Annotated in this window: 39 protein-coding genes, 6 tRNA genes, 1 rRNA gene and 1 pseudogene; 36 read left to right on the top strand and 11 right to left on the bottom strand. The window is 41.5% G+C overall.

What is annotated here, in order from left to right; genetic code table 11:
* The 7 genes from G602_RS0113205 to G602_RS0113175 all read left to right on the top strand — a co-directional run.
* Window positions 1-331: ribosomal RNA gene (locus tag G602_RS0113205) — 23S ribosomal RNA — on the top strand; the annotation flags it as partial.
* 95 nt (window positions 332-426) lie between these two features.
* Window positions 427-500 (top strand) — tRNA-Asp (locus tag G602_RS0113200).
* A 28-nt stretch (window positions 501-528) separates the two neighbouring features.
* Window positions 529-601 (top strand) — tRNA-Val (locus G602_RS0113195).
* Between the two features lie 31 nt (window positions 602-632).
* Window positions 633-705 (top strand) — tRNA-Thr (locus G602_RS0113190).
* An 11-nt stretch (window positions 706-716) separates the two neighbouring features.
* Window positions 717-798: transfer RNA gene (locus tag G602_RS0113185), tRNA-Tyr, on the top strand.
* 13 nt (window positions 799-811) lie between these two features.
* Window positions 812-885, top strand: a tRNA-Met gene (locus G602_RS0113180).
* Window positions 886-894: 9 nt separating this feature from the next.
* A tRNA-Phe gene (locus G602_RS0113175) sits at window positions 895-967 on the top strand.
* 27 nt (window positions 968-994) lie between these two features.
* Here the strand turns inward: G602_RS0113175 and G602_RS0113170 are convergent.
* Window positions 995-1,981 carry an aldo/keto reductase gene (locus G602_RS0113170; protein WP_026659450.1) on the bottom strand — a complete coding sequence of 329 codons (987 nt, stop codon included), beginning with the start codon at window positions 1,979-1,981 and terminating at the stop codon, window positions 995-997.
* 150 nt (window positions 1,982-2,131) lie between these two features.
* On the opposite strand from G602_RS0113170, the gene G602_RS0113165 reads away from it, so the two are divergent.
* The 3 genes from G602_RS0113165 (at window position 2,132) to G602_RS26565 (ending at window position 3,944) form a co-directional block, all read left to right on the top strand.
* On the top strand, window positions 2,132-3,067 hold the full coding sequence (locus tag G602_RS0113165) for a DUF1848 domain-containing protein (protein ID WP_026659449.1): 936 nt from the start codon (window positions 2,132-2,134) through the stop codon (window positions 3,065-3,067).
* 136 nt (window positions 3,068-3,203) lie between these two features.
* Window positions 3,204-3,422 (top strand): metallophosphoesterase, encoded by a 219-nt coding sequence (locus G602_RS0113160; RefSeq protein ID WP_026659447.1) that lies wholly within the window; start codon window positions 3,204-3,206, stop codon window positions 3,420-3,422.
* Window positions 3,423-3,437: 15 nt separating this feature from the next.
* Window positions 3,438-3,944, top strand: a complete 507-nt coding sequence (locus G602_RS26565) for a metallophosphoesterase family protein (protein WP_049945221.1) — start codon at window positions 3,438-3,440, stop codon at window positions 3,942-3,944.
* Between the two features lie 74 nt (window positions 3,945-4,018).
* Here G602_RS26565 and G602_RS0113150 read toward each other — a convergent pair whose 3' ends face one another.
* Together G602_RS0113150 and G602_RS29015 are read right to left on the bottom strand one after the other, a co-directional pair.
* Window positions 4,019-4,678 carry an SGNH/GDSL hydrolase family protein gene (locus G602_RS0113150; protein WP_026659446.1) on the bottom strand — a complete coding sequence of 220 codons (660 nt, stop codon included), beginning with the start codon at window positions 4,676-4,678 and terminating at the stop codon, window positions 4,019-4,021.
* A gap of 254 nt (window positions 4,679-4,932) precedes the next feature.
* On the bottom strand, window positions 4,933-5,250 hold the full coding sequence (locus G602_RS29015; protein ID WP_026659444.1) for a PepSY domain-containing protein: 318 nt from the start codon (window positions 5,248-5,250) through the stop codon (window positions 4,933-4,935).
* A 245-nt stretch (window positions 5,251-5,495) separates the two neighbouring features.
* Here G602_RS29015 and G602_RS0113135 point away from each other — a divergent pair, with 245 nt between their 5' ends.
* The 3 genes from G602_RS0113135 (at window position 5,496) to G602_RS0113125 (ending at window position 9,556) form a co-directional block, all read left to right on the top strand.
* Complete coding sequence (locus tag G602_RS0113135) at window positions 5,496-6,854, top strand: MATE family efflux transporter (RefSeq protein ID WP_044932068.1); 1,359 nt, start codon at window positions 5,496-5,498, stop codon at window positions 6,852-6,854.
* A 141-nt stretch (window positions 6,855-6,995) separates the two neighbouring features.
* Window positions 6,996-8,132, top strand: a complete 1,137-nt coding sequence (locus tag G602_RS29010; RefSeq protein ID WP_049945220.1) for a helix-turn-helix domain-containing protein — start codon at window positions 6,996-6,998, stop codon at window positions 8,130-8,132.
* Between the two features lie 113 nt (window positions 8,133-8,245).
* Window positions 8,246-9,556: a Y-family DNA polymerase gene (locus tag G602_RS0113125; protein WP_044932066.1), complete on the top strand. Its 1,311-nt coding sequence runs from the start codon at window positions 8,246-8,248 to the stop codon at window positions 9,554-9,556.
* A 12-nt stretch (window positions 9,557-9,568) separates the two neighbouring features.
* On the opposite strand, the gene G602_RS0113120 is transcribed toward G602_RS0113125, so the two are convergent.
* Complete coding sequence (locus G602_RS0113120; protein ID WP_044932065.1) at window positions 9,569-11,620, bottom strand: HelD family protein; 2,052 nt, start codon at window positions 11,618-11,620, stop codon at window positions 9,569-9,571.
* Window positions 11,621-11,856: 236 nt separating this feature from the next.
* Here G602_RS0113120 and ade point away from each other — a divergent pair, with 236 nt between their 5' ends.
* On the top strand, window positions 11,857-13,662 hold the full coding sequence (ade, locus tag G602_RS0113115; protein WP_026659440.1) for an adenine deaminase: 1,806 nt from the start codon (window positions 11,857-11,859) through the stop codon (window positions 13,660-13,662).
* An 8-nt stretch (window positions 13,663-13,670) separates the two neighbouring features.
* On the opposite strand, the gene G602_RS26550 is transcribed toward ade, so the two are convergent.
* From G602_RS26550 to G602_RS0113090, 5 genes are read right to left on the bottom strand one after another with little or no spacing between them, the layout of a single operon-like run.
* Window positions 13,671-14,459 carry an ATP-binding cassette domain-containing protein gene (locus G602_RS26550; protein WP_049945219.1) on the bottom strand — a complete coding sequence of 263 codons (789 nt, stop codon included), beginning with the start codon at window positions 14,457-14,459 and terminating at the stop codon, window positions 13,671-13,673.
* A gap of 3 nt (window positions 14,460-14,462) precedes the next feature.
* A complete protein-coding gene (locus tag G602_RS0113105; RefSeq protein ID WP_026659438.1) occupies window positions 14,463-15,455 on the bottom strand; it encodes an ABC transporter ATP-binding protein in 993 nt (330 codons plus the stop codon).
* Window positions 15,452-16,276, bottom strand: coding sequence for an ABC transporter permease (locus G602_RS26545; RefSeq protein ID WP_081676004.1), 825 nt, complete (start codon window positions 16,274-16,276; stop codon window positions 15,452-15,454). Before G602_RS26545 ends, G602_RS0113105 begins: the two co-directional genes overlap by 4 nt.
* On the bottom strand, window positions 16,273-17,190 hold the full coding sequence (locus G602_RS0113095; protein ID WP_242835601.1) for an ABC transporter permease: 918 nt from the start codon (window positions 17,188-17,190) through the stop codon (window positions 16,273-16,275). The genes G602_RS26545 and G602_RS0113095 overlap by 4 nt, the downstream gene beginning before the upstream one ends.
* A 13-nt stretch (window positions 17,191-17,203) precedes the next feature.
* Window positions 17,204-18,799, bottom strand: coding sequence for an ABC transporter substrate-binding protein (locus G602_RS0113090; RefSeq protein WP_026659436.1), 1,596 nt, complete (start codon window positions 18,797-18,799; stop codon window positions 17,204-17,206).
* A gap of 214 nt (window positions 18,800-19,013) precedes the next feature.
* Here G602_RS0113090 and G602_RS29005 point away from each other — a divergent pair, with 214 nt between their 5' ends.
* From G602_RS29005 to G602_RS32225, 22 genes and pseudogenes are all read left to right on the top strand, one after another.
* Window positions 19,014-21,731, top strand: a complete 2,718-nt coding sequence (locus G602_RS29005) for a hybrid sensor histidine kinase/response regulator (protein ID WP_049945218.1) — start codon at window positions 19,014-19,016, stop codon at window positions 21,729-21,731.
* A gap of 25 nt (window positions 21,732-21,756) precedes the next feature.
* Window positions 21,757-23,406, top strand: a complete 1,650-nt coding sequence (locus G602_RS0113075) for an ABC transporter substrate-binding protein (RefSeq protein ID WP_196808671.1) — start codon at window positions 21,757-21,759, stop codon at window positions 23,404-23,406.
* A gap of 59 nt (window positions 23,407-23,465) precedes the next feature.
* Window positions 23,466-23,648: a hypothetical protein gene (locus tag G602_RS0113070; RefSeq protein WP_026659434.1), complete on the top strand. Its 183-nt coding sequence runs from the start codon at window positions 23,466-23,468 to the stop codon at window positions 23,646-23,648.
* A gap of 128 nt (window positions 23,649-23,776) precedes the next feature.
* Window positions 23,777-24,151, top strand: coding sequence for a VOC family protein (locus G602_RS0113065; RefSeq protein WP_026659433.1), 375 nt, complete (start codon window positions 23,777-23,779; stop codon window positions 24,149-24,151).
* A 233-nt stretch (window positions 24,152-24,384) separates the two neighbouring features.
* Window positions 24,385-25,578, top strand: a complete 1,194-nt coding sequence (locus G602_RS0113060; protein WP_026659429.1) for a tyrosine-protein phosphatase — start codon at window positions 24,385-24,387, stop codon at window positions 25,576-25,578.
* 27 nt (window positions 25,579-25,605) lie between these two features.
* Window positions 25,606-26,682, top strand: coding sequence for a GGDEF domain-containing protein (locus tag G602_RS0113055; RefSeq protein ID WP_026659427.1), 1,077 nt, complete (start codon window positions 25,606-25,608; stop codon window positions 26,680-26,682).
* A gap of 241 nt (window positions 26,683-26,923) precedes the next feature.
* Window positions 26,924-27,157 carry a Fur family transcriptional regulator gene (locus G602_RS0113050; protein ID WP_044932062.1) on the top strand — a complete coding sequence of 78 codons (234 nt, stop codon included), beginning with the start codon at window positions 26,924-26,926 and terminating at the stop codon, window positions 27,155-27,157.
* A 34-nt stretch (window positions 27,158-27,191) separates the two neighbouring features.
* A complete protein-coding gene (locus G602_RS0113045) occupies window positions 27,192-27,890 on the top strand; it encodes an ABC transporter ATP-binding protein (RefSeq protein WP_026659425.1) in 699 nt (232 codons plus the stop codon).
* Between the two features lie 11 nt (window positions 27,891-27,901).
* Window positions 27,902-30,223, top strand: coding sequence for an ABC transporter permease (locus G602_RS0113040; RefSeq protein WP_026659424.1), 2,322 nt, complete (start codon window positions 27,902-27,904; stop codon window positions 30,221-30,223).
* Between the two features lie 18 nt (window positions 30,224-30,241).
* The gene (gene eno, locus G602_RS0113035; protein ID WP_026659422.1) at window positions 30,242-31,528 is read left to right on the top strand and encodes a phosphopyruvate hydratase; all 1,287 of its coding nucleotides are present in this window, start codon (window positions 30,242-30,244) and stop codon (window positions 31,526-31,528) included.
* Window positions 31,528-31,740, top strand: a complete 213-nt coding sequence (locus G602_RS0113030) for a hypothetical protein (RefSeq protein ID WP_026659421.1) — start codon at window positions 31,528-31,530, stop codon at window positions 31,738-31,740. Before eno ends, G602_RS0113030 begins: the two co-directional genes overlap by 1 nt.
* A gap of 1 nt (window position 31,741) precedes the next feature.
* Window positions 31,742-31,870 carry an L-2-amino-thiazoline-4-carboxylic acid hydrolase gene (locus tag G602_RS32235; protein ID WP_081676008.1) on the top strand — a complete coding sequence of 43 codons (129 nt, stop codon included), beginning with the start codon at window positions 31,742-31,744 and terminating at the stop codon, window positions 31,868-31,870.
* Between the two features lie 179 nt (window positions 31,871-32,049).
* Complete coding sequence (locus G602_RS32230; RefSeq protein ID WP_081676007.1) at window positions 32,050-32,568, top strand: ATP-binding cassette domain-containing protein; 519 nt, start codon at window positions 32,050-32,052, stop codon at window positions 32,566-32,568.
* A gap of 111 nt (window positions 32,569-32,679) precedes the next feature.
* On the top strand, window positions 32,680-33,294 hold the full coding sequence (locus tag G602_RS0113020) for an L-2-amino-thiazoline-4-carboxylic acid hydrolase (RefSeq protein WP_026659419.1): 615 nt from the start codon (window positions 32,680-32,682) through the stop codon (window positions 33,292-33,294).
* Window positions 33,295-33,382: 88 nt separating this feature from the next.
* On the top strand, window positions 33,383-34,162 hold the full coding sequence (locus tag G602_RS0113015) for a class I SAM-dependent methyltransferase (protein ID WP_026659418.1): 780 nt from the start codon (window positions 33,383-33,385) through the stop codon (window positions 34,160-34,162).
* Window positions 34,163-34,184: 22 nt separating this feature from the next.
* Window positions 34,185-34,400 carry a hypothetical protein gene (locus G602_RS26530; protein ID WP_044932060.1) on the top strand — a complete coding sequence of 72 codons (216 nt, stop codon included), beginning with the start codon at window positions 34,185-34,187 and terminating at the stop codon, window positions 34,398-34,400.
* 44 nt (window positions 34,401-34,444) lie between these two features.
* Window positions 34,445-34,807 carry a hypothetical protein gene (locus tag G602_RS26525; protein ID WP_049945216.1) on the top strand — a complete coding sequence of 121 codons (363 nt, stop codon included), beginning with the start codon at window positions 34,445-34,447 and terminating at the stop codon, window positions 34,805-34,807.
* On the top strand, window positions 34,797-35,564 hold the full coding sequence (locus G602_RS0113005; protein WP_044932058.1) for an alpha/beta fold hydrolase: 768 nt from the start codon (window positions 34,797-34,799) through the stop codon (window positions 35,562-35,564). Before G602_RS26525 ends, G602_RS0113005 begins: the two co-directional genes overlap by 11 nt.
* A 141-nt stretch (window positions 35,565-35,705) precedes the next feature.
* Complete coding sequence (locus G602_RS0113000) at window positions 35,706-36,305, top strand: TetR/AcrR family transcriptional regulator (protein WP_044932057.1); 600 nt, start codon at window positions 35,706-35,708, stop codon at window positions 36,303-36,305.
* Between the two features lie 34 nt (window positions 36,306-36,339).
* Complete coding sequence (locus G602_RS0112995; protein WP_026659414.1) at window positions 36,340-38,127, top strand: ABC transporter ATP-binding protein; 1,788 nt, start codon at window positions 36,340-36,342, stop codon at window positions 38,125-38,127.
* Window positions 38,120-39,856, top strand: a complete 1,737-nt coding sequence (locus G602_RS0112990; protein WP_026659413.1) for an ABC transporter ATP-binding protein — start codon at window positions 38,120-38,122, stop codon at window positions 39,854-39,856. The genes G602_RS0112995 and G602_RS0112990 overlap by 8 nt, the downstream gene beginning before the upstream one ends.
* A gap of 82 nt (window positions 39,857-39,938) precedes the next feature.
* Window positions 39,939-40,274, top strand: a pseudogene (locus G602_RS32225) (MptD family putative ECF transporter S component); the annotation flags it as partial.
* Window positions 40,275-40,291: 17 nt separating this feature from the next.
* Here G602_RS32225 and G602_RS29880 read toward each other — a convergent pair.
* The gene (locus G602_RS29880; protein ID WP_081676006.1) at window positions 40,292-40,645 is read right to left on the bottom strand and encodes a heavy-metal-associated domain-containing protein; all 354 of its coding nucleotides are present in this window, start codon (window positions 40,643-40,645) and stop codon (window positions 40,292-40,294) included.
* Between the two features lie 235 nt (window positions 40,646-40,880).
* Window positions 40,881-41,163 (bottom strand): transposase (locus G602_RS26515; protein ID WP_044932056.1); only part of this gene is annotated, 283 nt, incomplete at its 5' end.

The following is a 41,163-nucleotide window of genomic DNA, read 5'->3' as shown; positions in this document are numbered from 1 at the left end:
CGGTACGCGAGCTGGGTTCAGAACGTCGTGAGACAGTTCGGTCCCTATCCGGCGCGGGCGTAGGATATCTGAGAGGAGCTGTCCTTAGTACGAGAGGACCGGGATGGACGGACCGCTGGTGTATCAGCTGCATCGCCAGATGCATAAGGCTGGGTAGCCAAGTCCGGAAGGGATAAACGCTGAAGGCATCTAAGCGTGAAGCCCCCCTCAAGATGAGATATCCCTGCTTCGGCAGTAAGACCCCTTAGAGACTATGAGGTAGATAGGCACAAGGTGTAAGCATGGTAACATGTTCAGCTGATGTGTACTAATAGGTTGAGGGCTTGTCCAAAAAAATGGATATAGAACAATAAAAAAGTGTTGACTTTCTGAGAATGATGTATTAAAATCTTTAGTGTTCGGTTTTGAAGGTACAGACGAGGATCTGGCCCGGTGGCTCAGCTGGTTAGAGCGCCGCCCTGTCACGGCGGAGGTCAGGGGTTCGAACCCCCTTCGGGTCGTTCAACAATCAAATATTTGTTTAAATCTGGGGTCTTAGCTCAGCTGGGAGAGCATCTGCCTTACAAGCAGAGGGTCATAGGTTCGAGCCCTATAGGCCCCACTTTTTCTGAGGATTATATCTTCAGAAATAAGCCGATGTGGCTCAATTGGCAGAGCAGCTGATTTGTAATCAGCAGGTTAACGGTTCGAGTCCGCTCATCGGCTCTTTATTATATGGATGGCTTCCCGAGTGGCCAAAGGGGACAGACTGTAAATCTGCTGCAAATTGCTTCGGTGGTTCGAATCCACCGCCATCCATTCAATTAAATATCGCGGGGTGGAGCAGTCTGGAAGCTCGTCGGGCTCATAACCCGAAGGTCACAGGTTCAAATCCTGTCCCCGCTACTCAAGTATGCCTAGATAGCTCAGTTGGTAGAGCAGAGGACTGAAAATCCTCGTGTCCTTGGTTCGATTCCGAGTCTAGGCATCTTTTTTTATTAATTTTTCAATTTTTTTAGAGGCTAATATTATCTATTTGTATTAGTTCTTCCTCTGTAAATGAAGTATTCTCCAAAGCTTTTATATTTTCCAGGATCTGTGAGGGTTTAGATGCACCAATTAGCACAGAAGTGATATTATCGTCTTTAAGAACCCAGGCAAGAGCCATTTCAGCAAGAGTTTGACCACGTTTTTTTGCAAGCTTATTAAGAGCGACTACCTTATCAAGCTTTTCATTAACGGTGGTTTCCTTCAAAAATCTGCCATCTGTGCGTATTCTGCTGTCCTCAGGTATTCCTTCAAGATATTTATCGGTGAGCATCCCCTGAGCAAGCGGCGAAAAGCATATAATACCCTTTTTTAGCTCGGTTGCTTTCTGGTTAAGACCATTCTTCTCTATTGTTCTGTCAAAGATGCTGTAGCGGTTCTGGTTGATTATAAATGGAACCCTAAGATCACTTAGAATAGTTGTCGCCTTTTCCAGTGTAGGTCCATCATAGTTAGAAAGCCCTACATAAAGAGCTTTTCCTGAGTGAACTATCTGAGCAAGTGCTCCCATTGTTTCTTCAAGTGGTGTTTCAGGATCCATTCTGTGGTGATAAAAAATATCTACATAGTCCAGCTTCATTCGCTGAAGTGATTGGTCAAGGCTTGCAATAAGGTATTTTCGGCTGCCCCAATCACCATAAGGGCCTGGCCACATGGTATAACCGGCTTTTGTGGAGATAATAAGTTCATCTCTGTATGCGGAGAAATTTTCTTTTAAAATTTTTCCGAAGTTAATCTCTGCGCTACCTGGAGCAGGTCCGTAATTATTTGCAAGATCAAAGTGTGTAATGCCATTATCAAAGGCAGTAAAGCACATATTTTCCATGTTTTCATAATTACCGGTATCACCGAAGTTATGCCAGAGGCCAAGGGAAACCATCGGCAGTTTAAGGCCGGAATTTCCGCAGCGCTTATAAAGCATTTTGTTATATCGTTCTTCGTCGGGATTATACATAAGAGCCTCCTTAATAAAGGAATTAAAAGTTCATTATCATTTCCATTGTATAAAATAATAGTCTTTTGCGCATTACAAAAACCGCTAGCGGTTATCATTTTTGTGTGAGAAAATTAGAAAAATACGTAATTTCAATAGGAAGACACAATTATGATTATTCAAACAGGTTCGCGCACGGATATTCCCGCTTTTTATGCAGATTGGTTTGCAAACCGGCTTAAGGAAGGCTTTGTTTACGTGCGAAATCCTTATAACATGACATATGTTACTAAATTCATATTACACCCGTCTGTAGTGGATCTTATAAGCTTTTGCACAAAGAATCCCGCACCAATGCTGAAATATCTGGATCTTTTGAAACCCTACGGAATGTATTGGTATGTGACTATTACCGGTTATGGAAAAGATGTTGAACCAAATGTGCCGGAGATACCGGAGGTTATAGAGACCTTTAAGAGACTATCTGAATTCGCAGGCATAGACTCAATGGGATGGAGATATGACCCTATTTTCCTGGATGAAAAATACACGAGGGAGTATCACATTGAGAAGTTCTCGGAGATAGCGTCTGCGCTTGAGGGCTACACGAAAAACTGTGTAATCAGCTTCATCGATATATATCAGAAGGTAAAGCGGAATTTTCCTGAAGCAAAAGCTCTCGAAAAAGCTGATCGAATGTACCTTGGAGAGCATATGGCGAGGATAGCAAAGGAGCATGGGATGATACTTCGTCCCTGTAGCGAAGGGAATGAGCTTGCGGTATTTGGTGCCGACTGTAGTGGCTGCATGACTCAACCTATCTATGAGAAGGCAGTCCATAACACGATGGTATTTCCCAAAGTGAAAAATGCCAGAAATACCTGCGCCTGCTTTCTCGGTAACGATATCGGAATGTACAACACCTGCCTTCACATGTGCCGCTATTGCTACGCTAACTATGATGCGGAGACGGTTATGAAAAATAATAGAAATCATGATCCTGAGTCCCCGCTTCTTATCGGCAATATCAGACCGGAGGATGAAATCCATACTGTTGAGCAGAAGAGTTGGATTGATGGACAATTGTCGCTGTTTAATATGTTTTGATGAAAGTAACACAGTAGAAAGCATAGTTTGTGGGTACTAAACTGTGGGTTGATTGTCCGGAGAAGTGGCTGGAAATATAATAAATTAATATTCAAACAGTATATATGTCGTGCAAGATATAGGGGAATAGAAAAAGATGAAGATATATGCTATTAGCGATATCCACGGACACACCGAGGAATTCAACAAAGCGTTGTCATATATAGACCTGGATGATAAAGATACACAGCTTATTCTCCTTGGGGATTATATCCATGGTCATGACAGCTATGCTGTGCTGGACAGAGTTATGGAATTACAGGAAAAGTATGACACAGAAACAGGTAAGTACTCCAGCGTTTCTCAGAATATATAGGAAGGACTACATTTTATGAGTGATTTAAAAATTTTAGTTATTTCTGATTCACATGGCAATAATGAGAACATTAGAAAAGCAATTGAAATAGAGAAACCTTTCGATATTTTGGTTCATTGTGGTGATATCGAAGGTTCTTTGGAAACTGTTACAGAGGGGGCAGATTATGAAGTAAAGGCAGTCAGGGGTAATTGTGATGGTTCTGATTTGCCAATAGAGGAAGAGTTCAAAGCCGGTTTTTTCAATGTGTGGGTTACTCACGGTGATCGATATAATGCCAAATATGATGAAGATCTTCTGAATATAAAACAGGCAGCTACAAATAAGCATGCTGATATTGTGTTTTTTGGGCATAGCCATTTTGCAGAGATAGTAAAAGATACTGAATCCGGCATCACATTTGTTAATCCGGGAAGCATCGGGAATCCGAGAAGTAGTGCGGAAAAATCAACATATGCAGTTGTGAATGTTACTGATGATTATGAGATTATTGCCCAGATGAAGGAACTACCGGATGCATGAATAGGATTGTGTTGTACCCCAGAGTATAGTTGAAACTGCTCTGGGGTATATTTTTTGAAAACAGCCTGCTAAAATTAGTCATTTCCTAATAAGCCGCTGCTGTGGAGCTTATCATAAATGGCTTTGCCAAGCTTGCCATGGGCATCTGCGTCGATGTGCACGCCGTCAGCGGGACTGGGAGAAACTATTTTGGAAGCATCAAGGAATGCGCAGTTGTACATTTCAGCGAGCTGTTTGTACCATATGGCAAGTTCTGAAGATACTCTGGCAGCGTTCAGGAAATCAAAACAGTCCTCAAGCCAGGAGCCTTTTCCGGTAGTTCCCACAAGTGGAGGAGAGACCAGTAAAATCTGCATTTTATCATTCATTCTAAAACGGTTGTGAGCCTGGACCTTTTCAAGAAATATCTGCATCTCGCCGGCGATATCCATGGAGCAGTAGGAAAACTTCCTCTTAAGGTCATTAGTTCCAAGCATGATTATCATAACATTAACAGGTGACTGGCTTTCTATGCAGGGAATGACATATTTAAGACCATTTTTCTCGCCTTCAGCAGGATCGTCAGTTGCTATGGTACGACCATTGTGACCTTCTTCTATAACTTTGTAGGAATCACCAAGAAGCGCCTGAAGCACGCCTGTCCAACGTCTGTTTTCATCTATTCGGGTCCTCTTTTCAGGATCATAGCCCCAGGTAAGGGAATCACCGAAGCATAATATTCTTTTTCTTTCCATGTTGTCCACCTCTATTATCTGTAAATTTATGATTTTATCCTACTCAGAACATTCTGATGCCAGAACTGTTACAAAAGATGATTATAGCAGAAATAGTAGTGGTGCAGAAGATAGATTTACATTTACTGATTTTGTCGGAAGAGGTTTTCTGTGGGTACCAATTATAAATCCCCTTGATCATCTGCTGATCAAGGGGACCCAATTCCATACATTATTTTTTGCTGATAATAAAAATAATTTATTCACTTTTTAAATTAGTCGTCAATGTTGTATTCAATTATCTCTCCCGTAGAGATTTCAATGTCGTATTCGTATTTGCTTACACCGACATAGAATTCTACTTCATAGACTTCCTTGCCATCTTCATGGCCTTTCTCAATCTCTACGTCCTCTGCTTCCTCTATGGTGTATCCGGAATCCTCTAGTGCAATCTCCAGGGCAGTATCCTTATCTATTGGTAATGTAATTTTTTTAGGTGGAGCAGTTGTTGTTGCTGCAAATGCAGGGATAGAAGTGCAGAGCATTGCTGTTGCTGCAAATGCCATTGCAATTGCTATAAATCTCTTTTTCATAGGCATTACTTCCTTTTCTTCAAAAAACGAAAGTTATCTTGTATTATGACAAAATAATACTGCCTAATCTCTCATAATTCTATTGTGCATTGGCATAATTATTCCGTGTTGTGATTGTTTATTTTTCACAATACACGTTTAGAGAAATTTTACAGGCTGGTTGTTGAGGGTGTAAGAGGGTCGTGAATAGTGTATAATAGTGCATCGAGGGGACTTTTTATTGAAGGGATGGCTTGGGGAGCTATATGAAAAAAGACAGGGATTTAACAGTTGGGAATCCTTTTGGACTAATTCTTTCGTTTTCTGTTTCCATGATAATCGGAAATGTATTTCAACAGCTATATACTATTGTGGATAGTATTATTATAGGAAAAAGAGTAGGAGCGCTGGGACTTGCCGCAATTGGCGGTACGGACTGGCTTATTTTCCTTGTTAATGGATTTTTAATCGGTCTGATTCAGGGCTTTTCGGTACTTCTTGGGAATAAGTACGGAGAGAAAAATGAGCAGGCCTTCGACTATTATTATAAAAAAGCACGGGTGATCTGTATTGTAATCTCCGTGCTTTTTGTCGTGCTCCTGCTATCATTTTCCGGAGTATTGTTGAGCCTTATTTCTACTAAGGAAGAGGCGTTTGATTATGCGCAGACCTATGTGAACATTATTTTTGGAGGAATACCATTCCTTGTGTTCTATCAGTTTTTTGCAGCGACCTTAAGGAGTCGGGGAAACAGCAGGATTCCGCTGGTGGCCATGACCATTTCCTCGCTTTGTAACATAGTGCTGGATCTTCTTTTTATCTGTGTTTTTGACCTTGGAATAGCAGGAGCAGCGCTTGGCACAATTATGTCAGAAGCCCTTGTAATGGTTATCTGTGGGTATCATGTACTAAAAAACAGGAAAGATAAAACAGAGAATGCGGATTCTGCGTATAACAAGGGTAGTATACGTGTCTATAGGGAGTTACTGGTTACGGGAACGCCCATGGCGCTTCAGAGCGTGATCACAGCCATAGGGGGACTTATCGTTATCAGCAGTGTAAACCAATATGATATTAGCTTCCTGACGGGATACACTATAGCCGGAAAAATATATGCCTTACTGGAAATAGCAGCTTCCTCATATGGTTTGGCAGTTGTGGCGTATGTGTCACAGAATTACGGGGCAAAAAAATTTGACCGGATTCATGCAGGCGTAAGAGCAAGCCTATTGATAGGAATAACAACTGCTATCATGTGTTCCTTTATCATGATTTTCTTTGGTGTTAGTGCCATGAAGCTGTTCGTTGATGCAGATTCTGTCACTGCAGACGTATTTAGGTATGGAAGGGATTATTTGTTTGTTTTAGGTCTTTTTTATCCCCTGTTATATGTTTTGTATATTGTAAGAGCTGCTTTGCTGGGTACAGGCAATACACTGGTTCCAATGATTTCGAGCTTTGGACAGCTTGTTATGAGAGTGACCTGTGCACGGATATTAACCGGAATAATCGGGTGCAGAGGAATCTATTATGGAGAGGTTGGTGCCTGGATACTGGCAGATATTATATTGATTGGAACATATCTCTATACCGTTCGTTTTACATTTGCATCAGCAACAGAATAGGAGCAGGCATAGAAGATATGGGCCAAATTCAGACAAGACACACATGTCCGGTAAGGAAAAAACGGCATTTCTCGCTTTGTGTCGTGGTATTTACTGGCGGTGTTTTTTATACTTGGAGCTATCAGAGGAGGAAAATAGCAATTGGATCAACTTAAGACAGGAAAACTTTTAAAAGAATTAAGACATGAAAAACAGATGACCCAGGAACAGCTTGCAAAAGTTTTTAACGTAAGCTCAAGATCCATATCCAGATGGGAGACCGGCAGCAATCTCCCTGATATTTCCTTATTAGTGGAGATAGCCGACTTCTTTGGAGTGGATGTCAGGGAGATCATCGAAGGGGAAAGGAAAAGCGAGATGATGGACACAGAAGTAAGGGAAGTAGCTGAAAAAATGGCTGAATATGCCAATACTGAAAAAAGTAAACTACTGAGAGTAATACAGATAATAAGTTTTGTTGGCGTTTTGATAATGATGTTATCAATTTTTCTGCAAACCTTTAATACTGAACCGGAGGAAATAAAGAAAGGAGCTGTATTCTTTTCAATCATAGCGCTTGTTATTATGGCGATCATTACCCTATTTGTCACCGGATTACTGGAAAGGATAATCAAGCATAAGCGTTTTTTGAAAGGGATAAAAATTATTACCATAATTGTACTGATAATTGGTGCGTTAAGACCACTGATGATGGTGGGATTAGTAGGAATACTGCTTGTGGGCTCTGCCCTGGAAAAACCGGAGGTATACGACGATGTGACTCATTACAATGAGTATATGTCCTTTTCTCGTAATAATGGGGAATACAATGATGAGGAAAATAAATGGAATAAGCTCGGAATGGATGAACACATCTGGCCAGATAGAATAACACCTGAAATGAATGTGGCTGATTATAAGATGGTTTATTACAATCCCTGGGATGCCCAGTATTTAGGGTATCTTGTTGTCGATTATGATGCTGATACCTATGCTAAAGAGGTACAACGCCTTAAGGACTATGAATCAACGGAATATGTGGGATATTACAGCGTTAAGGAAGAGACAACATATGAACTACTGGCTATAAATGCGGATTCCTATAATGGCTTTGTATATGCCCTTACCGACGGGGAGAGCAGAATAATCTATGCTGAGCAGCTTTTCTGTAATTATTTTATGGATCTGGATTATAAAAAATATATGCCGGAGGAGTACTTCCTTGATGGCTTTGATGCGACAAGTGATAATCCGGACGCTTTAGAGCGACGCAAAGAAATAGAAAAGTATAGTAATTAAGCATTTAGCAAAAATTTAAGAATTTGTTCGATTGAAACATTTGGTCTGTAAGTATATTATTAATGAACAATAGTTCGGAACATACATTCGAATATTGCTATTGAGATATGCTTATGGAGAACAATTATAAGATAAAACCACATATAATCAGACCAATTCAGCGCTGCTATTTCATAATTGACCTGAAAAGCTTTTATGCCAGTGTGGAATGCGCTGACCGGGGGCTGGATCCCATGACTGCCCTGCTTGCAGTTGCTGATAAGGAGCGAAGTAAGGGAACAATATGCCTTGCCATCACACCAGCCATGAAGGCGCTTGGAATTAAGAACCGATGCAGGATATATGAGATTCCAAAACATCTTAATTACATAGTGGCACCGCCACGTATGAAGCGGTATATAGACATATCTGCCGATATTTACGAGATATATCTTAGTTACGTTGCAAAAGAGGACATACACGTCTACTCAATAGATGAGTCTTTTCTTGATGTTAGTAATTATTTGGGGTTATATGGATTATCGGGTCATGACCTGGCGCTCAGGATTATGAATGATATAAGGGATAAGCTGGGACTAAGGGCTACCTGTGGCATTGGTACAAATCTGTATCTTGCCAAGGTGGCCCTGGATATTCTTGCTAAGCATTCTCCGGATTTCATAGCTGAACTGACAGAAGAGTCCTTTCAGCAGAAGCTATGGCTACACAGACCACTTACGGATTTCTGGCGAATCGGTCCCGGTACCCAGCGGCGGCTTAATTCACTTGGTATATGTAATCAGAGTGATATAGCACATTTTCCTGAAAAATTATTGTATAAGCAATTTGGAGTTATTGCAGAGTACATGATAGATCATTCATGGGGGAGGGAACCCTGCACAATGCAGGATATTAAGAATTATAAATCCAGATCGCAATCCCTTTCCTGCGGGCAGGTGCTTATGCGTGATTATAACTTTGAAGAGGCGCTTATTATTGTAAAGGAAATGTCAGACGAGCTGTCACTTAATATGGTCGCAGCGCACGTGGTCAGCAGCAACATTTCTCTCTATATAGGCTATAGTGCTGAGTCTTTTCCTGCAACCGGAGCAAGTACTAATCTTCAGGTGACGACCAATTCCTGCCGTATTTTAATGGATGCATATGTCCAGCTGTACTACAGAAGTACCAGACGCAATGTGCCTATACGCAGGGTTATTATAAGTGCCAATTCCGTGGTTGATGAATGTTTTGAACAGTACAGCTTTTTCATTGATCCCGTTATTATGGAAAAAGACCGAAAAATACTGCAATCAGTAAATGAAATCAAGTCCCGCTACGGGAAAAATGCCATTATTAAAGGAATGGATTTGTATGAGGCTGCAAATACCATAGCCCGTAATGGGCAGGTCGGAGGTCACAAAGCCGGAATGACACTCTATTAGCAAATATACAAATTAGCATGATATGGAAGCCGGCAAGGCAGCTCCATCGGCCAATATTGCCAGATGCCTTGTGGCACGCGATATTGCAGTATACAGGCAGTGTTTTCCAAGCTCATCATCAGGATAAGTTTTTGCATCAGCGTCTGCAAGGATTACGTTGTCAAACTCAAGGCCCTTAGCCAGCGCAAGCTCAAGCAGGAATGCGCCGCTCTTTGGAAGCGCATCATGTCCTGTTATTATCGCAGGCGCAGCATCCCCGAGAGAAGCGGCTATGCGTTCCAGGTTTATCTGATTTCTGCAGATTATGGCAGTAAGACCATCCTTCTGTTCAAATTCCTTTATCAGCCTCTTTAGCTCATCGGTATATTCCTCATCGGAACTGCAGGCTTTCATGTATACAGGTTCGCCGGGGCGCTTGACAGAGGATACCTGCATTTTCTTTTCTTTCGGCAGAATAGACGCAAATACATCTGTAATTTCCGGTGAGCTGCGGTAGCTTGTCATGAGTGAGAGAGTAACAAACCTCTTTTTATCAGTCTTGGCCATCTCTTTAATCTCTGCAAAGGATATTGTGCCTTCACGAATGGCCTGGAATTCATCACCCAGGAGCATAAACCTGGCATTGGGGAAATACTTGCTAAATACCATCATCTGAGCCTTGGTGTAATCCTGGATTTCGTCCACCATAACATAGCGCATGTTGCGATCACATTCACCGGTAAGCTCCATCTTTGTGAAGAGCCACTCGGCGGGTGTTATGCGCTTTTTGCCAAGGATTTTCTGCGCAACACGAAGGGGATTAACCCATCCGCAGTGTCGGATATTGCTGAGGGCACCGCCAAAGTCATTCTCGAGGCGGTTATTTTCTGCAGCATCGGACTTGGAAGTGCCGCCGGAAGCATTATCCTCATCGTGATCCATGTTGCGGAGGGCATTTTTTGCTCTCTGTTCAAGTTCATCGGATACAGTCTGGATCAGTCTTATTCCCATAGGGAATTTCCTGAATTTATTCACGGTAGAAAGCACTTCTTTTCTGGAAATGACAAGGTTTCCCTTTTGAGAAATATCATTAAAAAAGTTGACTTCAGGAGTCAATGATGGAAGAACATCATGTATTTTCTGGAGATTTTCAGCCTCTGTGTAGTCATATTCATTATCGGTAAACGGTACATCACACATATCCAAAAACTCGCCCCAGGTTAGAGTAAGAGGATTGGTTTCACCCATATCAGGAAGAACATTGTCTATATACTCGCGGAAAACCGGATTCAGTGTCATAAGGCACACCTGATCCGGACGAAGGGAAGTTCTCTTCTGATAAAAAAGATATGCGATTCTCTGCAGCAAGACAGAGGTTTTTCCACTACCGGCAATACCGTTTACAAGCAAAACAGGCACATCAGGGTAACGGATAACCGTATTTTGTTCCTTCTGAATAGTGGCGGTTATCGCCTGCATTTTGTCAGAGTGTGTCTGGGACAGGGACTGCAGCAAAAGCGGATCTTCAATGGCTATCTGTGTATCAAAATATGCTATGAGCTTATTTTTCTGCAAATCAAACTGGCGACGCAGCTGTAGATCCACCGGAATCTCTCTGTCCTCGACTGTGTAGTGTGTATGACCGGTCTCCTGATTGTAGTAAACTTCGGCGATTGGAGATCTCCAGTCGACTACCATCTGGTCATAGCGGTTTTCTGAGATGGCAGCTCGTCCGATATAATAACTTTCAGGCTCCTCAGAAGGGTCGAACTGCAGCTGAATCTTGGCAAAATACGGAGATTCCAGAAGCTTGTTCACACTGTTAAGACGCTGACCCAGGGAATTGCTCTCGACGTTATAAGTGTCGATATAGCGGTTCCATACTTCAATTTCAGCCAGAGTTTCCATAGTGGTTTCGATATCAGCATAATCGAAACGGATGTTATCTCTTATGTCATTTTTATCATCCAATGCTTTTTCATCAAGTGCATGGATTTGATCTTCAAGCTCCTTTTTCATATCAAGGAGCTTGTCGTAGGTCTTTGTCAAATGTTCCTGTTCCTGGTTAAATATTTCTTTTTCCATAAAAATCACCTATAAAAATAATCACAAAGCTGAGTTCTGTTAATGCTCAAAAACAAGTCAGTGTATCTTTTAAGTATAACATACTCCGAAAAGATACATTAGTTTGAGTTTTTATCATTTTTTTCACATGGTTTTTATCATATTTTCATATCAATAATATATAATTATAGATGGGATATTGTTTGTGCTTATAAAAGCAGGATAAGTATGGTAATTATTCGCCAGGAGAATGAAATATGCCAAACACATTTTGTAAAAGACCATTATATGAGGTGACGCGTCGTCTGGCTCTTGTAGCGACCGGAGTAGAGAAGGCAGATCTTGTTATAAAGAATGCCAGGCTTGTTAACGTCTGCACCGCTGAAGTCCAGGAACATATGGATGTGGCGATAGCAGAGGGAAGAATTGCGCTGGTGGGTGATGCGGGAGAATGTATAGGATCTGATACAAAGGTGATTGATGCAAATGGTCAGTATATTGCCCCAGGATTTATAGATGGTCATATGCATATAGAATCTTCGCTGGTAACTATCGGTGAATATAGTCGGGTAGTTATACCCCATGGGACGACAACGATATTTGCAGACCCACATGAAATAGGCAATGTGTATGGTAAGGACGGTGTTAAGGCAATGATCAGGGATGCCGAACTTACGCCACTTAAGGCGATAATAAATGTCCCATCATGCGTTCCCGCAGTGCCGGGATTTGAGGATGCAGGAGCGTCGATTAATTCCGAGGACGTTAGTGAGATGTTGTCGTGGGACGGGGTGATGGGACTTGGAGAGATGATGAATTTTCCCGGGGTAATAAGTGGGAAAGAATCGGTGCATGCAATACTTGCTGAGACACTGAAAGCAGATCAGATAATAACAGGCCATTTTCCGGAATCCGGGGCAGGAGCAGATTTAAATGCATATATTGCGGCAGGAGCAAGGTGTTGTCACGAGACATCAAAGGCGCAGGACATGCTTGAAAAAATGCGTCGTGGAATGTACGTCCAGATGAGATATGGCAGCGCATGGCATGATATGCCGGTTTTAATACATGCAATTCTTGATAATAACATTGATGATCGCTACGCGTGCCTTGTAACAGATGATATTAATCCGCGAACTCTTAGCAGAGACGGACATATAGATCATGTATTGAGGCGTACTATTGAAGAAGGATTAGATCCGGTTAAAGCTATCCAGTTTGTCACTATCAATACAGCGACATGTTTTAGAATGGAGAATGAGATTGGCAGTATCACTCCGGGAAAATGTGCAGATATCGTATTCTTCGATGATTTACGGGATATACGGGTGACAAGAACAATTATTGATGGAGATATTGTAGCTGAGGATGGGGAGCTGACAGTAGAATTAGAAAAGCCCGATTTCCCGAAGGCTTTTTATAATTCTATACATGTTGGAAAAAAGCTTACCGATGCAGATTTTATCGTGAAGGTACCGGAGGAGCATACCACGGATAGCACGATCAATACCCGCGTAATAGAAGTCACACAGTCACATATAGGGACTGTGGAAAAGTTTGTTAATCTTTCTGTAGATAATGGCATTGTCCATGCAGATTTAGATCAGGATATTGTTAAATTTGTTGTATTTGAGAGACATCACGGGACAGGGACAAAAGGAACAGGTTTTGTTAATGGACTAGGTTTGAAAAAAGGAGCTATGGCGCAGACTTTTTCACATGATGCCCATAATCTGATAGTTGCAGGTGTTAATGATTCGGATATGACGCTGGCTGCTAATACGCTTATAGAATGTGGAGGCGGTATGTGTGCAGTTTTGAATGGGAAAGTTCTGGCTAATGTACCTCTTCCTATTGCGGGGCTTATGAGCGACCTTCATGTGGAGGAAGTAGCTGAGCAGACTAGCGCTCTTATTGTAGCGTGGAAGGAAATGGGATGCAATATACATTCGCCCTTTATGGTCATGGCGTTTGTTTCACTTGCATGCATTCCGGAAATCAGGCTGACAAATAGAGGAATTGTGGATTGCAGAACATACAAAATAGTCCCGCTCTTTGAGTGAATGTGTGGTCATTCGGCATACTTTATATGAGGGATAGCGGAGAGGAGATATCTTGTATATTCATGTGACGGATTAGCATAGATACTTTCGGCGTCAGCAATTTCGCAGATGTTTCCGTCATTCATTACACAGACTCTGTCGGAGATGAAATTTACAACTGACAGGTCATGACTGATGAAAAGGCAGGAAAGTCCCAAATCCCTTTTCAGGCGCTTTAAAAGATTAAGAATCTGAGCCTGTACGGAAACATCCAGCGCGGATACGGATTCATCACATATGAGGAGCTCCGGATTTATTGCTATGGCTCTTGCTATGCCAATACGCTGCTTCTGACCGCCGGAGAATTCATGAGGATATCTGTCTATGGCGCTTTCTTTTAGTTCTACCATCTCGAGAAGCTCCATAACGCGTCTCTCAATTTCCTTTTTGTTATTACAGATATGCCATACCTTAAGAGGCTCTGCAATTATGTCTCTTACCTTCATGCGAGGATCAAGAGATGATGCAGGATCCTGAAAGACCATCTGCATCTTTCGGCGATATGGCTTTAGAGCCGATCCTGATAAGCCGGCAATATTAACCCCGTCATAGAGAATTTCGCCCTGATCCGGGCTGGTCAGTCGCATAATAAGCCTTGCCAGAGTGCTTTTTCCGCAGCCTGATTCTCCGACAAGAGAAAGCGTTTCTCCTTTGAACATATCAAGACTTAGGTTATTTACAACGATTCGACGTTTTTTATTGGGCAAAGGGAAGCTTTTTGTAACGTTGCGTGCAGATATAAGTACCTGTTCACTCATGGTTTATTTACTCCTGTTATTTGCACTAAAGCAGCTGACGAAATGATCCTTTTCAATCTCTGCCTCTTTAGGCTTCTCAAAAAAGCAGCGACGCTGATCATCACTGCATCTTAGACAAAAATCGCATCCGACGGTTTCTTTTCCGAATTCCGGGGTGTTTCCGGGGATAGTCGCCAGATATTCGGGATTTGCATGAATCCTTGGAATGGAAGATAGGAGACCTCTTGTGTAGGGGTGTATAGGTGTTTTAAACAGCTGATCCACCGGCGCTCTTTCCAGGATTCGTCCCATATACATTACATATACTTTGTCACAAAGCGTGGAGACAACACCCATATTGTGCGTGATCACAAGAGCGCTCATATTATGGGTTTCGCACATGTGACGTATCAGTTTCAGAATCTGAGCCTCTATTGTTACATCCAGAGCAGTTGTCGGTTCATCCGCGATAAGTAGGCTTGGTTCACAGATCACAGCCATGGCAATCATGACTCTCTGTCTCATTCCTCCCGAAATCCTGTGAGGGTAGGAATTGTAGTGGCGCTCAGGTTCCGGTATTCCCACTTCTCCAAGGGTTCGTATTACTTTTTCTTTTGCTTCGGAACGATTTTTCACAAGTTTATGTATAAAGAGAACCTCGGCTACCTGATCACCTATTTTCATCATGGGATTTAAGGATGTCATGGGCTCCTGGAATACCATACCTATCTTGGGGCCGCACATTTTGCGCAGTTCTTTTTCTTTTAATCCTGTAATCTCAGTCTGTGAACCGTCCGGATCATTCCAGAGTATGCTTCCATTCATATGAGCAGAGCGTGGGAGAATACCCATAATGGATTTTGCGGTCATGCTTTTGCCGCAGCCTGATTCTCCGACAAGACCTACTATCTTACCACGCGGAATATCCATATCTATTCCCTTTACAATAGGAATATCCTGTTTGTTTCTGGTTACAGAAACAGTAAGATTACTGATTTTAAGTAAAAAATCACTCATAGCTGCCTCCTTTTCGGATCAAGGATATCTCTTATGGCATCTCCCAAAAAATTAAAAGAAAGTACCAGCAGCATGACCATGCCTGAAGGAGCAAGTGAAAGCCAGGGCATCTGAAAAAGATACTGACGTGAATAACCTGTCATGAGACCAAGTGATACCTGTGGAGGCTGAATACCGATACCTAAAAAGCTTAGTGTGCTTTCTGCAAGAATTGAAGAGGGTATGTTAAGAGTAAAAAGTACAATAAGTGTAGGAATAAGATTCGGGATGATATGGAAAAAAATTATGCGGCCTTGTCCTGCACCGGTTATGATAGCAGCTTCAATATATTCTTTTTGGTAAATCTCCAATGCTCTGGTCCTGACAACTCGGGCAATTCCACCCCATTCGATCAGAATCAGCGCGATTACAACGGAGGAGAGTGAACCACCGAAGGTGTATAAGACAACCATTGAAAGAAGCATTCCCGGGATTGACAGCATTACATCTGCAAACCGCATTATGGCAAAGTCAATCACACCATTGAACAAAGCAGAGCATACACCGGCAAAGGTTCCGACAACTACAGCCAGGGCGGTTGGTAACAGAGCGATAAAAAGAGAAACACGTGTCCCATAGAGAATCCTGGTGAGTACATCCCGTCCCAGCTCATCGGTCCCAAAGAGATGGCCGTTTCCCGGTGCCATCAGTCTGTGTGCCAAATCCTGGCTTGTCTCACTATATTTGGACAAAAGAGGCGCCAGTGTAGACAGAATGATGACAACCAATATGACAGCACCTGATATCAGGGCAGTTTTGTTTTGTCTGAGTAATTTAATCATCCTAACCTTAACCTCGGATTAAGAAGTGTATTGATGAAATCGGCCAGAATACCGCCCACTGCGATTAGAAAAGCCGTGAACAGGACTGTGCCCTGCAAAAGAGGCATGTCTCTTGTCTGCAGTGCAGTAAGAGCTAGCTTTCCCAACCCCGGAATGCTGAACACGCTCTCTGTGATAACTGCTCCGGACAGCATCTCGGCGAGCTGTAGTGCCATCATTGTGATAACGGGCAGAATTGCATTTTTAAACGCATGGAATATAACAGCTTTTTTGTAGATGAGACCCTTTGCCCTTGCTGTGTCCATGTAGTTTGCATCCAGTTCATCCATGAGACTGGAACGCATGAGCCTGGCAACACTTCCTGCACTGTTCCAGCCAAGAGCAATTGCGGGCAGAATCATAGAAACAATACTTCCGTCATATACAAGAGGCAGAAGAGAAAGGCGATAATAAAATAAATACTGCAGGAATAGAGCCACCATAAATACCGGGACAGATATTCCTAAAAGAGCGGTCCCTCGGAACAGATAATCAGGGAAATGGTCATTATACATGGCAGAGAAGATACCGGAAACAATTCCCATTGTCCATGCAAATACTATGGACAAAAGCGTCAACCTTATAGTATATGGGAAAGCTTGTAAAATCAGGGATGATACCGGTTGCTGCATATAATAGCTTTGCCCCAGATCACCTCTTAAGACGCCGCCAAGATAGCCAAAGAACTGTTCCGGAAGACTCTTATCAAGACCCATGGACTTAGTCAGTCTGTCAATATTTGCCTGACTGACATGCTCATTTAATAAAACGGAGGCAGGATCTCCCGGAATGATTCTGAGCATGACAAATATCAGTGCAATAACCAGAATCATAACGATGATTATGCCCAATAATCGTTTTGGAAGTTCCTTCAAAATAAAGCCTCCTTTATTTCAATGTGATCTGATCAAAGTATATGTCACTCCAGCCTGCCCAATGGGGAATAAAGGTTTCCACTCTGTCACTTATGACAAAGAGATGTTTTGTAGAAAACATAGGTACGCAGGCTGCATCATCCTGAAGGATTTTCTTTTCCAGAGCTTCATACTCCGCTAATCTGTCAGCCTCTTTTCCAATTGTTTTTGCAGCAGCAACGCGTTGTATTACAGAGTCATCACTGTAGTTTAGTGAGCGGAGCTTTACATTATCCTTACTTCCGAAAAAGGTATAAATGATATTGTCCGGATCATTGTAATCAAGGAGCCAAAATGCCCAAAAACAAGGCATCTCACCACTGTTTCTAAGATCTAAGTAACTTGCATGATCAATTGACCTGATGCTGGCATTTATACCGACAGCTTTAAGGTTTTCTGAGATTACCTGAACAGCGTTTTTTATGGAGTCGTTTGCTGTTGAATCAAGGCATATTTCCAGATCAAAGCCATCTGCATATCCTGCATCTGCAAGGAGTTTTTTTGCGTTATCGGGATCATACTTAAGCCAGCCCTGATTGTTTTTACTGTAACCAACGCATCCTGTGGGGAAAATACCATCTTCAAGCTTTCCGTCGCCGGCGAAAATAGAATTGAGGATGGATTCACGGTTAATGGCCTGCTGAATTGCTTTTCTTACCTGAACATTTCCTAAAGGCTCGATATTTTCATTCATTAAAATGAAATTCTGGCCCAGTCGGTCTACAGAAACGATACGATCCTTGTATGTATCTGTTTTATAGGTGGAATTAACGATGGCTGAGTCAAGGAAGAGACAATCAAGAATATCCAGATCGCCCTTCTGGAAGGCCAGATCCATGGCCTGAGGCTCCATGACCTTCATATCAACCTTTTTTACTGACGGCTCAGGACCCCAGTAGCGAGGATTATATTCGAAGACTAGTCCGCTTCCTCTGGTCCATTCTTTTATTATGTATGGTCCGGAGCCTATTGTTTTTCCCGGAACCATGCCAAAATCATCTCCGGCCTCAGTGACGTTTTTTTCAGAATAAATAACCATGGCAGGAGTGGCCAAAAGAGAAGTGAAGCCTGAAAAAGGTGCAGTAAGCGTTATGGAGAAATTTTTATCATCCTCTACTGTGATGCCGCGAAGGGAATCAGCCTTGCCATCAAGCATATCCTGTGCACCATCAATTATTATGACGCAATCTGTCTGGGCACTGTCAGGAAGCTTTAAAATACGCTCGAAGGTGAACTTCACATCCTGTGCTGTCAGAGGAGTACCATCTGAAAATACAACACCGTCTCTTAATGTAAAGTGATAAGTCAGTGCATCATCTGAAAGCTCGTATTTTTCCACAAGACTATTATCTATTCTTGTAGAGCCATCATCATTCTTCTTTAAGGAAAAGAGCGTGTCAAACACGTTCATGGGTACGATGTAGTCATTGGTTGTTTTGTGGGAATCCATAGTGACGATATCCGCGCTAAGCGCAAGATGAACAGTATCATTCTTACTTCCGGATTTTCCGCAGCCGCTAAGGGCAAGGACTGCTATTAGAATTAGCATCCACATATACTTTCTGATCATGTTATACCCTCCTAAGAAATCATTTAATAGTGATATTTTATCATTTGTTTGGGAAAAGGATTCATTTTGACTAAATTGTTTATACATATTTAAGACAATTTAAGACAATTTTTTTTTTAATATTGATAATATTGATATTAGGGAAGCTGTTGTTTGGACGCTCTTCCAATGTTTTTTCCTGGTAATGTATACATTGCGGAAAGGATTGATCAGCGTGAAGTCAATACGAACAAAATATACACTGCTGACAGTGTGTGCCATTGTCATAGCAGTTAGCATAGTCAGCGTAATCGCAGTTTTTGACATCAACAGACTTGGTAACAACGATGCGGATCAAATGCTGTATATATTGTGCGAGACCGGACAGAAGAATCTGAATGCCTACTTTGAAAGTGCGGAACATTCTGTGACGAAGCTGGAAGAACTCACAAATGCGGATCTGGAGGTAACGAAGCCCGATGAGTTAAAGGCACACATAGAGCGTATGCGTATCGCATTTGATAAGATCATGTCTAAATCAAATGGTGTTTTGACGTATTATTATCGGATTGATCCTGAGGTATCAAAGAAAATCAAGGGGTTCTGGTATACCAACCTTGACGGGGATGGATTTACAGAACACGAGGTGACGGATATTACGCTTTATGATACCAACGATACCAGTGAACTTCAGTGGTTCACTGTTCCGAAGGCTACCGGGCATCCGGCATGGCTCTCACCATACATTACAGATAGCATTGATGTGCGTGTTATATCCTATAATGTCCCGATTTATTGGAATTCCGAGTTTATCGGGGTAATAGGTGCTGAGATTGACTACTCACTTATGTCAGCGGAAGTTAAGCATATTACATTGTATGATAACGGTTACGCCTTTATCTCGGATATGGATGGTAATCTGATATATCATCCTTATATTGATGCGACCATACTGACGGATATGAGTGTGCCGGATGTTCCCCCGGAGCTTATAACTGATGAAAGTCATTTTCAATACAAAATTGATGGAGTAGAAAAGCTTGGAGTGGGGCTTCCGCTAGAGAATGGGATGCGTCTTAATGTATCGGTACCATTATCTGAGGTCAACAGAATATGGAAGTCAATGGTAGTACATATAGTGATAGTATCCATTCTTTCATTGATCATTCTTGGTGTCATTATGAGCAGGTTTACTTTGCAACTGACGAAACCTCTTGAGGAATTGACAAAAGCCACCAGACAGGTGGACAAAGGGGATTATAATATTGAACTTAGTTACAAAGGAAATGATGAGGTTGGTGTACTGACACAAACCTTTTCAAATCTGGTAAGTAACCTTCAGAATGAGATCCATGCCCTGGCTGAATCAGAACAGGCAAATAAGGCCAAGACTTCATTCCTATCCAATATGAGTCATGAGATTAGGACACCTATTACGACAGTGCTTGGAATGAATGAGCTCATCTGCAGGGAAACCGAGGATGAGAATATTCTCAGATATAGTGATAATATCCGTATAGCGGGTAACAATCTTCTGGGTATTATCAATGATATTCTGGATTTCTCCAAGATTGAGGCAGGAAAAATGGAACTCATACCTGCATCGTATGCCGTGAGGAACCTTATTGGAGATCTTTATACTATGCTACAGCTCCGTGCAGCTGATAAAGGACTGAGCATGCGACTCGATATCGATCCGCATCTTCCCACAGAGCTTATCGGGGATGTGCTTCGTCTAAAGCAGGTAATAACCAATCTGCTTACCAATGCCATAAAGTATACAGAAAAAGGTACGGTTACCTTTACTGTATCTCTTAAGAATAAAGATGAAAAGAATGCGAAAATATATGTTGCGGTTTCAGACACCGGCATCGGTATTAAAGACGAGGAGATGCATAAGCTTTTTGAGAAGTTTGACAGGCTGGATACTAAAAGGACCTATAACATCGAAGGAACGGGGCTTGGTCTTGCCATAACAAGGAAGCTTCTTATCATGATGGGAACCGACATTGATGTTAAGAGCGTCTATAATAAGGGATCGACATTCTCGTTTAATCTGGAACAGGAGATTGCGGATCCGACAGAGATAGGCCGGCTTGACGAGGAAACGGTATCCGCTCGGGATCATACGCGGCGTGATAGTTTTTCCTTCATCGCTCCAAACAGTCATATCCTTGTTGTGGATGATACGATCATGAATCTGGAAGTTATCAAAGGGCTCCTGAAACCGACGCAGATACAGATCGATACAGCGACCAACGGACCGGAATGTATCGAGATGTTTAGTGCACATTCCTATGACATGGTATTCCTGGATTATAGGATGCCACAGATGAATGGTGTAGAGACACTGAAGATCATAAAAGAGAAGGAACCGGAGAAGGCATCTGCTACGCCAATAATCTCATTGACTGCAAACGCTATTCAGGGAGAGCGGGAGCGTATGATCGATGCCGGATTTACCGACTATCTTTCTAAGCCGGTAAATATCTCCGAAATGGATGATATACTGCTCAAATATTTACCTGAGTATGCTGTGGAATTAACATCCGATAACGACGCTGAGGAAGAAAATCCCTACGAGGGAATTCCGGAGGAGGCTTTCAACTGTACATGGCTTGATCCGAAGGAGGGCGTCGAATATTGCGGAAGCGGTGAAATCTACATGCAAGCGCTTGAAATTTTTGTCAACACGACTGAAGAAAAAGCAGAAATAATAGAAAAATGCGTGGCAGAAGAGGACATCGAACTTTATACGGTCACTCTTCACGCTTTGAAGGGAGCTTCTTTGACTATTGGCATGAAAGATTTTTCTGCACGAGCTAAAGAGCTTGAATTTGCGGGAAAAGGAAATGATATAGAAATGATTAAACGTGATACACCGGAGTTCCTTAAGTTTTATCGTAAGACGAGGGATGACCTGGAAGCTATATTGGCAAAAGCCGCGAATTAATGTTTTTCACAGAAAGGTGGGTAATATGATGAACCACAAAATCAAGAAATCCGTGTGCCTGCTGATAACTATTTTTCTTTTTACTGCTTTGATGTCGGGGTGTTCATCTTCGACCGATGACGCCAAAAGTTCGAAGGAGGCAGCAAGTGCTGAGCCGGACGAGTCAAAGTTTTTGATAGCTGTTGAGGAAGAACCGGACACAGTGGACTTCCAGTGTACATCCATACACTATACGATTGCCCAGAATGTTTTCGACCGTCTTGTGGAAATGGAAAGCAACGCCCACGGCAGTGCGGTTGTTTTGCCTTCCCTGGCGAAGGAATGGGAAGTATCGGATGATGGTTTAACCTATACCTTCCATCTTCGTGAGGGTGTAACCTTCAGCAACGGATCACCGCTGACAGCTTCTGATGTGTTGTATTCATTTACAAGACTGTTGACTCATCCTGATTCCTGCAATCAGGACATTGTTGATGTAATCGCAGGTGCAGGTAAATTGGAATCAGGAGAGACAGATCAGCTTGAAGGGTTTAAGGTCCTGGGAGATCTTGATTTTTCCATTACCTTAGAGGAACCGTTTGCCGCATTTTTACCGTGCCTGTCAATGCCGGGGGCATCTATTATGGATGAGGAAACAACAACTGAAGCGGGAGACCGTTTTGGAACTGATCCGGAATGGGCAATCGGAACAGGATCCTTTGTTCTGTGGAAATGGAATAAAGGAGAAGGGATGCTTCTTAAAGCCAATAAGGATTGCTGGAACGGAGCTCCTAAGTGTGAAGGTCTGAATCTGAGATTTTTGTCTGATGGTGAAGAGATTTCGGAATTATTTGATAAGGGTGAACTGGATGTTTTGGATCTGGACGGAATCGGTAGTGTAGCAGATAAATATCTGGCTAATGATTCTTATAAAGATCGGTTGTTCCGTGCACATCCTGTAGGTATCACGTATATAGCTATCAACGAATCAATAGAACCGCTAAATGATGTATCCGTAAGGAAGGCTCTGCAGCTGGCATTAGACAGAGAGGCGCTTTTGGATATGTGTTTAGACGGCAGGGGCGTGATTGAACAGGGAATATTCCCCCATGGTCTAAGTGGATACAATGAAGATTTACCGGAGATTCCCTATGATCCGGATGAGGCGGCAAAGCTTCTTGCCGAAGCCGGCTACGGAGATGGCTTCGAAATGGCTATAAGTGTTAAATCTTCTGCATCTTCGTGGGAAAAGTCGATGATGGAATTAGCTGCCTCAATGTGGGAGAAAATCGGGGTTAAGGCAACGGTTGAGGTTATCGATGAATCCGAGTGGATGACGCTTAGAAAGAGTGGAAAGCTTGCATGCTACGAGGCAACCTGGACTGCGGATTATAATGATCCTGATAATTTCATCTATACCTTTTTTGGCAACAAGGGTAACACGACCTTCCGAAGCCTGTGCTATCCGCGAGAGGATATCATGGAAAGGGTTACTGATGCCCGTGCTATCACGAATAAGGATGAACGAATCAAGGAATACAGGGATTTGGAAAAGACGATAATTCAGGATGATGCAGCATGGATCCCGCTGTTTTCGCGTATCCGTTTTTATGTGAAGGGAGAGCGTCTGGGTGGTATAAAGGCATCCTGGAACGGATCAGTGAAGAATAACTATAGGAATATGACAATAAATTAACTGTTCAGTTTTTCCACGAGAATTGATGAACAGGTTTTTGAGAAAGGAAGAGTTATTATATGAAGCGTTCAAAGGTTGCGGGAGGTCTTGCAGCTGCAGGGACAGCCTGTATGGCGGTAGGAAGTCTCGTGGGACAGTCCAAAAGAATATTAAGACTAAGACTCCGGGATACTGAGTTTGATAAGACAACCTCTAAGAAGGTCAAAAGGATTCAATCCGGTGAAAAAGGAAGATTGTTATAGCAGATATTTTTTCTGTTTTCTTTATTCTTTGTTAATTGTATTGCCGTAGATACCATTTTATAATTTAAAAGGTTGAATTGAGCACTATTTAATGTGTATTTTAAAATAATCAGACAGGAGGTAATTCAATGAAAATTACTGGTTTTTGCCCGTTAATTGTAACAAAGGATCCTGAGGCTGTAATGAAGATTTTTGAGGATCTTGGTTTTGAGAAGAAGCATACTAAGACTGATATCGAGGGTGGAGACAATACAAACTATGCTATGAAGGATGCCAACGGAAATCGAATCAATATAGCCAGTTCGGAGACCATACCTCAGGATATAACATCCATGAGCATAAATGTTGATAATTTCCAGGAAGCTTATGATTTCCTGATTGCTCATGGGTTCGTAAATCCTCGCGGAGATAAAGTTACAGATACCAGTTCTTCGAGGGCAACAATGCTCTTTGCGCCCTCAGGCTTTCCGGTGACAATATCTGAGCATATTAAGAAAGACTAATAGCCTGTAATTATACAGCTCTGTTTCGGGTTTAATAATCCGGGATAGGGCTGTTTTTTTATTTCATAGGGGTGTTACCCAAATTGTGATAGAAAGTGCGAAAATACTGATTATTTATGGATTGTTAAGACATATTTTATAATGAGTTTTCTCTTGTGACTTAAAATTAGTATGTAAGTATAACATTAAAATTGGTCATTATGTACGTGTAAAGAAGCTGAGGTAAAAAGATTATGGGAAAAAAGAAGTGGATAGTGTTGTCTATTGTAACAGCGCTGATATTATGTGCCGGTCTAAGAGGACAGTTATTCGCTAATGCAGAGGACGCAAAGGCATTTGTTGCATATTCCGATCTTGAGAATATATCACAGTACGGCAATCTCACACTTATGACAGATAAAATCGTCTCAGAGAGTGATTTAAACAACGCCGGAATAGAATATGGCGATTTGGTAGAGGTCAGTTTTCTTGATCAAAAATTGCAGATGCCCGTAGTACGCGATTTTGGTGAGGTTGCTCAGGGAGAATTATTGCTTCACATTAAGAAAGATGCAGCGGAACTGGCAATCAATATGGATGATTTTGCATCAACCTATATAGCGGACATAACATCCCATGACGACGGTTCTTTTGAATGGACATATAAAAAGGGAATAGAAGGACCGGTTGAATTTACCATAACCCTTAAGGAAAAGCAGGGATATTATAAGGAGTATCAGGAGGAGATTGCTGATGCGCTCAAATATACAGATGAGCGTTCTGACTATCCTCAGCTTAGTGATGAAGAGTTTGCCAACTTCAGGGTGATTGCTACAACCGGAATGGGCAAAAATATTCTATACAGAACATCATCACCTATAAATCCAAAGCATAAGCGCAGCACCTATGCAGATGCGGCCATTGAGAAGGCGGGCGTTGTGACAATAATGAATCTTGCTGACAGCATGAAAAAGGCTAAATCATTTAAAGGATATGCTAAAACCTATTATTCAACGACGAATTTTGTAGCTCTTGATATGGGACTTGCCTTTAATACAGATGAATTCAGAAAGAAGATGGCTGAAGGGCTTGTATTTTTTGCAAATAATAAAGGTCCTTATGCCGTTCACTGTAAAGAGGGAAAGAATCGCGCAGGAGTAGCTTCTGCACTTCTTGAATGCTTTATGGGAGCAACCTATGATGAAATTGTAAGCGATTACATGGTCACCTATTACAATTATTACGGAATAAAACCCGGAGACAAGAGATACGATGATATTGCACAAAAAAACATTGTAGCTATTCTGCAGACTATGTTTAACGTAGATGATCTTAAGACGGCTGACCTTTCTAAAGAGGCGGAAGAGTTTTTTAAGGAGATTGGCCTTAGCGATGAGGATATAGAGAATCTTAGAAATAACCTTAGTGAAAGCAGATCTGACCAATAACTGATTGCTGTTTTATGAGGGCATGGCATGGAATGGGTGGAATTTTCTGATATTATAGGAATAGCAATTGTTATTTATGTTGCTGTTCTGGCTCATTATAACGTCCATATGAAAAGGGATGTTAAGCTTGGCATGCTCTTTTCCGGCGCTGCACTGGCCATTTTGTATGTCTTTGACATGTCTTGGTATGTTGTTGTCTATAAATGGCCTGATTCCTCACACACAGATTTTATACTCAATTTTATAACTTGCATTGTTTATCTTATGATTCCTCTTGGGCTAAGCACATTTTTTACCATATATACCCACAGGAGAAAGAGAGTAAGGCATTATATCGGCCTTTTAGTCATTCTGATTATTGCAGTAATAGATATTGTCAATATTTTTATTCCCATACTTTTCAGACATGAGGACAAAGTAATGTATTTTGAACCTCTGGCTATTATAATGCACATTTTATGCTTTGTAGCATTCATTATTATGCTGGTAGACATGGTAATGGCGATGTCCTCTGATTATGAAGACATTTTCCTGGGCGCATTTGTAGGTCTTACGATGTTTATCGGACTTATTGCATCATGGGTAAACTATGATCTAAAGACACTATGGGTAGCGTATGGCATTTCATATCTGCTTATGTATCTGGCTGTTGCTGAATTATACAACAAAAAGGACGTAATAACGGGACTTCCCAACAGAAATGCTTATGAAAAATATATCGCTCATATAAAGGATAACTATAAATCTATTATGATGATAGATATGAATGAATTGAAGCATTATAACGATACCATGGGACATGAAATGGGAGACAAATATATATATGCGACGGCACGGACTCTGGCTGAGGCTTTTGAAGGCTATGGAAAGCTTTACAGAATAGGTGGGGACGAGTTTTGTATTATTTCCAGGGATTCAGGAAAAGAATTAGCGAAAATAGCTCAGAAGCTTCTTGATGAAGGGCGGTGTTATGTCAAATATGGGGATTTTCCCATAAATTTCGCATATGGAATAGGTGAAAGAGAAAATGGGGATATAGCGGCAGTTGTCTTGAATAAAGCAGATCAGGAAATGTATATAAACAAAGAGCAAAGAAATCGTTGATAAAAAGTTTCCCCAAAATGGTCAGAGATATTGACAATTATTCTTAATAAGAATATCCTATGTATAAATGTTAGCAATTGCTAATATTCGTTGCGCTGCGCTAACGTATATGGCATAGGGCTTATATTTGAGTGCTAAAAAACCCATTAATTGAGGGCTTTTATTTTTTAGATATGGGTTAGCGAATGCTAACAATTCATGCAAAGCACAATAATACACTACTATGGGCGGAGACAAAACTATGAGTAATGAACAGATAATTACTGCATTAAGAGATAGCGGTATGAGGATAACCAAGCAAAGAATGGTAGTAGCGAATGTTATTGCGGAGAATGATGGGGCTTCATGCAAGGATATATGCTGTATTGTCAGAAACAGGGATAAATCCATAGGTACCGCTACCGTATATCGTATGATAAAAGCGCTGGAAGACATAGGCGTAGTTGAGAGAATTGATATGATTAAGCTCACATAAAGCCGGGGCTTGATCATAAAGGGGAGTTGAAAAAATGCAGTTGGAATTACAGAATATCAAAAAGTCGTACGGTGAGGGTGGTAGCCGTATAGAGGTCTTAAAGGATATTAGTCTTGGAATAGAGAAAGGCGAATTTGTTGTTCTCCTTGGACCGTCAGGTTCAGGAAAGTCTACCCTCCTTAACATAATAGGGGGAATCGATAATGCCGATTCAGGCAAAATAATAATCAGAGAAAAAAGCATGTCAGATATGGATGAAAAGGCGCTTACTGCCTACAGAAGGGAGCATCTGGGATATATTTTTCAGATGTATAATCTCATTCCGAATCTTACAGTCAGAGAAAATATTGAGGTCGGAGCGTATCTGTCCAGGAAACCTCTTAATATTGATGAAATTATAGAAGTTTTGGGGCTTAAGGAACATCAGAACAAACTGCCAAGCCAGCTATCGGGTGGACAGCAGCAGAGATGCGCTATAGGCAGAGCCATAGTAAAAAATCCTGACATTTTGTTATGTGATGAACCGACAGGAGCGCTGGATTACAATACTTCAAAGGAAATACTCGCTCTTATAGAGGAGGTCAATCAGAAATATGGCAATACAGTAATCATGGTCACTCATAACGACGCCATAAAGAATATGGCCGATTTTGTTGTAAAGCTAAGGGATGGAGTGATCAGAAAGAGTTATAGAAATGAAGTAAAGCAAACAGCTGCAGAACTTGACTGGTAAAGGAGCAGGATATGAGAAATCCGTTAAATAAGAGGCTCCTGAAGGAACTGACAGGTGATATGGGAAAATACATAGTTATTTTTATTTTGCTTGTACTTTCCATAGGCTTTGTATCAGGCTTTTTGGTTGCCGGAGAGAGCATGATCAAGGCTTATAATGAGAGCTTTGAAAAATACAATATAGAGGATGGGAACTTTAGGACTGAAGATAAACTTACGCCCGGTAAGAAGGAGTCAATAGAGAAAAAAGGAGTAAGAGTATTCGAGAATTTCTATGTGGAGAAAGAATTCGATAACAACACGAAGCTAAGGATATTTGCCAACAGAGAGGAGATTGACAAGGTCTGCGTAATGGAAGGGAGTCTTCCGCAAAAGTCTTTGGAAATAGCCATAGACAGAATGTATGCAGACAATAATAACCTGAGTGTAGGAAATACACTTGTTTCCGGTGAAAAAGAATATAAGATAGTCGGACTTGTGGCATTATCTGACTACAGCGCGCTTTTTTACAGCAATAATGATATGATGTTCGACTCATCTGCGTTTGGAGTTGCGGTTGTAGCGAGAGAACAGTTTGATGAGTATGATGAAAACGAGCTCCACTATAATTATGCGTGGCTATATGATAAGAAGCCTGTCGGCGAAGAAGCTGAGAAGGAAGTATCCGATGAACTTATGGAATCCATTGCAAGGAAGGTTACACTTGAGAATTTCATTCCCGGATATTTAAACCAATCTATTACTTTTACCGGTGAAGATCTTGGGAGTGACAAGGCCATGGTAGAGGTCCTCCTGTATATCATTATCATCATTGTGGCTTTTGTTTTCGGAGTGACGATAAACAACACCATACATAAAGAAGCCACTGTTATAGGCACTCTTCGGGCATCAGGATATACGATAAATGAGCTTATAAGGCACTATATGGCCATGCCGCTTATTGTTACCATTATTGCAGCTATTTTCGGCAATATCATGGGATATACCTTTTTCAAGGATATTTGTGTGGAAATGTACTATGGAAGCTACTCACTCCCGACTTATGTCACGGTATGGAGTGCTGAAGCTTTTATAAAAACAACCATAATTCCTATGGTCATAATGCTTGTAATAACCTATTTTATTCTGAAAAAAAAGCTGGCACTAAGTCCACTTAAGCTGATAAAGCGTGATTTGTCCGGGAAAAAGCAAAAATCAGCCGTTGCTTTAAATAAACACATAAGATTTTTTGACCGTTTCCGAATCCGAATACTGATTCAGAATAAGAGCAGCTATATCATCCTGTTTATCGGACTATTGTTTGCAAACATGCTTCTATTTTTCGGAATGATGCTTCCCCCGCTTCTTGTGCATTATCAGGGGATAGTAACAGAGACCATGCTTGCGAAGCATATATATCTGCTACAGATTCCAGCCGGAGCTATAGATACGAAGGATGAGCTTTCAGCAGCATTTACATATACTACCTTAAAGCACAAGATAAACACAAATAACAGAACGGCGGAGAAATTTTCAGCGTGCAGCCTTAAGTCCATAGGACAGGATGGAACCAGGATTGAGGATATAACCTTATACGGAGTAAAAAAAGACAGCAAATATATTCATGCCGATTTTGATGACAAAACTGTTTTGGTGTCTTCGCTATATGCAGATAAATTCGGGCTGAAAAAGGGTGATGTAATAACTCTTAAGGAACCTTACGAAGATAAATATTATGGTTTCAAGGTTACGGGAACCTATGATTATGATGGTGGAATCGCAGTATTTATGAGCCAGAAGCATTTAAATGATGTGATGGGGATGGATGAGGAGTTCTTTTCCGGATTCTTTTCAGAAACGGAGATAACGGATATTGATAGTAAGTATATTGGTACAACTGTTGACGAAGAGTCGCTTACCAGAGTATCGAGACAGCTTATGATTTCAATGGGGAGCATCATGTATATGGTAGATGCTTTTTCCGTAATCATGTTCATTGTGCTCATATATCTTTTGTCGAAGCTGATCATAGAGAGGAATGTGCAGTCAATCTCCATGGCAAAGATTCTGGGATATTCAAGAAAAGAAGTTGCTGCTCTGTACATAATACCTACAGCCACTGTGGTAGTATTTTCGTTATTGATTTCATACCCGATTTTGTCCTATGTAATGGTGGGAATATTCAGGGTTATGCTAAAAAAGATGATGAGTGGTTGGATGATTATATGGCTTGATCCGTCAGCTTATGTGAAGATGTTCCTGCTGGGAATACTAACCTATGTGATTGTTGCTGTATTGGAATATAGGAAAATAGGGCGCATTCCAATGAACGAAGCGCTTAAAAACGTGGAGTAAAGGGGCAACTTTACAACAATTGAGAAGGTTATAGGAAGAGAGATTCTGGATTCGAGAGGAAATCCTACTGTTGAGGCGGAGGTTACTCTTGCAGATGGTACTGTAGCAACAGGAACAGCACCCAGTGGAGCATCAACCGGAGAGTTTGAGGCACTGGAGCTTCGTGATGGTGACAAATCAAGATATCTGGGTAAGGGTGTTACAAAGGCAGTAGAGAATATCAATACTGTAATAAACGATGCCATTGTTGGACTGGATGCTTCAGATACTTATGCGGTAGACGCAGCAATGATAAAAGCAGATGGCACGAAAGATAAATCAAAGCTTGGCGCAAATGCGATTCTTGCTGTTTCTATAGCTACTGCAAGGGCAGCTTCTCTGGCACTTGGCATTCCGTTATACAGATTCCTGGGCGGTGTATCCGGTAACAGACTTCCTGTTCCAATGATGAATATCCTTAATGGCGGCGCACATGCAGACAGTGCCGTAGATACACAGGAATTCATGATCATGCCTGTTGGAGCACCTTCCTTCAAAGAGGCTCTTCGTTGGTGTGCAGAGGTATTCCATAACCTCAAGAAGCTCATCAAGGATATGGGCGATGTGACTGCGGTAGGCGATGAGGGAGGCTTTGCACCTAACCAGCTAAAGAGTGACGAGGAAGCTATTGAGAAAATACTTGAGGCAATTAAAGCGGCAGGCTTCGAACCCGGTAAAGACTTCATGATTGCAATGGATGCAGCTGCCTCTGAGTGGAAGAGCGAAAAAGGAAAGGGCTTCTACAAGCAACCCAAGTCCGGAAAAGAATTTACTTCAGATGAGCTGATTGCTCATTGGGAGAGCCTTGTAGATAAATATCCCATCATTTCAATCGAGGACGGACTTGATGAAGAGGATTGGGAAGGCTGGCAGAGAATGACAGCAAAGATCGGTAACAAGGTACAGCTTGTGGGTGATGACCTTTTTGTTACAAATACAGAGCGCCTTAGTAAGGGAATTTCTCTTGGAGCCGGTAACTCAATTCTTATCAAGCTCAACCAGATTGGTTCCGTATCCGAAACGCTTGAAGCTATCAAGATGGCACACAACGCAGGATATACTGCAATTTCTTCGCACCGCTCAGGAGAGACAGCAGATACTACTATTGCAGATCTGGCTGTTGCCCTTAATACCTGCCAGATTAAGACAGGCGCACCAAGTCGTTCTGAGCGTGTGGCAAAGTATAATCAGCTTCTCAGAATCGAAGAGCAGCTTGGCGACAGCGCTGTTTATCCGGGAATGGATGCATTCCATGTAAAAAAATAATGGAAGAACTGTACAAAAATCCGCATTTTTCCGAGTTGAAGTTAATTCTGGAAGATAACTTCCCGGAAAAAGCCAGGTTTATAAAAAGTGTTGAAATCAGACTTGCTGAACTTAAGGAAGAACATAAAGATGATAATCCGGTTCTGAAAGAGGAATGCTTTGAGTATATTTTGCCTGCAATTGCAGTGTATGAAGCAATGAAGAAATTCTGAAATTGTAACCGTATTTTGCGATTCAGATGATGTTTCATTTGGAAACATCTCAGATAACCTTAAGTGGGGGCGCAAGAAAACGATAGGTCGTGGTGATGATCTATGTGATTTCAAATTTACAATTTTCTAATAAGATAAGACCGGATGCTATCATTATTGGTGGTTAGCATCCGGATTTTTAGTATATTAGGAAATTCCTCCGGATTTCCTAATATATAAAAAACGCTCCGCTATGGATGCGCACTCGCGCGTAAGGAAGTAGCTGATAAAGATCCTCAAGTGATATTGGTTCATGAATACAAGGACTATATGACTGCCGAAGAAAAGATAGAGATATTAAAAAGGCAAAAGGAGCTTGAGGGAGTATCTGCCATAGCTGAATTACTGAATGCTGGTTCGGCATACAAAGAGAAGCATATAAATAGTATTGCAAATGACATAAAGCAGACAGGAATTTCGTTTGAACATGTTAATTTTACATATAAAAAAGAGGATGGACAGGTTTTACATGATATAAATCTGGAAATACCACCCGGAACAGTTACAGCACTGGTTGGGCCATCAGGTAGTGGAAAATCCACAATAGCGCAGCTTCTGGCAGGCTTTTATCCTGTTACGGATGGCAGGATTGCCATAGCTGTAAGCCTTATGATGGATAAGGAGATTCTTCTTTTCGATGAGCCTACAAGCGGCCTTGACTATAAAAATATGCTATTATGTGCGGATTTTTTAAAAAAGCTGAGAGATAAAGGAAAGATAGTCATTGTAGTAAGCCACGATGAAGAGTTTATTGATTGTTGCTGTGATGAAATTTACAGGCTGTCATAGCATTGGGGCTTTTTGAGAAAAGTTAGCAATAACTAACAATAAGTGTTATCATGAAGTATGAATAAGAATGAATCAGTGATAAGGCATTTTAATTGAGAGAGGAAATGGAAGATGTCAGGTAGAGCAGAGGAGATAATGCAAAAGAAAGGCTTCATAAAGGCGGAGATGGATAAAGTTTTCACCATGGACCAAAGTGATAAGCTCTGGACGGATGCCACTATTAAGCTTTCGGAGTTTCTTGAAAAGTACGAGTCATTGCCCAAGGGAGTGCATACCCATACCGATAGCAGAATCTTTCCTTCCTCAGCCATCTATTTGACAATAAAGCCAGTAATAGGCGCGGATGCAGCTTATAAGGTAATCGAGGACGCCGCTATTACTGGCTGCGCTGGTATTCAGACTAAACTGGCAAGACTAATGAGAGTTCCGGTAATGAGGGGCCTATTCGTAAAAATGTGGGATCCCTTGACCAAAAAGATATTTGGACCTTCCTGCGGTTTTCAAAATGTTTTTTATCCCAATAAAAAGGGCGAGTACAGGATGGATGTAACGGAATGCCCATACAGGAGATATTTTACGGAGCTGGGATGTCCTGAGCTCACAAAGATATTCTGCGGAAATGATGACAGAGTATATGGTAATCTTCCGGGACTTGAATTCATCAGGACAGGGACTTTGGGCAGAGGCGCTGATAAGTGTGATTTTTACTTGAGGCTGAAGAAATAAAGGGGAACACGTGCTATAGACAGTAGAAAAAGAGAGTGTTATGATTTAGGGTTAGCAATGGCTAACATTATGAGAGGAGGATTTAACTATGGAACTGACTTTTGGTGATGTACAGGAAACAGCGCTTATTCCGCTTGCAATAAAGGCAAGTGAGACAGCAAGATCTAATGCCAGGATAATTGATCTTAAGGCAAAGGAGATCATTGATACGCTTGGTGTTGATGTTAGTAAATACGATCCCTTTTTATCTCATGAGGGCGTAGTTGCCAGGACAATACTTTACAGAAATGAGTTGAAACGGCTTATCGCTCAGTATCCGGATGCACTCTGCATTAATCTTGGATGCGGTTTTGATGACAAGTTTTCCCAGGTGGACAATGGCAGGATCACATGGTTTGATGTGGATCTTCCGGATCAGATAGAGAAGAGGCGTAAGGTGTACTCTGACAGGGACAGATGCACAATGCTTGATGGCAGTGCACTTGACGGAGAATGGACAAGGCGACTTCCTAAGCATGATATGACCATCGTTGTGATGGAAGGTGTTCTAGAGTATTTCTCCAAGGATCAGGTGAAGACATGCATCAATATGCTCTGCGACAGCTTTGAACACGGATACCTCCTTGCAGAGCTTCATTCACCGTTCCTTGAAAAGAATGGTAGCCATCACGATGCTGTGAAGCATACCAATGCAACTTTCGGGTGGGGAACAAAGTCAGGACGCGAATATCTTGACCTTGAACCAAGGATGAGCCTTGTGTCTGAGACGAGTTATAATGAGGAAATGAAGAAGTACTCAATACGCGGAAAGCTCTTTGCTATCGTTGGCAAGAACATCAACAACAGACTTGCAGTATTTAAGTGGTAAAGCATGACAAGGTGATAAGAAAATGCTAAAGAACTACATGAAGGAAGGGCAGAAACTCCCATTATTTGGAGTTGGACCATATATAATCTATGGAATTGCCGTGGTCAATATTACAGGAATTATCTTGTTTAGCTATGCCTTCAAGACAGGAATTTTGTATGAGCCATGGATCCTCATTTTTCGTATTATTGGTGCAGTACTCATCCTTGGTTTCCAAAGCATTCGGACAGACCTTTAGAAGGATACAAACGGATATCTGATGTAAATTTGGAGGAGGAAGACATGTCAGATAGAAAATCCGAGATAAAAAGTGCGTATAAGAGTCTTGGAAAAGCACATAGCTTTTATGATGGGATGATGACCTGCAGTACCTTTATGGGCAGGTTAGTTACAAAGCTTGTGTGGAACATGGACAGAGAGGATGCGCTGGAATACCAGGCAAGAGCTTTTGAGATGATCCCTGCTGACTTTTCAGGGAAACTGCTTGAGGTTCCGGTGGGCACCGGTGTTCTTTCAATGCCGGTGTGGAAAACATTTCCGGACTTAAGGGAATGTACAGCGAGGTCAATGTTTCAAATGTGGAGAGTATTGCGGTATTTCAGTGCAGAAAATAAAAATTGGGAGAGTATGAAAAATGCAATTTGAAGAAATGGGGAATATGTCCGGGAAGACACTTATGTTACTGCCTGGGACATGCTGCGACTGGCAGACAAATTTTGGAACAGTCATACCGGATCTCTCCGAGAAATATCACTTAATATGTGTGAACTACGATGGATTCGACGGAAGCGATGAGATATTTCCGGACATGATTACAGTAACTGAGAAAATTGAGAAGTATATAACGGAGCACCATTCCGGAAGGATTGATGGGGCTATCGGTTCTTCTCTTGGCTCAAGTTTTGTTGGTCAGCTTGTTATGAGAAAGAACGTGCACATAGACCATGCAATCTTTGGCAGTCCGGACCTTGATCAGAGCGGGCCGGTATCTGCAAAGCTCCAGTCTATGCTAGTTGTGCCGCTGCTTACAAGCTTTACAGGTAGTGAGAAAAAAAGAAATAAATCAAAGGAAAAGCTCAAAAAAATCTTTGAAATGGATGATGAGAATGCTGAGAAATTTATGGACTGCTTTTCCAAGTTCAATCCGCAGTCCATTAAGAACGAGTATTACACAGACCTTTTGACACACCTTGAAGATGATATATATGTAGAACACACAAAAGCACATTTTATCTATGCAAATAAGATGGGAGAGAAGTACCTAAAACGCTATAGAAAATATTTCCACGATCCTGATATCAGGGAATTTGACATGCAGCACGAGCAGTGGCTATTTGGTGGGAAAGAATATGCGGAGCCTGTGCTTAAAGCAATAGATGAATTTATGGATATGACTACATAGAGAGTGCTCGCTAGAGCACTCTCTATTTTTGAGAAATTTTATCACTCAAAAATCCAGGAAAACCGTTGACTGACGCATGCATAGCTCATACAATGTTAGCTGTAACTAACAAGTTAACAGCGTTAACATCATAAGGAAAATATGAATACAAAATCAGAAATAATAACCATTGCAAAAGCAGAATTCATGGAAAAGGGCTTTCAGGAAGCCTCCATGAGGAAAATTGCAGCTAAAGTGGGAATAACAGCAACGGCTCTATATCGTCATTATGCCAATAAGGAAGAGATCTTTGATGCGATTGTAGAACCTGCAGTAAGCGCCTGGGATGCGATGTGCCAAACCGAAGAGGTAAGGCAGACCGGTACCGCACGAGAGCATGGACTTGATGCCATGTGGCAAGACACTGAACAGTCAAAGTTTATCGTGGATATGATCTACAAAGATTTCGATACACAAAAACTGCTTTTTTTCAGAAGCAAAGGGACTAAATACGAGAATTATCTGCATGAAGTAGTTACGAAGATTCAGGTGGCGACACTTTCATTTATGAAGGAACTTCAAAATAGCGGAATGCATATCAACCAAGTGGATGAGAAAGAGATGCATCTGCTTTTGAGCGCACAGTATACAGCAATGCTTGAGATGGTTGACCATGATTTTTCTTATGATGAGGCAATTCACCATGCCGAAACCTTAACATCCTTTTTCAAAGAAGGATGGAGAAAATTTCTTGGTTTTTAAAACACATAAAAACACATCAAAGAAGGAGGAACTTATGAAAAAAAGAAGTACATTCTCCTGGGTTTTAGAGTTTGCCGGGAGGAAAAAGAGTTTTTACCTGGGTAGCGTGATACTTGCTATTCTTGGAGTGGCAGCGTCCTTTGTTCCATATCTCATTATTGCAGATATGGTGCGGGAGCTTTTGGCAGGTAATAGGGATTTTAACTATTATCTGAAGGCAGTCATTTTAATGGGAGTATGTTGGATACTAAGAGTAACACTTCATTCGGTATCGACAACGCTTTCTCATGTGGCCACCTTCAACGTGCTTGGTGGCATCAGAAAACAGCTTTGCAAAAAGCTATCTACAATTCCGCTTGGATCAGTTCTCGATGATAACAGTGGAAGCTATAAAAACATCATTGTTGAGCGTGTAGACTCAATGGAGACCACACTTGCTCATATTGTTCCGGAGTTCACTTCAAATATCCTATTACCAATAGTTATGTTCATATATCTTTTAACCCTTGACTGGAGAGTTGGGCTATCCAATCTTATTCCGGCAATTATCGGTGTGGGATTTGCAGCTGTCATGATGGCAAAGAGCCAGGGTGAATTTGAAGTTACAGTGCAAAAGACCAAGTATCTGAACGATACAGCAGTTGAGTATATAAATGGTATAGAGGTCATAAAAGCCTTTGGGAAAACCGGAAGCTCATACGAGAAATTCGTGGTCGCAGCTAAAGAAGGCGCTGACTGCTTCATAAAATGGATGCGGAAATGTATCTGGTGGCAGGCCGGAAGCATTTCGTTTATGCCTGCTACATTTCTTGGAGTTCTGCCGGTGGGACTTATTCTTGTTAAAGGCGGAAGCCTTACTCCCGAAAATTTCATTACCTGCGTAATCTTATCAGCAGGACTGATTTCACCGCTTGTTATAGCCTTTTCATATATGGATGACATCATGAAGATGAAGACTATCTTTGGCGAAGTTACAGAGATTATCGAGAGGAAGGACATGGTAAGACCTGCTACGCTTTCAAAGAAGCCTGTAGGCTCTGATATTGAGCTTAAGGGTGTGAAGTTTTCATATAAAGACAAGGAAATTCTTCACGGAATTGACATGGAGATAAAGCAGGGTGAGGTCAATGCTTTTGTAGGCCCCTCCGGCTCAGGAAAGAGTACAATTGCAAGACTTATCGATTCTCTTTGGGACGTTGATGAGGGAAGTATCACATACGGAGGCGTAGATATCAGGGAGCTGCCCCTTGATTACTATACAGGTCAGATTGCCTATGTTGCGCAGGATAACTATCTCTTTGACATGACCATAATGGAAAACATCAGACTGGGTAAAAAAGGCGCCACAGATGAAGAAGTCATAAATGCAGCAAAAGCATCAGGATGTCACAACTTCATCCTTGGCCTTGAGAATGGCTATGACACAGTTGTTGGCGGAGCCGGCGGACATCTGTCAGGAGGTGAGAGACAGCGAATATGCATAGCAAGAGCGATGCTGAAAAATGCGCCTGTAGTTATTCTTGATGAAGCAACAGCTTATACAGATACTGAAAATGAAGCACTTGTTCAGGAAAGTGTGGCAAAACTCGTGCAGGGAAAGACCCTGATTGTTATTGCCCACAGGCTTTCAACTATAAAAGATGCGGATAAGATTTTCGTAATAAATGATGGAAATATTGAGGCATCAGGTATCCACACAGAGCTGCTTGGAAGCTCAATTCTCTATAGAAAGATGTGGGAAGCACATACAATGGCAAAGGATAATGATTTAACGGAAAACGGGGACGACTCTGATGTCGGAAAGGAGGCTGCAAATGCTTGATATGCTTCGCAAGTTCTTTGATTTCTGTAGCAAGGAGGATAGAACCAAGTTCTATAAATCAGTCGCACTGGGTGTTCTTGATGCTATGTTCGGAGCAATGAAGATTCCTGCTGCTTTCTTCGCAATAAGCGCAGTTGTAAACAGAAGCATTGATGCTAATACATTTATTACTGTCATGGGATTTATGCTTGTCAGTACCATCGGAAAAATGGTAGTAAACAGATTTTCCCAAATGCTTCAGACAGAGGCCGGTTACAATACCTGTTGCGCCAAAAGAATAGAAATAGGTCAGCATTTAAGATACCTTCCTATGGGTTATTTTAACGATACCAGCCTTGGACATATCACTTCCGTAACAACCAATACACTTGAGCAGACCGGGGATATCGCAACCCGCGCGATTATGATGGTTCTTCAGGGAAGCATTACAACTATTGTAATCGGAATAGGAATGTTCATATTTGATGTGAGAATAGGCATTATTTCAGTAATCGGAATATTTATTTTCTTCCTGTTCAACAAGTACACAAACTATAGTGTTGAAAAGGTTGCTGGCGAGAAGCTTGAATCGGATAAGGACATGGTTGGCGTGGTTTTGGAGTTTATCCAGGGCATAGCCGAGATACGAAATTACAACATCATTTCCCAGAACAGTACCAGATTATCCAAGGCTATTGAAAGGAAGACAAAAGCTGATATAGGCGCAGAAGTTGCAGCAATACCGGCAGTCGGCGTCCAGATGCTTATATGTAAGCTTATCGGCGTCGTAATAGCGGGAGCGTCTGTCTACTTTTATCTTACAGGCACCATGGAGCTTACTTATACAATAACCATGCTTCTGTGCTCATTTATGGTATTTGAAGCTCTGGATATGGCAGGAATATATACAGCACTTTTGAAAATCATTGGCAGAGGAGTAGACCTTGTAAACGAAATACTTGAGATAGAACAAATGGATATAAATGGCGAGGATATTCGCCCAGCAAATAAAGATATTCATCTTGAGCATGTCAGCTTTGCCTATGAAAACCGGACAATCATTGACGATGTGACGCTTGATATAAAAGAGAATACTACTACCGCGATTGTTGGTCCCTCAGGCGGCGGAAAGACAACAATCACATCTCTTATTGCCAGATTCTGGGATGTAAAGTCAGGAAAAGTAACACTTGGTGGAAGAGATGTAAGGGACTACAGTTTTGATTCCCTAATGGAGAATTTCAGCTTTGTATTTCAGAGGGTTTACTTATTTGAAGATACTATTGCTAACAACATCCGCTTTGGACGACCTGAAGCATCGATGGATGATGTCATAGCAGCTGCTAAAAAGGCCTGTTGTCATGATTTTATCATGGGACTTCCTGATGGATACGAGACAGTTGTTGGAGAAGGCGGTGCAACTCTTTCAGGTGGCGAAAAGCAAAGAATTGCAATCGCCCGCGCAATCATGAAGGATGCACCGATTATCATCCTTGATGAGGCTACAGCCAATGTTGATCCCGAAAATGAAAAAGAAATCACGCAGGCCATTGAGAACCTGACTAAGGAAAAGACCATTATCATGATAGCCCACAGGCTTAAGACAGTAAGACATGCTGACCAGATAGTTGTAATTGATAAAGGCAAAATTGTTCAGCAGGGTAAGCATGATGAGCTGATGGAGCAGGATGGAATTTATAAGAACTTTGTCAGTGGAAGAAAACAGGCTGTTAGCTGGAAGATAGCGTGATTTTTTAGAAAATCATGCCTTCCCCCTCTGGGGGAAGGTGGCACGAAGTGCCGGATGAGGGGGTTACTTAGAATAAAGTTTATTGGAGGAAAAAAAGGAAACAAAGAAATTAACAGCAAAAGATTTTATTACAGTTGGAATTTTTACAGCAATATGGTTTGTGGTTGAGTTTGCATGTGGAATGCTTGGATACATTCACCCATACATCGTTGCATCTTACGTAGTGCTGCTTCCGCTTGCAGGCGCAATTCCCATGATGCTTTTTTACAGTAAAATCGAGAAGTTTGGAATGATCACCATCATGTTAGTTCTTATAGCAATCATTATGTTTGTGACAGGAATGGGATTTCTCGGCGCACCGCTGATAATCATTACGGGACTTGCAGCTGACCTTATCGCAAAGGCGGGGGATTATAAGAATTTCAAATGGAAAGGTCATAAGACAACCTTAAAATCCAGGTTTTCGATAGCATTTACAAAAACATCAGTATCAATATTTCTGTCAAATTCGATATCTACAATACCTTTTTTCAAATTTACTTTGCAAGACGCGCCGTCAATACTGTTGATGACGCGTTTTACTCTGTTTCTGCAATTTTCACAGTGCATTCCTTCCACTTTTAGGGTCACTTTGCCAATAACAGGATTTTCCAGCTTTTTATCGGGTTCCTTTACGACAGAGCTTCCACCGCCGCAGCATCCTCCTTCTCCCTTGAAATGTTTTATTGAGCCTCTGAGAGCAAAGCCTATGATAGCCAGGATTACTACCGCTGCAATTATATTTGACATTTTGTTTGATTCCTTTCGTATTCTTAAAAATTTATTTGATAAATATTATCAATCAACATTATTGAACTATTGGTTAGCATATTCTAACATAAATAGTTAGATATTGCTAACGTTATTTTTGCAAGCTTTTTAGCAAATAATCTGGCTGTTTGAAAGAAAAGTTGAGGGAGGATTATATGAGCCTAAGTGAATTAGAAAAAAACAAGCAGGCAATAGTAGTCCGTGCAAAAATTAACTAGACCGTTTTTGCTATATCCTCTGCTGCATCGATTTCATCCATTTTGTATTTCCAATGATGCACCACCGGAGATTGATTTATCTCCTCAAAGTATAGATAAATGCGATCAACAAGTTCTTGTTTAGTGCCTACCCTTATTCCACGTAGCATCTGGCGTGTCATTTTGCCAAAGAAACCTTCTATCATGTTAAGCCATGACCCATGCTTTGGAGTGAATACAAATAAAAATCTGCCTTGCATTGTTTCCAAGAAAGCTTTTGTTTTCCTTGAAGTATGCACA

The sequence above is a fragment of the Butyrivibrio sp. AC2005 genome (genome assembly GCF_000424145.1).
In the GTDB taxonomy this organism is placed as follows: domain Bacteria; phylum Bacillota; class Clostridia; order Lachnospirales; family Lachnospiraceae; genus Butyrivibrio.
This window is presented reverse-complemented; position numbering and strand designations above follow the sequence as displayed.

Coding starts and splice junctions, on each gene's coding strand:
- G602_RS26530 (WP_044932060.1), top strand. CDS start 34,185: ATGCTAAAGAACTACATGAAGGAAGGGCAGAAACTCCCATTATTTGGA.
- G602_RS0113005 (WP_044932058.1), top strand. CDS start 34,797: ATGCAATTTGAAGAAATGGGGAATATGTCCGGGAAGACACTTATGTTA.
- G602_RS0113040 (WP_026659424.1), top strand. CDS start 27,902: ATGAGAAATCCGTTAAATAAGAGGCTCCTGAAGGAACTGACAGGTGAT.
- G602_RS0112990 (WP_026659413.1), top strand. CDS start 38,120: ATGCTTGATATGCTTCGCAAGTTCTTTGATTTCTGTAGCAAGGAGGAT.
- G602_RS0113045 (WP_026659425.1), top strand. CDS start 27,192: ATGCAGTTGGAATTACAGAATATCAAAAAGTCGTACGGTGAGGGTGGT.
- G602_RS29880 (WP_081676006.1), bottom strand. CDS start 40,645: ATGTCAAATATAATTGCAGCGGTAGTAATCCTGGCTATCATAGGCTTT.
- G602_RS0113150 (WP_026659446.1), bottom strand. CDS start 4,678: ATGGAAAGAAAAAGAATATTATGCTTCGGTGATTCCCTTACCTGGGGC.
- G602_RS0113060 (WP_026659429.1), top strand. CDS start 24,385: ATGGGAAAAAAGAAGTGGATAGTGTTGTCTATTGTAACAGCGCTGATA.
- G602_RS0113090 (WP_026659436.1), bottom strand. CDS start 18,799: ATGATCAGAAAGTATATGTGGATGCTAATTCTAATAGCAGTCCTTGCC.
- ade (WP_026659440.1), top strand. CDS start 11,857: ATGCCAAACACATTTTGTAAAAGACCATTATATGAGGTGACGCGTCGT.
- G602_RS0113050 (WP_044932062.1), top strand. CDS start 26,924: ATGAGTAATGAACAGATAATTACTGCATTAAGAGATAGCGGTATGAGG.
- G602_RS0113160 (WP_026659447.1), top strand. CDS start 3,204: ATGAAGATATATGCTATTAGCGATATCCACGGACACACCGAGGAATTC.
- G602_RS29015 (WP_026659444.1), bottom strand. CDS start 5,250: ATGAAAAAGAGATTTATAGCAATTGCAATGGCATTTGCAGCAACAGCA.
- G602_RS0112995 (WP_026659414.1), top strand. CDS start 36,340: ATGAAAAAAAGAAGTACATTCTCCTGGGTTTTAGAGTTTGCCGGGAGG.
- G602_RS0113030 (WP_026659421.1), top strand. CDS start 31,528: ATGGAAGAACTGTACAAAAATCCGCATTTTTCCGAGTTGAAGTTAATT.
- G602_RS0113120 (WP_044932065.1), bottom strand. CDS start 11,620: ATGGAAAAAGAAATATTTAACCAGGAACAGGAACATTTGACAAAGACC.
- G602_RS0113125 (WP_044932066.1), top strand. CDS start 8,246: ATGGAGAACAATTATAAGATAAAACCACATATAATCAGACCAATTCAG.
- G602_RS26545 (WP_081676004.1), bottom strand. CDS start 16,276: ATGATTAAATTACTCAGACAAAACAAAACTGCCCTGATATCAGGTGCT.
- G602_RS26550 (WP_049945219.1), bottom strand. CDS start 14,459: ATGAGTGAACAGGTACTTATATCTGCACGCAACGTTACAAAAAGCTTC.
- G602_RS26525 (WP_049945216.1), top strand. CDS start 34,445: ATGTCAGATAGAAAATCCGAGATAAAAAGTGCGTATAAGAGTCTTGGA.
- G602_RS0113075 (WP_196808671.1), top strand. CDS start 21,757: ATGATGAACCACAAAATCAAGAAATCCGTGTGCCTGCTGATAACTATT.
- G602_RS0113000 (WP_044932057.1), top strand. CDS start 35,706: ATGAATACAAAATCAGAAATAATAACCATTGCAAAAGCAGAATTCATG.
- G602_RS0113065 (WP_026659433.1), top strand. CDS start 23,777: ATGAAAATTACTGGTTTTTGCCCGTTAATTGTAACAAAGGATCCTGAG.
- G602_RS0113165 (WP_026659449.1), top strand. CDS start 2,132: ATGATTATTCAAACAGGTTCGCGCACGGATATTCCCGCTTTTTATGCA.
- G602_RS0113015 (WP_026659418.1), top strand. CDS start 33,383: ATGGAACTGACTTTTGGTGATGTACAGGAAACAGCGCTTATTCCGCTT.
- G602_RS0113020 (WP_026659419.1), top strand. CDS start 32,680: ATGTCAGGTAGAGCAGAGGAGATAATGCAAAAGAAAGGCTTCATAAAG.
- G602_RS32230 (WP_081676007.1), top strand. CDS start 32,050: ATGACTGCCGAAGAAAAGATAGAGATATTAAAAAGGCAAAAGGAGCTT.
- G602_RS0113170 (WP_026659450.1), bottom strand. CDS start 1,981: ATGTATAATCCCGACGAAGAACGATATAACAAAATGCTTTATAAGCGC.
- G602_RS26565 (WP_049945221.1), top strand. CDS start 3,438: ATGAGTGATTTAAAAATTTTAGTTATTTCTGATTCACATGGCAATAAT.
- G602_RS0113135 (WP_044932068.1), top strand. CDS start 5,496: ATGAAAAAAGACAGGGATTTAACAGTTGGGAATCCTTTTGGACTAATT.
- G602_RS0113055 (WP_026659427.1), top strand. CDS start 25,606: ATGGAATGGGTGGAATTTTCTGATATTATAGGAATAGCAATTGTTATT.
- G602_RS0113070 (WP_026659434.1), top strand. CDS start 23,466: ATGAAGCGTTCAAAGGTTGCGGGAGGTCTTGCAGCTGCAGGGACAGCC.
- G602_RS0113105 (WP_026659438.1), bottom strand. CDS start 15,455: ATGAGTGATTTTTTACTTAAAATCAGTAATCTTACTGTTTCTGTAACC.